Below are 57,671 nucleotides of genomic sequence, written 5' to 3'. Positions count from 1 at the left end.
AAGAGAATTATAGATTTAGCTTTTAAGTTTAAATTAGATGCTGATGCATCAATAATGACTGCGTATACTCGATTAGAAGATATTATTCGAGAAAAAATAAATTCGCAAAAATTCTCTAGCTCACTAATGGAAGATGCATTCTGTTCAGACGTAAAAAAAAATAAGTTATCTCCCTTCAAATGGGAGTCAGAAAATGAAGAGTCATCTACGGCTATTGGCAGATTATTTGTGAATACTTTTAAAGCCTATCGTAATCGAAGAGCACACAGTGAAGTAGAAAAATCACTAAATCAACTACAAAGAGAATTTTTACTCATCAATGAACTTTATTTACTAGAAAGTGAAGCGGTCCAAAGATAAAGATCAATCAATATGAAAAATTATATTGAAACCCTTGCCTGATCCTCCGCCAATGGCAAGATGCTGACACCGCCCCATTTATCCAAATTTATATAGCTGCTTGAGTTATAATTTATGATCAAATCCTATCTCTTTTCACGGCACATAAAAACATCCCTCATCTAATATGAGGGATTTTGGACTATTTAGATTCTGACTTTGGATGCAGCTTTACCATCATCTTAGAATACCCACGAACAAAATTAGACTGAACAATTTCGGGTTCTTCAAGCACTTCAATTCTGTCATAACGTTTGAGAATCTCCTCCCAAAGAATGGTCAATTGCATCTCAGCTAAACGACTACCCATACAGCGATGAATTCCATAACCAAATGATAGATGTTTTTTCACATTTTCACGGTCAATACGAAATTCATCCGCATTTTCAAACACAGTTTCATCACGGTTAGCAGACGCATACCACATAACAACTTTGTCACCTTTACGGATATACTGACCTTTATAAATTAGATCTTGAGTCGCTACACGGCGCATATACGCCAATGGTGTCTGCCAACGAATAATCTCACTAACCATATTAGGCAACAGATCAGGATTATTCTTCAGCTTGCCTAATTCCTGAGGGAACAAATGCATTGCGTAAACCCCGCCCGACATCGAGTTACGAGTCGTATCATTCCCGCCTACGATTAATAATGCCAAATTCCCCAGAAACTCTAATGGTCGCTGAATCAGATCCTTTGTCTCATCACTCCGAATAAGCATACTCATCAAGTCAAAACTTGAAGCCTCACCTGCTTTTATACGTGCAGCCTTATCATGCCAAAGTTGAGACAAATCTCTCACCATCTCTTTTAAACCATCAAAAGTATTTTCAATAGTCATCGTACCGCCTGTCGTACCTGGTGATGAGGATGCAATTTCAGACCAATAGACCAATTTACGGCGTTCTTCGTAAGGAAAATCTAACAATGTCGCCAACATTCTTGAGGTCAGTTCAATTGATACTCGATCTACAAAGTCGAAAGCTTCATTTAAAGGCAAGTGATCAAGTACGTCTTGGGTACGTGTCCGAATCAAGCTTTCCATGTCTTTCAAGTTTTTTGGTACGAAAACCCCCTGCACAGCTTTACGCTGAATATCATGCTTCGGTGGATCCATCGCAATAAACATTTCAAGCTCTAAACCTTGCGGTTGCTCACCCAACATAATGATCGGTTCTGAAGAGAAAAGCTGATGATTTTTATCAACGTACATGACATCTTCGTACTGTGTCATCGACCAAAAAGGACCAAATAAACTGTTTGATTGATAATGTATCGGTGCATCTTTCCGTAATCGTTTAAAAGCATCCTTCCATACACCTTGCTTGTATAAAAAAGGGCTACTGACATCAAGCTCTTGTAAGGGGCAAACATTTGGATCTGGAAGTCGAGTTTCTTCAATTTGATCAAAATCAGGATTCTTAAATAAGCTACTTTTTAATTTATGGTACACATGGGCAGCTTTGATGTGATTTTCTAAGGGAATATAGCGAGCGCTAAAATTCACCAAATCTACTCGAACAGCATTCATTTTTTTGACTAAATTATTCATGACAATGTGTCCTATGTGATCTCATCTTTAAATTTATATTCAGCCTTTATTCCATTAAGCTGATGATCTGTGTTTGAGCATAGAATTTAAAAAATACAGAATCAGGTCATTTTTTGACATTAATAAGTCATTTTTTGACATTCTTTTAATTCAAATTAGCAGCTCTAATGAGGCTAGATTTAAGAAAGATCAATATCACGCTATCTGGACTTAAGTATGATGTCTAAAGGAATAGAACATAGCAATCAGGACGATAATGCAATTCGGGCATTGATTCCCTGCGCATATGTCAGAATTATTGCGCAACAATTGGGAGGTGGGCTGCGCGTATTCCCAACTTTATTAAATGGCACATCTCTGACTGCTGAATTTATTCAACAGGAAGATTCCCGGATTTCAGCATCTGATTTTATTCGTATATTTGACAATGCATTGAACATGGCAGATGTTCCCGACTTCGGTTTAGAACTTGGGCATCGCCTTAAACCAACGACTCATGGCGCAATGGGCTTTTTGATGCACAGTTGCCCGAACCTTTATGCTGCACTTGATGCGATTCAACATTATCTACCTACTCGAATTGGATTTGCAGAGGTCATTCTCGAAAAACGTGATCAGCAGATGAATTGTAAAATTCACTTTAATATCGATTGCTCCACCATTGTATATCAAAGCATGATCGAGTCTTGCATGGTGGTATTTAAAGAGTGTGCTGAATTTATTTTAGGTAAGCCATTAACTGAGGCGAAGTTGCTTTTTAGCTATCCTAAACCTGCTTACCATGCTGCTTATACAGAAATTTTTCAATGTGATTTCGCATTTTCACAATCTTTTGATGGCATTCAGATACCTTTATCTGTGTGTAAAATCCCGAATGCTTCAGCAAGTCAGGAGAACTATCTGATTGCAAAAAAACAATGTGAAAATGTACTTAAGGATCTTCTTACACCCCAAAATACTTATCAATTTCGTGTCAAAAAAATACTGATTGAGCATTTATCAGATCCCAAAAATGAATCCGAGATTGCCGCTTCATTATTCATGAGCAAACGAACCTTAGCTCGTCATTTAGAAAAAGAAGGTTTAACCTTTAAAGAGGTCAAAGATCAGGTACTTGCACAACAAAGTGCTTATTTTCTTGAGCATACGCAACTCACGATTGAAACAATTGGTATGCTTCTTAATTATCACGATGCCTCAAATTTCAGACGAGCATTCAAGCGTTGGTTTGGTATGACCCCTAGCCAATATCGGCAGAAATACAATAATGATCTTACCAAGCAAATTTCTAAATTAAATTAAATCCATATTTTTCATATTGATATATTAAATCATTATAAGGTGTTCGGCTGATAACGGGTCTTTCTAATTTTAAACACTCAAATTATAAGTATGATATTTAAAGTTTATTTATACATTCTCATAAATTGTATATGACGCTTTATGCTAAGCTAGTTCATTAACATCACTATATTGAATAAAAAAAAATTGTTATCATCAACCAACTTTTTTGTTATCAATGCTTAAATAATTGATAGCTAAATACTGAATTATCTCTAACAGATGAATAGCTTGAAGTGCTCTTGAAACAAGGACAGTTCATTTCACTATTCACCTCACTGCATATGTAAGTTGAAGATCGTTTCAACATACTCAGGAAATATCATGAAGAAAATTCTTGGTTTAGTTTTGGGCCTATCAGTGGGTATCGCTGGATGCTCAAAACAAGATGCTCCAGAAACCGCTGCAAACAACACGAATAAAGATTCAGTTCAAACCATTACAATCGCTTCTACAGGTTCAGATGCAGATATCTGGAAGTTCATTGCAAAATTGCCAGAAACTGAAGCTGCAGGTTTAAAGTTAGATGTTAAAAACTTTACTGATTATGTTTCAATGAACACTGCGGTAGCCAATAAAGAGATTGATATCAATGCCTTCCAATCATATGCATATATGGTTGCATACAATGATGCCAATACTCAAAAAATTGCGCCATTATCTACGACTTATCTTGAGCCAATGGGGATTTACTCAAGCAAAGTTAAAAATTTAAATGATTTCAAAACAGGTTCGACCATTGCAATTCCAAACGATGGTGCTAATGAATCACGTGCCCTTTTATTATTGCAATCTGCTGGTTTAGTAAAGTTAAAACCTCAATTTGACAATGTCAAAGGCACTACTTCTGATGTAACTGAGAATCCTAAACAAATCACCATCAAACCGATTCAAATGGCAACTGCGGTACGTGTGAAAGATGAAGTGGATGCCATTGTATTAGGCAACACCTTAGCAATGGAAGGTGGTTTGAACGTATTAAAAGATGCGATCTACTACGAGCCAATCGATCAAAGTACGAAAATGAATGTGAATGTACTGGCTGTAGCTGAAGGCCGTCAGAATGATCCTGTATTGCAAAAGGTAGGTCAGCTATATCATACAGATGCGGTTAAGCAATATGTGAAAGAGAACTTTGGTGGCACTAAAGTTAATGTTGATAAACCAACGACATATCTCACAGAAGCTCAATAATTCTAGACTTCTGTATTTTTAACAGGCAAATTTAATTTGCCTGTTTTTCATTTTTAATAGTTCTTGACGTTATGATTGAATTTAAAAATATTAGTAAACATTATCAGCTTAAAGGCCAAACTATTCACGCCTTAGACAATATTAATCTGACGATTCCAGATGGAAGTATCTTCGGAATTATAGGCTATAGTGGTGCAGGTAAAAGTACACTGATCCGTTTGATCAATTTACTAGAAAGACCCAATCAAGGTCAAATGATCATCCACGGTCAAGATTTCACTGCTTTGAGCGCTTCAAAATTACGTCAAGAACGCGCCAATATTGGTATGATTTTCCAGCATTTCAATTTACTACAAACCAAAACCGTTGCAGCCAATATTGAAATGCCAATGAAACTCCTTGGCTGGAGTAAAGCTGAGCGTCTAAAACGCTTAGATGAGCTACTTGAGTTTATCGATTTAAAACATAAACGTGATGCTTTTCCAGATGAGCTTTCTGGTGGTCAAAAACAGCGTGTAGGTATCGCTCGGGCACTTGCCAATCATCCAAAAATTCTACTCTGTGACGAAGCAACATCAGCGCTTGATCCTCAAACGACAAAGTCTGTACTTGCCCTTTTAAAAAAAATTAATCAAGAGCAAGGCATCACAATTGTCATGGTTACGCACGAAATGGATGTTATTGAGTCGATTTGCGACTTTGTTGCAGTTATGGAACAAGGCAAAGTGATTGAACACGGCAGTACTCTCGATATCTTTAGTCAACCTCAACACCCGACGACCAAAACATTTATTCAAACTGTTTTACAGCAGCAGTTACCTATCAATATTTTAAATAACTTAGAAAATCAAAATCACCACAGTATTTATAGCTTGCAGTTCTTAGGTACTTCAGCACAAGAAACTGTTGTACAAGCTGCCATCAAACGATTTGATATTAGTCTCAATATTTTATTTGCCAACATGACCGAAATTAATGGCGCTGTGATTGGACAAATGTTTGTGCAATTACTGGGTGATCCAGACATTATTCAAGAAACCATCAGCTTTTTCCAACAACATGGCGTTAAAGTTGAGCAATCAGGAGTACGTGCATGAGAGATAGGATTGTTCAATGGCTAACAGAAATTACTGAACCTTTTTGGAAAAGCTCGCTTTCAATTGATCAATTTGTGACAGCCCTACAAGAAACCTTTCATATGGTTTTTTTTGCAATGCTATTCGGTACGATTTGGGGTTTAATTCAAGGAATAACCCTACTTGTTACACGACCAAACGGGATTTTAGCCAATCGTGTGATTTACTATGGATTAAACCCTATTGTGAATGCATTACGCTCCCTCCCTTTTATTATCCTCCTGATCGCGGTTATTCCACTAACAAAAATGATTGTGGGTACTTCGATTGGGACATGGGCAGCTATTGTTCCTTTAACCATTTATGTAGGACCTTATATTGGTCGTCTGGTTGAAACTTCACTCCTTGAAGTCAACGAAGGTATCGTGGAGTCAGCGCAAGCTATGGGCGCAACACCCCTGCAAATTATTTTCAAGTTTATTCTGCCTGAGGCGCGTAGCTCCCTCATTCTCAATTTAACTACAGCTGCAATCAGCTTAATTGGTGCAACAGCCATGGCTGGCGCGGTCGGTGCAGGCGGCATTGGTGATCTTGCGATCTCCTATGGTTATCAACGCTTTGATACCAGTGTCGTTATACTCACCGTCATTGTTCTTTTAGTATTAGTACAATTGGTGCAAATGACAGGCGAAAAGCTCGCCAAAATGCGATAGTAAATTAAAAAAAAGATCTCAACTGAGATCTTTTTTAATATCAATCCATCCAAAGTGAAGCGATTTTTTCCATTAATTGCGCACGTAACGGCGCAGTTGGATTGCATGGATTACGCTTTGCTTCATGCGTATAAAACGCTTGCCATTCGCGTATCATTTCCAAACTAACACCTTGAGCTTTAAACTGATGGATGTCTTGCTTAGATACACTTTCTAAGCGTGCTTGAGCACCTTCTGGACCTGTTGCCCAACCGATAACCCCTTGCCCAAAACTCGGAAGGCTCATTTGGTTAGGTGTTGGAGGAACCGCTTTACGTTCGATTGTCTCATTGACCTTACAGCTGCTTGGACGCTCGTATAACTGAGACTTTTGCAGTTGATCAACTTGAGAGTTCTGCATACAACCAACAAGAACAATCGAACTCATCACTGCGCTGATGCAAGCACTCAATCTCACTTTTATCTTCATTTACTTTTTACTCGAAATTTGTTCATCAGATCAGATAATCTTAAGCTAACAACAATGCACCTCATCAAATTCGAAATCAATATTTACAATACATCGCTGTTTAAAATTTGGGTGAATTTTACAATTTGATAAGCTTGATCTAGGATGAGATCAAATAAGTCACATGCTTTAGGATCGTTTAGGATGCGTTATCAAGTTCGCGTAATTGATGTTAACAATGCGCTACAAAACTATATATGGATTATTGAAGATACTGAAACCCAAGAAATTGCAGTGGTAGACCCTACAGAAGCCAATTTGGTGCTCAACTATTGTGACTCGAATGGTTTAACACTTAAGCAAATATGGCTTACCCACTGGCATAAAGACCATATTGGTGGTGTGCCAGAGTTAATCGCGGAAAAAAATATTGAAGTTTATGGTCCACGCGAAGAATTATCTAAAATTCCATTTATCAGTTGTCCACTCAATCATGATGATGAATTTTATTTTAATGACTTAAAACTTGACGTCATCGCTGTTCCTGGCCATACCTTAGGTCATATCGCAATATTTGCAGATGAAATCGACAGTTTATTCTGTGGAGATACCTTATTTGCAATGGGATGTGGACGCCTTTTTGAAGGAACGGCTGAACAAATGTATCAATCACTTAACCGACTGTCAGCGCTCCCTCCAAGAACTCAAGTCTACTGTACCCATGAATACACGCTCTCAAATGCACAATTCGCTTTACAAGTAGAACCTGAGAATAAGGCCCTACAAGAACGATTTGAACAAGTTCAGAAACTTCGAGATCAAAATCAAATAACCTTACCTTCCACCATTGAAATTGAACTTGAGACCAATCCTTTCTTGCGCGTCAACAGTGCTGAAGAATTTAAACGTATTCGGGAAATGAAAGATAATTTCTAAATTTAGCATTATCTGTTCAAATTACAGATGTTTATTACTGAGCGATATTCGCTCAGTTTTTAAACCCTTCAGACAATACATTCTCTTCTTTATCTTAAAGCTTTAACAACATGATCAAATTCTGTCTTTTAATTGCATGAAATATATACATTTCTATAGAATTAAAATATATTTACATTAATTTAGGTTCAAACCCTTTAAAAACAACATCATTAACCTTATTAATATTTCATTAGTCAAAGGAGTTGTCTCATGAAGAAAGTGGTCAAAGCAAAAAATTTAATTGCATTCAGAATTTGGTTAGAAAAATTAGGTTATTCCGTTCGAAATTTAAAGGATAACCAAGGCTTCACTTTCAGTTTTAAAAAAGAATATGGTTTAGTGACATGTGACTTATCTGGAAATACGTTGGCAATGCAATTAGGTGAAGAATTCGAGGATCACTTGAAGGCTTAATTTCAGCTTAATTCAAAGGAATGAATACTGAATAGATCATTTAAATATTAATATCGCCTCTTTGTAGGCGATTTTTTTATGTTTAGATATTTCAGCCTGTATTTATATAAAAATATAGGCAATAAAAAAGCAAGGTATCAAACCTTGCCTTAATATGGTGGGGACGGAGAGACTCGAACTCTCACACCTTGCGGCGCTGGAACCTAAATCCAGTGCGTCTACCAATTTCGCCACGTCCCCTTTAAATACTCAATTATATTACTGAGCTTCATAAAACTTGGCAGAGGATCAAGGATTCGAACCTTGACGAACGGTTTTGGAGACCGTCATGCTACCATTACACCAATCCTCTATTTCACTTACTTCGGTCATTCCACCTAGTAAATTACTTGGTGGGGACGGAGAGACTCGAACTCTCACACCTTGCGGCGCTGGAACCTAAATCCAGTGCGTCTACCAATTTCGCCACGTCCCCGATGGCTGTGTATATTATAGAGATCATTATCTCATGACAAGCCCTTTTTTTGAAAAACCTTATTGTTTGACTAAATATAAAACAATTATCCATTTTACTGGTTTTTCTTTAGACAAATTCGCTTAATATCTGTTTTAATTGATAAATATTGTCCAATCTTTGTGATTTATTTTTCATCAACATCTGCTGGAGTACTGGTGTTAAGTCAGAAAAAGGCCTAATAATTTCAACTTTTAATTGCTGACAATGCCATTTTGCCCAATCTATATAGCTTTTTTTACGGATTGAGTACTGATTTAACCATTCTAACCAAATAATACCGAGTGCATATATATCTGATGCTTGTGATTTTGACTCACCATGAAACAACTCAGGCGCCATATACCTTGGTGTTCCATGTGTAGAAACTTGAGGATGGCACTCAAAGTGAAACATCTGTTCAAAATCAATTAATTTGGGTTGACCATTCAATATTCTAAAATGTTCTCTTTTAAGATCTGCATGAACCCATCCTTGCTCATGAATCGATAGTAATGCATCTAGACTATGTAATAATAAATTGACCACATTTGAAAACTCATTGTGTGGGAAGGTCTGCATTTGAGTATAGACAGAATTTTCTACTTCAAATAGCGGCGCCGCATTTTCAATCAGAATCAATGATGAAGAATCATGTTTTGATGTAGGTGTATTGAATCTACTGTTTTCGTCATACACGATCTCAAACGGCACTAAGATCTTTGAAGAGCGAGTACTGAGTGATTGGTAGTGTTTTATCTCATTGTCGAACCACTGCTCATGCTGTGAACTGATACCCTGCTGTTGTCGCTTAACCCAATACGTTTGGTCGTCTATTTCGATACAATAAATTAGACGACCATACTGCTGACTTTGTTCAGAATTAACTGGTTGCCTGAGCAGAGGCTGAATGGTTTGCCACTGTAGATTGTTTTTTAAGAGATTCATTTTGCTGTTTCAGTTGCGTCAGCATATGCAAACAATGTTCAATGGTTTTTCCTATACGCGCATGTGTTTCAATACTGGACAGTTTTGACCAAGTTGCCCGTTCCCCTTCTCTTTGAAGGACTTTAAACAAATGAGGTCGCGGATTTTGTAACATATAATGATAATGTCGCAGACTATAATTACCTACAATATTTACATCCCCATAATAACGCTGATCAACAATACCATAACCGTGATCCAATAGTCGTCTAATCGTCGGCACACTGCCCATTCGGTCACGAGTGAAATTCATGACATCCATCGCAATCGTTTTACCATGTTTACGCACTAAACGTTGCGGCCAGCTGAGCAGATCTGTTCTAAAACGCTCCGCATCACTTTGCATGAATGGCACAATATGTGGATTCACCTGACTGGCAATGGTGTAATTAATATTGTAGAGACGAGCCATTTTCTCTTGTGGGAAATCACTTCTTACACTGCCATCCACCCAACGAATACTTGCCAAGTATGGTGTATGCACCCCATCATAACGCTTACTGGTCAGTCGAACTGGAGGAAATAAGATAGGAACGGCGCATGATGCCAATACTGCACTCCATACCAGTAAATCTGGCGCAGTATATTTATTCATGATACGAGCATCTTCCTGAGTGACATCATAAGGTGCGACACTGATATTAATATCAAGTCCAGACTTTTCATACGCTTCTTGAAATGTTAAGTCCCCTAAATTTTCCACTAAAAATTTCTTAAGATATCGCACATCAGCAATACCACCATTTCCTCTAAGCAACTCTTTGAAACTTCTAAAATGGAATGCCTCGCTATAAAAGCTCTCTCCTGTCAGCAGCTGATCAATATCTTTTTGATCAGAAACGCCTAACATCGCCGTCATTAACGCACCAGCACTCGAACCTGATAAAACTTTCGGCATCAAATCTTGTTCCATCAGCGCCTTACACACGCCTGTATGAAACAAACCTAATGAGGCCCCACCCGAAAACATCATTGCTGGTTGACCATAGGTCAGTTGACAATTTTTAAAAAAATCAAATTTTTCTTGATGTGTCAAACCTGAACATTCATCCGAAGCGATATAAATTAAACTCTGTGAAACCTCTTCGATATAGTCCTCAATAAGTTTTTTAGTGCCAATATATGTTTGTGTGAACAGCATAGGATGACCAATATTGGCGACATCATGACTCAAGCCTTCTCGCAAAATATAGATAAGATCAATTACACGATGATTCAGCTTGTAACGGCGTAAGAGATTTAAACGATGCGATATAATTTCAGCATCAAAATAGGGTGAAGTATTATCAAACTTCCATTCCTGAGCGCCCGTCTCCTCATCCAGCTTTAAGGCAATGTCTTTCCACTCTTCATAGCTCTCCGCACGTTCAAGCTCATGTTGCATTTTTTTAATTCGATACGCTTGATGCGGATTAATTTGACTACGAGTGCCTAAAATCATTGAGCTAGTCCTTTGATTTTTATTAGTTCAATTAGTTTTGTTCAGTTTTTAAACTATGCAAAAAAAGCAGAAAATAATCAACTTAATAAAATTTATTTCTTGTATCGACCAGTCATCATAGATTTATCCCTTAGATCAGTTCACATCGCTGTCGTCATCATGTAGATTAAACTTGATTTTATTGAATTGTATTTCACGAATACCTATGGCGACTCTAGAACTACCAGATCAACTGTTAACAAAAATTTCTCAACTTATTGACCAACTTAATCACACATTATCTGAACCGAGTCAGGAAATTGATTTCTCAGCACTAGGATACAAATGGCAAAATAAACGGCTGATCCCCATTCAAAAACCTAAAATAATTCATCTTGATGATTTAAAAGGTATCGAAAAACAAAAAGAAAAAATACTGCAAAACACTGAACAATTTTTACAAGGTTTACCTGCAAACGATATTTTATTGACTGGATCTCGTGGAACCGGAAAATCATCTATCGTAAGATCTTTACTGTCAAAATATGCTGCCCGTGGTTTACGCATCATTGAAATTGAGCGTGATAATCTGTCAGACCTACCAGAAATACAAAAAATTATTGAAGGTCGTCCCGAAAAATTTATCGTGTATTGTGATGACTTAGCCTTTAATGCTGAAGACGAAAATTATCGTAGTTTAAAAAGTGTGTTAGATGGTTCACTAGAGTCAGGTTCTGGCAACTTTATTATTTATGCGACCAGTAACCGCCGCCACCTACTCCCAGAATTTATGCATGAAAACACCCCGATCACTAAAGTGGACGTGCCTCAATATACTGAATTACATCCGCAAGAAGCGATCGAAGAAAAAATCTCATTGTCTGATCGTTTTGGTCTTTGGCTTTCATTCTACGCAATGGATCAAAATCTTTATTTAGAGATTGTAGAGCACTATTTAAAAAAATCTGGTATTGAAATGACACCTGAAGTACGTGCTGAAGCCCTACGTTGGTGCCAAGCCAGAGGTCAACGCTCAGGTCGTTCTGCATTCCAATTTTCAAAACATTGGATCGGTTCTACTCAATTAAAGAGTGATTAAGCATTTACATCAGCTTCTGCAATAAGAAACTAAGATGGAATAACGTCTTAGTTTCTCGACTTTCACTCTTTAAGCTAAGTTATTAGCTTTTATTACGATAAAAGTTAATAAATTATTCATTAATAATTATAAAGATAAAATTAATAATTTAACTCAGTGCTCTCTATCAACATAAAAAAATCTTAAATAAAAAAATCCCACCATTTATTTTAAGTTATTGATTTAAATAAAATTTATCAACCAAATAAGAATTAAAAAAATAATTTAATTATAAAACAATATAACATAATTACCATTTTTTTGTTTTTCGAACAAAATCAATGTAACCCAAACTTAACAATTCAAAAATAGTATGAAGGACGCAAATAATTATAGAAAAAGGCTGCATCCATGCTCCAAATTAAAAAATATAGTAACCAACATACACAATCCCCAGATGTTCAAAATATATTAAAAACGCTTCATCAAGCGATCTTCATGACACCAGAGGGTTGTGATTTGAATGACATTGCGCAAGCCTATGCCCCCGATGATGCTGCAAGCAAACGGGTTTTGATCTATTTTGATGAAGAAAAACCTGTTGGATTTTTATGTATGCAACGTTATGAAGTCAAAAAGTTTGACAAGACAATAAATGTTTTTCGTGGTCAAGCAGGTCTTCTTAGCGCCTATCGAAAATCAAATCTGTTAAAATTCCAATACATTTATTTCATTATTTCTCAAATGCTCCGCCACCCAGCACCATCGTATTTTTTTGCTGTGTGTTTACATCCCTCAAGTTATCGTGCAATTACACGATATGCTTTCAAAAAAAATACATGGCCTACTCGCTTAAACCTCGATAACAATACAGAAATGCAAGACCTTTGCACCCTATTCTCTCAGCAATTCAATTATCAACTTTCAAAATCTGGCCATGTTTTTATTTATAACGATGGCCTTGGAGGAACACGCGGTTGTAAGCATGAACACGATAACATGAATGAGGATGCTGCATTTTTTTTGAATCACAATGCCGGATATATTAATGGCGATGGTATGTTAGTGATTGCCAAAATCACTGTCTTTGAGGTGTTTTACCGTTTAACGTGTCACACTTTGGGTAAAATGAATCGCAATAAATATATTCAATGGACAAAACAGCGACAACAATAGTCCCGCTTTAAACGCATCTAGCACATATTGCTCACCACAATGTTGCTTAATCATCGGTAAGAATGCATCACAGGACAGTACACCTGTGGTGCTAATTGCTGCTTGTGGTTGATGTCTTCCAAAAAGCTGTAGAAAAATGATGGAAAACATCCCTCGAATCATATCCACAATTAAAGCTTGAACTGCCAATAAGGGATTTAGTTTTTGTGAAATCATAGCAGCAGACAGACTTGCCCAACCGAATCCAGAAAGCAATACAGCACTTTCCTTCCAAATTATCAGCATAAAGCAGGCAAATATTGTATTTGCCAATACCATTATGATTGGGAGTTTTAAATCATGCCATTGCAATGTTTTGATGTTAGAGGCTGATATAAAAACTCCGATCAAAAATAGAATAATGTAGATAAGCACGTTTTGAATACTTAAAGCTATTTGCTCATCTATTAAATCCATTCGAAAAGTGAAGATACCTCCCACAAATACCAAACTAAGCAAAAGATAAACTGTCAATATTTTAATGATGTCCTTAATTTGGATTGTGCCTCGTTTACTGTTTTCCTGCTGTTTCTTCTTATAAAATAGAGAACTAAACCAGTAAGTAAATACGCATACCCCGATTCCAAGAAAAACTAACTTGTTCAAAACAGCTTTAGGATTTTCTAATGCGAGTAGGTTTGGCGCTGCGTAAACAGTGCAAAAAAATATAAATAAAATCAGGGCTAAAAAAAATACTTGTTCAATGTACTTTTTGGGATGAAATTTGCGACCATATAGATAGCCAAAAATGATAATGATAAGATCCAATCAGACTTCCAAAATTATTTTTATACGTATCGCTTAGATTAATCCATAGATATAAAATTAATATGACAAAATGTTTCTTACAGAGCATCGTCATGTCTCATCACTTTTGGCTGCTAGGTTTTAATTTTAAAACTTAATTTCGCCCAGCTATCGACCATAGTTGACTTCGTGGCGTTGAATTCTAATAAAGTTCAATTTCAATCTTTCAGCGTGCTAGCGCATCTCTTTAAAACAACTAATCAGATTTTTAAAATTTCACTCACAATTCTATAATCGTTTTTCATTTCAAATCACCTAATATATTTTTAAAAGTACTAAAGAGAATGTGATGGCTTACAATCATAAAGACCTTGATACCATCCCACATAGAAGCACTCGTGTTTATTCTCAAAGTTTTGATTACTCATTGGACTTTGCAAAAATTAACTTCAGAGAAAGGCCAGAACTCTATCGAATTGGTCGTGGTGAACAGGGTGTATTACTCGTCGAACCTTACAAATCTGAAATTCTGCCCTTTTGGAAATTTGCAGATGAAGATAAAGCTAGAGAGAGTTCTAATAAGATTTATCAACTCTTTCTTGAATATTTAGCAGTCGATGATTTTGTCGGTGCAGATATGGCTCGTAAATTTTTACAAATGGGTTATACCCGAGCGAGACGTTATGCAAACCATAAAGGTGGAAAAAAATATAAAGGTCCTGTACCTAATGACAAAAAAGGTTTAAGTGGTGATCACGGGCGTGAAGAACTACCACGCCAACAAGAAGACCCTATTAAGGCTGCAGCAGCACGAATTTTTAAAGTGAAATGGGATGAAGCTAAACAGCATTCCCACTATATTGCATTAAAAGAACGATTTAAAAACTCAATTGCGAGTCAATAAATACATTCTCACACCATTTATAATACAAACAAAACTATTTCTTTAATTTTTATTTACAATAGAAAAATAGAAAGTACAATAGCATTTACCAAAAAATGATCACCATTTTTTGCATTTAAAGATAAACAAATCACAAATAATGAGCATGCGCCATGATAACTAAATTTTTAAAATTGGGTTTAATCCTCTCGATGACCACTTTAACAACGACAACTTTTGCCCAACAACACACCGTTTCATTGGGTTATGCTCAGTCTGAAATTGAAAATGCGTTTGATATTCGCGGTGTTCACGCTCAATATCGCTATGAACTCGAGACTCCTTTAAGCGTTATGGCAACAATGTCGTATCAAACTGGTGATGAAACTTGGATTGAACCAGGTGAACGCCAAGATACAGATGTAAAACATTTTTCTTTGCTAGCAGGCCCTGCATATCGTCTTAATGAGAATTTCAGTGTTTATGGTGTTGTCGGGATCGCGCATTCAAAAGTTGAAAGTTCATATCGCGCCTTGAACATATACGAAAACATGGATCTAAGTGAAACAGCGTTTGCATATGGTGTTGGTATTAATATTAATCCTGCTCCGCAATATGCGATCAATATCGGTTATGAAGGTACTAAAGTTGATGGGGCTAAATTTGATGGGTTCAACATCAGCGCAGGTTATCGTTTCTGATTCTGCTTGAATACATAGAGAATTAAAAAAGAGGCTTTTTGCCTCTTTTTTTGTCAAAATCATTGGATAATGTTTATACATTATTTGGATAGCGAGAAATAGACGAATCCTATATAGCTAGAATAAGTCGTATTATTCTACCTAGGATATTTCATGCAAAAAAGAAAACTTGGACAAACTGATTTATTCATCGCACCCATCGTATTCGGAGGCAATGTATTCGGTTGGACGGTTGATGAAAAACAAAGTTTCAAAATTTTAGATGCACTGTATGAGCGTGGATTTAACACCATTGATACAGCAGACTTCTATTCCATTTGGGCACCAGGCAATCATGGTGGCGAGTCAGAAACAATCATTGGTAATTGGTTAAAACAAAATCCAAGTAAACGTGAAGACATCGTGCTATTTACTAAAGTCGGTTTAGATATGGGGATTCCCGGCCATCAAGGTTTATCTGAACGATGGATTATGCAAGCAGTTGAAGACTCTCTAAGCCGTTTGAAAACAGATTATCTTGATCTTTATTTTGCACACTGGCCTGATGAAAACACACCTCATGAGGAAACATTATCAGCATTTTCAAAGCTCAAAGATCAAGGAAAAATTCGTGCCTATGGCACTTCTAATTTTTCAGCTGATCAATTAGACGCTTCTATTCAAGCTGCACAAAAGATTGGTGTGCAACATTATCAGGTTCTTCAACCTGAATATAATCTTTACGATCGCGATGTATTCGAACAAACACTGCAACCCATTTGTGAACGCCATCAAATTGGTGTCGTAAGTTTTTATAGTCTGGCTAGTGGATTTCTATCTGGGAAATATTCGTCATTAGACAATATTCAAGGGCGTCAACGTGCAGATACGCTTGTAAAATATTTTGATGAGCGAGGCTTAAACCTTTTAGATAAGCTCAGAGAAGTGGCATCGCGCCACAATGCGGCACCTGCTGAGGTAGCTTTGGCTTGGTTACTTGCGCAAAAGCATATTTCAGCACCAATCGCCAGTGCAACAAACCTTGAACAAATTACCCAATTTTCAAATGCAGTGAATCTTCAACTCTCACCAGAAGACATGCAAATTCTTTCAATAATGTAAATATAAAAAAGAGGCTATAAGCCTCTTTTTTCTCGGGACCAAACATTTATGCTTCAGTAGGTTTTTTGAGTTCCGTCATCGGCCAACGTGGCGTCGTTGTCACGGCTAAGCCATCATGCTGTCCTGCTTTTAAGCGTTGATATCCAGCAAAAGCAATCATGGCGCCATTATCCGTACATAAAGCTGGTTCAGCATAATATACTTGAGCTTTTATTTTAGCTAAATCTGCTTCAAGACGTTCACGAAGACGCTTATTGGCACTCACACCACCAGCAATGACCAAACGCTTAAGACCAGTTTGTTTTAATGCTTTAACTGATTTTTTGACCAATGTATCAACAATAGCCTCTTGAAAACTCGCAGCAATATCAGCGTCTCGGTTTTCTTCACCTAATTTTTTCATTTGGACAGAAACTGCTGTTTTTAAGCCGCTAAATGAAAATTCCAAACCTTGATGCAACATAGGGCGTGGAAATTCAAAAGCAGTGGCATCACCTTGCTCAGCAAGTTTAGAGATATTTGGACCGCCTGGATAAGGCAACCCCATCATCTTAGCAACCTTATCGAATGCTTCACCCGCTGCATCATCGATCGACTCACCTAAGATTTCATAATGACCAATATCATATGCCGCCATTAATTGTGTATGCCCACCCGAGACCAACAAAGCGACAAACGGAAATTCCGGTGGAGTAGCTGATAAAAGAGGCGCCAACATATGCCCTTCCATATGATGCACACCAATCGCTGGTTTATTTAACGCAAATGCAAGCGTACGACCAAATAATGCTCCAGTCATGAGTGCACCCATTAGGCCTGGACCACGTGTATAAGCCACCGCATCAATCTCAGATTTTTTGATTTGACTTTCTTCAAGCAATTGATTGATTAAAGGAATTAATTTACGAACATGATCGCGGGATGCCAATTCAGGTACCACTCCACCATATTCAGCATGCAATTTAATCTGACTATATAACACCTGTCCTCTTAAGCCGACTTCGCTGTCATAGAGTGCGAGACCAGTTTCATCACACGACGTTTCTAAGCCTAAAACGATCATTAAATTGCCTTTAACCCATTTCAAAATATTGCTAAAGCTATTATAGACTTGTGATATGAGATGTAAATGAGTAAAATACTGACCTTCACTTGTGACTCAGCGCAATTCGGCGCTTAGTCTTATCCATAAACTAGAGGATTCTTCATGCCACAAGTTAAATTGAAAGAAGGCGAACCAGTAGACGTAGCTATCCGTCGTTTCAAACGTTCATGCGAAAAAGCGGGTGTTTTAGCTGACGTTCGTAAACGTGAATTCTACGAGAAACCAACTCAAGAACGTAAGCGCAAAAAAGCTGCTGCTGTTAAACGCTACCAAAAAAAATTGGCGCGTGAATCAGTACGTACTACTCGCCTTTACTAAGATTAATTTGTGATTGACTGCTCGGATATATAAATGACTACTTTAAAAAACCAAATTACTGACGTTTTGAAAGCAACAATGCGTGCTAAAGAAATGGATAAGTTAACGGTGATTCGTAGTCTCCAAGCAGCAATTAAGCAAATCGAAGTCGATGAACGCGTAGAACTAGATGATAGTCGAGTTCTCGCGGTCATTGAAAAACAAATCAAGCAACGTAAAGAATCGATTAAAGCTTTTGAAAGCGCTAATCGACAAGACTTAGCTAGTAAGGAACAAGCCGAGGTTGAGGTTTTATCTCAATTTCTACCAGCAGCTATGACTGAGGAAGAACTTGATTCAATTATTGCGCAAACGATTGCTGCGCAACAAGCTACTAGCATGAAAGATATGGGTAAGGTGATGAATTCTCTACGTCCGATCATAGCCGGACGTGCCGATCCTGCACAAGTTTCGAGTAAAATTAAAGCTCAACTTTCTTAACTTTTCGTATTATGTTTGATTTGGTCTATTTAATAATGTCATTAAATAGTCCAATCTAAATCACGTATCCCCGATTTTATTACAACAATACTTTTAGTTTTTCACTTTCTGATTATTTAAACTCACATTGAATATTATATCTTTGTAAAATCTGCATTTCTTTAGATCGCTTCACTTTCTCAACAACATCCTGTTTACTCATTCTAGAGTAGGAAAATGGTAAATCCTTTCGATATTTATCCACCACCTGATAAAAACCATCGACATAAGTTCCAACAATGACACAATATCTTTGAGTCTGATCAAGGCTAAAATGTGTTGTATTTGGTGCTAGCATTTTTAGAAAATGCCTCATATCGGCATTATATTTTTGTGATACAACTTCAATTTCTTGTGTAAATTTAACAGGAAGTGTTTCCGCATGAGTGAACACCCCTGCCCCAAACAACATCATAAAAAATAGTGGCAATTTCATTATTAGATTCAATCACATAATTTAAAATATTTATTCATTCATCATTCTAAAAGAATCTAATCACTAAGAATGAATAGTTTCAATAAAGTTAGGTTTGTATTCCTGGAAAAACTCTTCATAAGGTGGCGGTATTTTCCCTTCAACCACAGAACCGAGCCTTAAACGTATAATTCCTGGTAAATCAAGTCGATGTGAATATAAAGGACTTCCACATTCACCACAAAATACTCTTGCCTTTAACTCGGTATGAAAATAAGACTTAAGCATATCTTCACCAGAAATTAACTCGAAGTTTTCAAGCGGGATCGGGCTATTCCATGCAGTAAAACCGCCTTGAGCCAACTGACAGTGCTTGCAATAGCACAAGATACTTTTCTCAAGATCACCATGATAAATATATTGCACCTTTCCACATAAGCATTGACCTTTTATCATTTAAACCTCTTATAATTTTTGTTGACGCTCATCCTGCATCATCCGCAGTCTTTGATTGATGACTGCACTCATAGAGTTATTTTCCTTGGCTAAACGCTGAGCATGAATGAGTGAGCGAATCGCATTCTCTTCCGCTCCCTTCCAATATTCAACTTCAGCCCGATATCGCAATACATTTACAGTACGTAAAGGATTTTTAATATCTAAATTTGCCGCTTGTTGTCGAATGAACCATGCTTGCGTATCACGATTATTGGTTTGGATAAATTTATTCGCCAACCTTTCAGCAGCAACAAAATTTCCCTGTCGAATATAAATTTCAGCTAATTTATAACTTAAAGCACGATTTTCAGGTGTTATTCGTTGACGCACCAATATCGTTTCCTGCGCAGAATCAAATTGATTGGTCGCCAAGTAGATATCTGCTTGAATAAGCGCGATAAGTTGATGATTTGGCTGGATTTTCTTAGCAAGTTCAATTTCTTTTTGTGCTAGATCAAAATCACCACGCTTTAAATAAAAAGCAGACAGTGCAATTCTTCCAGCCAATGCATTTGCTCTCACCACTCCCTTTAACTGTTCCTCATTGGTTTGATTGGTCACAACTGCGGTATACCACTTGATCTGATCAAACTCAGAGAGTGTGTTGCTATACGGAACTTTAGGAAGTTGATCTGCTCGTAAACGTGCCTCACTCATGCGCTGAGTAGTCAAAGGATGTGTTAACCAAAAATCAGGAAGATAACTAATTTTTGGAGTCGCACGATTCATGGTTTCAAAAAACTCAGACATACTGTACGGGTTATATCCGGCACGATACATCAATTGCATTCCAATACGGTCTGCTTCACGCTCTTGATTACGACTATAACTTAACTGTCGATCCACCAATGCAGCCTGCGTTCCCATCATCAGTGCAGCACCTGCATTACCATCAGCTTGTGATGCAATTGCAGCACCCACAATGATACCAGCGAGTGCAAGCAATCCCTGCCCTTTAAAAGCCTCTTGAGAACGGCTGTAGTGTCTTTGCGAGACGTGTGCCACCTCATGAGCAACCACACCCGCAACTTCATCCATATTCTTTGCCGACGTAATTAACCCACTATTCAATGCAAATAAACCACCAGGTACAGCAAAGGCATTAATTTGTGGATCATTTACAATCACCAAAGCAATTGGTTGACCCAACTGTGTTTGCGCAATAATTTTTCGGAATACAGCCATAAATTGATCTTCCAACCAAACATTGTTTAACACTGGAAGTTGTTGCTGTACTTGACGATAGACTTTTTCACCGATCATTTTTTCTTTTTGTTGATCGATAAATCCAACACCACTATTAATATCAGGCACTTCAAATTGAATTTTATTGGCACTGTAGAGTTCATCAGCCACCGCTGAAAAACTCGAACTCGCTATCAATAAAGCCAAAATGATCTTCTTCAAACCTGTATTCCTAAACGTGTACTCCATCGACTATAACACTGAATGATGTGAAGATTAATGATGAACTGTTACGTTTATTATTACGCTCAAAAGACTTTACTTATTCACAATATATAGAGGCTCATCCCCATCTAAGGCTTTTACCAGATTATCATAAGCAAGATTTGCCATTTTCATTCTGGTTTCTGCTGTCGCCGAACCTACGTGCGGCAATGTCACTACATTTTCCAATCGAAACAATGGTGATTCTTGGAGCGGCTCTTTCTGATAAACATCTAAACCAGCAGCAAAAATTTTGTGATTTTCAAGCGCCTCAATCAAGGCTGACTCATCCACAACTGATCCTCTGGCAATATTCACAAACACAGCATGTTTTTGCATTTTCTCAAATTGAGCTTGACCGATCAGCGCTTTCGATTGCTCATTTAAATCGACTGCAATGACGATAAAATCAGACGTTGAAAGTAAAGTATCAAGATCACAATATTTCGCCTTTAAAGGCTCAGCTCGCTCTATACATGGTTTTCGATTATGGTATTGAATATTCATATTAAATCCATAAAAACCACGTCGAGCTATCGCAGCACCGATATGACCCAAGCCAATGATACCTAGCGTTTTCCCATAAACATCTTGACCAAATTGTGCAACACCAGCGGTACGCGTCCAATGTCCATGCTTTGTCCAAGAATCTAAATGTGTCACTTTACGAGCCGCACTCATCAATAAGGTAAAAGCCAAATCAGCGGTCGTCTCTGTCAACACATGAGGCGTATTGGTCAACCAAATACCCTGTTGTTTTAGATATTCAACGTCGTAATTATCGTAACCCACACTGACCGACGAAATAATTTTAAGTTTTTTTGCAGTCTTCAAGTTGTCTTGATTTAAACGACGCCCAGCGCCTATCATCCCATCTGCATCCGCAACTTCTCTTAAAAGTTGCTCATTAATGTCACCCTGTTTCGGATTAAGTTGAACGACCTGATATTTCGATTCTAATTGATTTAATATTTTCGGATCTATCTGACTAAATACCACAACCTTTTTTTTCATAAAACTCCCTCTTTAGATCCAGTATCGATTTAATTTTTAATTAAGTTCCACAAGCGACGTTTTAACAATGGCTGCTCAATCATGTCTTGTAAACTTGCAATCTGCATATGCTGCGTCGTCGATATATGCGGCAAATACCCTAAGCTCAATATTTTTTTATCAACAGATAATGCATCGATAAAACCCTGTATAAATACTTCAGCACCTCTTCCATCTTGGAATTGTGCGAAATTAAATGGCCATTTTAAATCGTAAAACTGTGAACTCACACTACGCTGGATATTCACCCATAAGTTTTCTTGTTCTGTGGTGAGCGCTGTAGCATCTAGCAGAATAGTATGTGTTTTAGTGATCATCGCTTGAATTTCAAAAGCATCGATTACAAGCGGTTGACGCTCAACAACTTCATCTTGAGACTGTTTGTCATTTTCCACAAACTCTCGAGGAAGCTGCACACCGTCTGGATTACTTTTTAACTGAAGCGAAGAATCATCTTTATTTAGCTGTTCAGCTTGTGAAGCTGGTTTTGTGATGAACTGTTCTAATTGAGCTTGCGCAAATTCAGGAAAAGATACATCTGTTGGATGATTTTCTTCAACTTGATCGCGATATAAGGAAGGTTTGTAATGACGTGTTTGTGCCGTATTTTGTGGAATCCATATATCGATTCCCATCACAGCTAAGAGGCTTCTTTGATGCTCTAACATATTCACATTCATTACAGATGGACTGGCATGAGGGCTGGGTATTCTACCCACTTTTTTAATCTTTTACTGAACTTTTAATCCGCAAACAATCATAACTTAATTTCATTTCTGACGCATTAATATCCTTGCACCTTTTAAATTCAGAATGCATTGATAGCTAAACAATAATGACGCTATTTTTCTTATGCATTTGATCCACAATTTCATCACTTTCAAATCCAAGTCGCCAATATAATAATTCAAGTACATCTAACTCATCTTGTGTAATGATTCGATCATTCCATAAACATAATTCAGCAACACCCAAAATACTCAACCGATCTCTCAGCAACAATCCAGCAATATCATTAAGAATTTCACCTAAGTCGATAGGTTCATCTGAAATTTCTTCATAAAACTCAATTTCATCACGAGTTAAAATTCGTTCTAAGATTTGGGTTCTAACTTCAAGCTGATTAGCAGTATTTAACTGCTGAACATGTAATAACGCATCTATTAGCCTAACAATTTGCGGCTTAGCATCCTCGATTGATGTTGGACGATGTATTGGCAATAAATCCAGTTGAGACTTCACCTTTTCAATCAGCAAAGCATCCAAAAGTCCAATTTCACCATCTTCTTGAATAATTTTAGCCAATTTAGTAATAAACTGACGCGCACTTGTAGCAGGCATATTTCCCAACTGCTTACATGCCTCATGAAAAATTTGAATATGCACTCGACCATCTATATTTAACAGTGAGTCGACAATTGCACGACTCACAGGCGCATCAGAAGGAATAAATTCACGGTACTGCCGAATCATTAAGATCGCAACCATCACTTCACGCGCACCAGTCGAAGTTTGCAAAGCCCTTTGAATGAGTTCTGGACGTTTCATCTGCTGTCTAACTTCACTATTTAAGGGTTTGATGGCATCCTTAATTGCAAAGCTGATCGGTGATAATCTTAATAATGGAAGTGGCTGTGGTGACATCCATGGATTATATTCTTCAGCAATAGATTCCTCTAAAGAACGCATTAAACTAAATAGTGGTTGATTGCGTAATTTTTGTAAATTTTCTAATTGAATATCCTCAAGTAAATTCGGATTTAATTCATATATACGATCTTGAATACAAGGTTGGATATTCAACCAACTTTGAGGACTAAGTGAGTTAGCAAAGCACATATGAGAAATAGCTTCAGAATATTCACTATGAATCTGTGATCCTGCGTGATGAACATAGATTCTTAATAAGGTTTGAATATTTGCATTACTACTCAATAATTGTCTTGTCATTGCATCGTTATACAATGTTCGACTACCCAAAGTAATATATTTCATCAGACGCGTAATAAAGACGCCTAAACTACCAATTAACCATATGACTCCACCGATCGCCACAAAAGTTGTTTCCAAACTATCTCTCAATTGATCCCGATTACGTCGAAATCCCTGCTTCGCGATTTTACTGCCCCATTGGCTAAAGGTAATTAACCCACTGTATAAAATTTTAAGACGAGTATTTTCTCGAGTTTCACCCGATAAAATTTTATGGAATTCATGACCCAACAATCCATAAAGCTCTAACTCATCAAGATTTTGTAGCGCCCCCCAAGTCAGAATAATCACAGTATCTTTGGGATGAAAACCCGCAGTCAGTGCATTAACCCCTATTTCATCGGGTAAGACATAGAGTGTAGGTGTATCAATTGAGAAACGATGTGCTAATTTTTCAGCAAGTCTAAGCGCTGTACTTTCTTCTGGAGTACTTTCAATAAAAGTGAGTTGTCGTGCTTTCAATTGTTTTGCGAGCGTATGACCACCAGAGCGGAAGACATAAAACTCATAAACGACAGAACCACCAATAATGCTAATCAATAGCACCATCATATATGGACTGAGAAAATGCCACCAAATGGACTCAGAAGGATCAATATAATGAACCAACAATCCGAGCGTCGTGTTTAAAATGATAATTGCGAGCACAATAACAATTAAACATACGCTTAATGACCACAGCATATTTTTGTTTTTAATTAAGTAACCACTCACATCTTTCAATGTAAAATTTCCTCATTACATTGTCTTGTGATCATAAATTAAAAAAGCGGGAAATACCCGCTTTTTCAAATAGAAAACTATAAATTAATTTTCTTTAATGCCACTCAGATCAACTGAGGCTGCATCAATATTTAGATCGATATAACCATCTTTGATTTTCTTGGCAGAGTCATTACGCTTGCGCTCTAAACCATCGAGATACGACTCATCAATGTTACCCGCAACGTAAATACCGTCAAATACTGAGCAGTCAAAGTCAGTTAACTCAGGTACTTTTTTCGTACGAACAGCTTGCTTTAAATCTTCCAAATCTTGGAAAATCAAACGATCAGCACCAATCATTTCACGAATTTCTTCAACATCACGATTTGAAGCAATTAATTCGTTTTTAACTGGCATATCAATACCGTAGACATTCGGGTATTTCACCATTGGTGCAGCAGATGCAAAGAAAACTTTTTTAGCACCGGCGTCACGCGCCATTTGAATAATCTCATTACACGTTGTGCCACGCACAATTGAGTCATCTACAAGCAATACGTTCTTATCTTTAAACTCTAATTCAACTGGATTGAGCTTTTGACGTACAGACTTTTTACGCAACTGCTGACCCGGCATAATGAAGGTACGACCGATATAACGGTTTTTCATGAAACCTTCACGGAATTTCACACCGAGTGTATTGGCAAGTTCTAAAGCGGATGTACGCGAAGTATCTGGAATAGGAATGACAACATCAATGTCATGGTCCTCACTCCATTCACGCAGGATTTTCTGCGCCAACTTCTCACCCATTTTCAAACGTGCTTTGTATACCGAAATTCCATCAATGATGGCATCTGGACGAGCAAAATAAACATACTCAAAAATACATGGGCTATGGTGTGGGTTAGCCGCACATTGCTTCGTGAATAGATTACCCACATCATCAATAAAAATTGCTTCACCTGGCATCACATCACGTTCAACTTTAAAACCAAGCGCTGTTAAAGCAACTGATTCGGAAGCAAGAATATATTCAACACCATCATCGGTATCACGCGATCCCAAAATTAAAGGTCGAATACCATTTGGATCACGGAAGCCAACTAAACCATGACCTGTGATCATCGCAACAACAGCATAACCACCTTTACAACGCTCATGCACACGAGTGACTACATGGAAAATATCATCCGCAGTCGGTGTAAGTTTGCCGCGTTTTTGTAATTCATGTGCAAAAACGTTTAATAACACTTCTGAATCTGAATCAGTATTCATGTGACGTAAATCTGTTTTAAACAGATCATCATGAATCTCGTCAGCATTGGTTAAATTACCATTGTGCGCTAAAGTAATACCATAAGGAGAGTTTACGTAAAATGGTTGTGCTTCAGCGCTACTCGATGAGCCAGCTGTTGGATATCGCACATGACCAATTCCGTAATTACCTAACAATGCACGCATATGACGTGTATGAAATACATCACGCACCATGCCATTGTCTTTTCTCAAAAAGAGACGACCATTATGGCATGTCACAATCCCTGCAGCATCTTGTCCACGATGTTGTAACATCGTTAATGCATCAAACAACATTTGGTTAACAGGTGATTTACCAGCTATACCAACAACTCCACACATAGCAACCTCGCAGACAAGCTAGGATTAATAAAAAGGATTATTCGTTGAATGAGATGACGAATCATCTTGTTCAGAAGATGATTGACGAGAAGAATCTGATGATTGATTCGACTCTTCTGATTTCATATGACTTAAAGCTTTTGACGCTGTCTCTTTGGTGTACTCAGTCGCTAAAGGCGCGTAAGGCAATAAAGTTTGAATAAACTTAGATTGTTTCCAATGTGGAGAGCTCTCTACAAATGAACCAATCCCTTGCATAGTAATGAGGACGATTAAGAGACCTTTCAAGGTGCCAAATGCACCACCTGCCAATCGATTTAATGGACCAAGCTTTAAGCTTTTCAGCAACCGATTTAATATTGCAGTGACGATCCAAGTCAAAACAACAATAATCAGAACAATAAAAGCAAATGCCGCTATTTTTTGAACCACAGGATCTTGACTGAGTGCGGACATTGAAGGCGCAATTTGACCCGCAAATTTTGCACCCATAATGAGTGCAAAAATCCATCCTACCAAGTTCGCAAAGGCTTTAACGAATCCTTGACGCAAACCGTTAAGCCCTCCAATGAGCAGAATAATCAGTATAAAGATATCGATGGTATTCATAGATTAGGTCATAGCTTGTACGCAATCTTTAATCAGTTTTGGCCCTGTATAAATTAGACCACTGTAAATTTGAACCAATTGCGCACCCGTTTGCTGTTTAGTCGCGGCTTGATCACCACTAAGAATACCACCAACACCAATCAATGGGATTTGACCTTGAAGTAATTTTGAAAATGCAGATAGACATTGTGTACTTTTTTCAAATACAGGCGCACCAGATAAACCACCTGCTTCATCACCATGCGCTAAATTTTCTACACCCTCACGTGACAAAGTCGTATTGGTCACAATCAGACCATCAATTTTAAATTGAATTAATTGAGATGCAATAAATTCAATATCTGACTCAGTTAAATCTGGGGCAACCTTTAATACCAGTGGAACATAGTGTTGATATTGTTCAGCAAGTTCAAGTTGACGATTTTTTAAAGTTTCAAGAAGTTCTGTTAATGCATGTCCACTTTGTAAACTACGTAAGTTCTTGGTATTCGGAGATGAAATATTAACAGTAATATAAGATGCATAATTATAAACTTTTTCTAAACAAATGAGATAATCAGTTACAGCATCTTCAACTGCTGTATCGGCGTTCTTACCGATATTGATGCCTAATACACCTTTATAATTTGCTGCTTTAACATTCTCAATCAGCTGATCTACACCATCATTATTAAAACCCATACGATTAATAATCGCTTGAGCCTCTGGAAGGCGGAATAAACGCGGTTGAGGATTACCAGACTGAGGTCGAGGGGTAATGGTTCCAATTTCGATAAAACCAAAACCTAAACTCGCAAGTGCATCAATATATGCACCATTTTTATCTAAACCTGCAGCCAAACCAACTGGGTTTGGAAATTGAATACCCATACAAGTCACTGGCTTTGGGTCTATTTTTTGACGCATTATGCCAAACTTATATGTCGATTTAAGCATTGATAATGTCAAATCATGTGCACGCTCAGGCGCCAATGAAAATAGAAATGGACGAGCAAGCGAATATAACATATCTCAAAAACTGCGGTTTTTTAAGTTGCCACATTATAGGCTGAGTATGCCCAAAACGCTATGCCTGTCATAGGTTTATTTTCACCACTTACTGTACTGATGCTGTTAATTTAATCGCAGCTCCAGACTTAATAAGTTCCAATTTTTCAACACTTAAACCCATTTGAACCAATTGGGTAAGAAAATTTGCGAGGATCGCGTAGTTTTCATGCTCAGCACTGATCATTAATTTATTATCGCTTGGTTGTGTGACCACAGATAATCCTGCTTGTTGTGCCACACGCTGAATTTTATCCGAAGGTGTTAGGCTCAAATCTGTTGAAGATTTCATTGTCACCACATTGGATTGCATCCACACCAATGTGTCTTTCAGTTCATTCAATCTTTTTTGCTGATTATCTGCTGCTTCGTGCATTTTCCACAAAGCAGATCCAATTGATGCGACGACAAGGATAATCGTTGCAGCGATGACAAGTACACGTTCACGCACACTCAATGACGATAAATAGTCATCAAGCTTTTCGAATAATTGATCAAATTGATTTTGAAATTTTTCTAAAGTTTTCATTATTGTACTTTCACCAAACCAACGACCATTTTATCCTGAGTTTGCACATTCCCAAGTTCAGCTTTGAAGCCTTGCTGATTCATTTGTTGAATTAGATTTTGTAATTTTTCGGATGAGTCCGCCACCAAATCCATACTCAATCCAGATGCTTCATAGGAAACACGATTTGCGATGATTTGATGTTGCATTAAAATCGGACCTACACGACTGATTAACTGTAAGACCTCAGTATTTGCAGGCTTACTCATCCGCAAATTACTTTCAAATTGGCTTCGTAAATTTTGCTCATTGAGACGACTGTTGGGTCCAAACCAAGATTGATATTGCTCTACCGCAACCAAAGCCGTTTGATCAGATACTTTTTTTAACTTTACCCAACGCACTAAATCATAACTGAATTGCACTACAAGCAAGCCCACAAGCAGTGCTGCACATGCTTTCCAATAGCCTGAGATTCCACCCTCTGTGTTTTTTGCTTTAGGCAAAACATTGAATGGATGATTCTTTAATTTTTTTTCAGCTTTAAATACATAATTAAAGCTTTCCCGCTCATTTTGTTCCGTTGCATGAATCAAACTCATCATCTGATCATCATTTAACCGATCATGCAAAATATGTATAGGCTTTGGCAATAGATCCAAAAACAATGCTAAATCATCAATCGCAAAACCTTGATTTGATCCTGTTCTCGCCAATAAATGCCCATGAATATTAGCTAAAATAGTTTGCCCCTGTTCTGGCACTGGTAAGACCAAAAAATCGGGTAATAGCGCAACCACTTTCACCGGAATCAAGTTCAGAGCATGTTGCATTGTTTGGACTTGGTATTGACTGATCCCCATTACTGACAATTGGTCTGGTGCCTCAAATTGAGTAAGCACTTTCATCTGATCAATGGAGTGAATGGTATATTCTTCAAGTAAATATTTAGCGCCTTCGCTTCCAATTTGCTTGAATTGAGCTTTGGGCATATTTTGTTGAATAATTTGTACATCATGGCTTGAAAAGAATACAACAGCTTCTTGTCCATGATACGGTTGAGTATCTTGAATCAACTCTTCTAGCGTTGTTGATGAATTCCAATTTTCACCATTTGACCAGAGCCAAACCCCATTCGACACTGGCATCCATAAATACAACATTAATTTTATTCTGCCGTTTTATTCATTAAACACTTATGATTATTAAGCTGACGGTACAAAATGTTTTAATTTTGTGGAAAGTCCCGCAGCAATGACTGTCTGATCATAAATCCGCGCTTCAGCAAGCGAAAAAGGATTAAAAAATTCAGACGTAATAATTTCTTCAATATATGCCACAACATTCATATGACATACAACCACAATATTCTCAAAAGGTAGTTGAGATAACCACTCAACTGCAACTTTAGCATCATCGTCAGGTTTAATTTTATCACATACTAAAACTTCAACATTTGGAAAGAGTTGCTGTATATGTTTTAAAGTTTCCTGCGCCCTGAGCAAAGTACTCACTACAAATATATCAGGTGCTACTACGTCTTTTAAAAAGTGCGCAGTTTGTTCAGCTTGAATATGACCCCGCTCAGTCAGTGGTCGTTTCGAGTCATTACCATTAATTGGTGGAGCGGCTTCACCATGACGAACTAAAGTGAGTTGCATTTGTTTTCCCTAAACCATGTGTCATCCATCATATCTAAACATTATGACAATGATGATAAACCATTCATTAATCTTAAACTTTATGATGCGGCAATACGAATTCAACATCACTTCGATGACCATTCTTCATCAAAGATAATGCAATATGTAATGGTGGTGCACCTTCATAAATCACTTCATAAAGTGCTGTGGTGATTGGCATATAGACATCAAGCTCTTTGGCTCTTGCATTCACTTGCACAATGGTATTAATCCCTTCAGCCGTTTGCCCCAGTTCCGTCGTTGCCTGCTCTAAGGTTTTACCTGAACCTAAAGCAAATCCAACTTGATAATTTCGACTTAAAGGACTATTACACGTTGCGAATAAATCGCCAACACCAGACAAACCTAAGAATGTCAGTGGATTTGCGCCTAGCTGTACAGCAAAGCGACTCATTTCCGCCAACGCACGTGTCAAAATCATACTTTTGGTATTTTCGCCAACGTTGTAGGCTGCAGCCATCCCCATTGCGACAGCATAGATATTTTTAAGTGCGCCTCCAAGCTCCACGCCATGTACATCATCGCTTCCAAATACACGAAATAGTGCACTGTGTAATGCTTGCTGCACTGCATATCTCACCAATTCAGAATGGCTGGCAATCACTGTTCCTGCAGGCATTCCTGACATAATTTCTTTCGCTAAATTTGGGCCCGAAAGGACGCCATAAGGCACTTCTGGAAGCTCTTCACGAATAATATCACTCATGAAACTAAAGGTTTTAGCTTCGATCCCTTTTGTGAGTGATACAACCGCCTGAGCAGTGATAAAGGGCTTGATCTGTTTGAGTACATCTCGGAATGAATGGCTCGGAATAGCGACCAAAATAATGTCTCGATCTCGAACAGCCTTTTCAAGATTGGATTCTGCTTTTAATGCTGGCTCAAGGTTGTAATCCGGCAAATATCTTGAATTAACATGTGTTCGATTGATTTCATTCGCAATTTCCTCATCACGAATCCAAATCATGGTGTCACAACCATTTCGCACTGCCGTATTCGCCATGGCTGTACCAAAACTACCACCACCAAGAATCGTAACACGCAAGGCTGTTTTATGATCAATTGCAACTGGCTCGACCAAATCTGAAAACTTTAATTCCGACATTCTTTTAAATCCTAAACATTCTTTTTCTAATCGTTAAATTTGCAATGTTGCAATTACGGCTGCCAAAAACTGACGAATGCATCTGTTTCAATCTCAGCGCGTGGTGCAATCGCCTTAAAAGCAGTCCCTACATAAATGATACCTGAAATTAAATCATGCGTTTGTAGCCCTAACTTTCTTTTAAATAGATCCGACTCCACAACAGCACCACTGCGCCACATGGTATTGAAACCCTGAGCTTGTAAACTGAGCAAAAGATTTTGTATTGCAGCACCTGAACTTAAAGTTTGTTCAAAATATGGAACTTTCGCATGATCATGAAATCGTGTTACAGCGATAATCAGCATAGGTGCACGCATAGGATGCTGACGTGCGCGTTCAATTTGAATTGAATCAGTTTCACCAAGGTCTGCTACTGCTTCACTGAGTAAAACTCCAAATGCTTCTCGTTGCTCTCCTTTCACAATAATAAATTGTGTCGGTTTCAGACGATGATGATCAGGCGCGGTTAAAGCGGCTTTAAAAGCTAATTCTAATTGTTCTGCGTTAGGATGAGGTTCTACCAAATGACCAACGGATTGACGCTGATGAATATTGTCATGCACTACTTGAGAAAATTGATCTGACATTTGAAGACTAATCTTTAAACTAACACTATGTACTTAAGCTTAGCATAAACATTGAAAACTACTCTACAGTTATACTTATACACGAGACATCCAGCATGATTACAATCAAACAGAAATCAGGTATTTCACTTCAAAATCGATACAAAACATGCTTAATTCTTTGGAATTTAAGCCCTAGCATACATGACTGAGCTCCAAACTTAATATTGCAACGCTAGAGGAAAAATAAAATGAAAAAATTAATGACATTGGCTTCTGTAGCTACTGCAACAATTCTCCTGAGTGCTTGTGCATCAACACCTACTGAAACACTTGCTATTCAAAAACCAAACAATCAATATGAAGTGTCAGGATTAGGCAAAACCCAAGTTCTTGCAAAAAATAATGCAATTTCTGCCGCGAACAAAACTTGTGGTAAGAATTCTGCGCCTGTCTTAATTGACGAAAAAACTGAATATAACGGCGCACTAAAAGGTGTTGTGGATGAACAGACTGGTAAACTCATTACTGCAGCTTCATCAGTTCTTGGCTCTGTGATCGGCACTAAAAATACAATCGAAAAAGACACTGACTACCAAACAACAATCACCTTCAGCTGTAATTCATCCCGCTAAAATTTCCTATAAAAAAAGTCCCTTTGATGGGACTTTTTTTTATTGAGCAATTAGCAATAACCATCTAAACGTGTCAATGGAATCTTTTGACCAATCGCTTTTTCTATCTCAGGTAAATAAAAAGCATCATCTTCTGACAAGAAACTGATACTCACCCCTCTTGTTCCTGCTCGACCTGTACGACCTATACGGTGTACATAATCATCAGACTGCTCAGGCAGAGTAAAATTAATCACGTGTGACACACCATCCACATGAATACCTCGACCAGCCACATCAGTTGCGATCATAATGTTGTGTTTGCCATTTTTAAACTGATCCAACATCTTTAAACGTTTATCTTGCGCGATTTCACCAGATAACATCACTACTTTGTAACCATCATGCTTAAGATGATCATACAGCTTACGGACCTGATCACGGCGGTTTGCAAATATCATGACTTTTTCAATTGGCTCATCACGCAATATTTCTTGAAGCAATTTGTATTTATCTGATTTCCCAACCACATAAACACGTTGCTCTACGTCAGCATTGGTTTTTTTCTCAGGCTCAATTTCGACAGTAACAGGTTCAAATAACCATTGTTGAGCAAGATTGAGTACATCATAACTAAACGTAGCAGAGAACATTAAAGTTTGACGTTGTTCTTTGCGTGGAGAGAATCGCACAATGCGTTTAACAGAAGGAATAAATCCCATATCCAGTAAACGATCTGCCTCATCAATGACTAAAAATTCAATTTGATCCAACCAAATTTCTTTTTGTTCAGTAAAATCAATCAAACGACCTGGTGTCGCGACAAGAATATCTACGAAATTTTCATCCAGTTGTTTTTTTTGCTTATCGAAGTCTACACCACCCACCAAAGTCACAACATTTAAGTCGGTAAACTTAGTCAGATCACGTGCATCGTTTTCAATTTGAATCGCAAGCTCACGCGTTGGTGCCATAATTAGAGCACGGGGTTCACCACGATAACGCTGTGTTTGTATCGGATTGTTCAATAAATCATTAATAACACTAATTAAGAATGCTGCGGTTTTTCCTGTGCCTGTTTGTGCACGTCCAATTGCATCATGCCCTGCCAACGTATATTTCAATACTTTCTGTTGAATGGGGGTCATTTCATTAAACCCTAAAGCATCAATCGCTTGCTTAAGTTGCGGATGTAAATTAAGGGTTTCGAAACCTGATGACATATAAGGGGCTCTACAATCAATATTTGATAATGGTCTATAGTATAAACAAAAAACGCCCCAATTTATCAAAATTGGAGCGCAACCTAATTTTCAGTGAAAAGTAGGATTAGTCTAAAGGCTGAACTTCTTCAGCTTGAAAACCTTTTTGACCTTGTACAACGCTGAATTCTACGCGTTGACCGTCACGAAGTGAACGGTGGCCTTCACCTTGAATAGCACGGAAATGAACGAATACGTCATCACCGCCTGCGCGTTGAATAAAGCCAAAACCTTTAGTATCGTTAAACCACTTAACAACGCCTTGTTCGCGAGCTGTCATAAGTTAATCCTCAGTTGGTAAGAAAAGGGACCACCCGGTGTTGCAAACAGCAGAGCAAACAAATTTTAAAACATTTTTTATTTCAAAGCTTGTAATCATTCTGTAAAACTATTAACAAAATCCCGGTTATATCCATTATAAATAAGGCTTAGAGAACAAATTTCTCTACGCAATCCTTAAGTACGCATTGAGCTTAACATGGGTACAACACAATTAATAGAAAAATTTTAGCTAATTATCTAACTAAAACTTGTATATTAATCACACAAATTTAGTGCAAAAATTGCACTTTATTTGAACAGTTCATCTAAATCATTTAATTTTATTCTTAAGTCACACTTTTGCTAGAATAATGACCAACTTTATTATTCAATCTCGTGTTTTACTATGTCTCAAGTGTTAATCGATGCGATGGGTAAACCTTGCCCTTTACCTTTACTGCTACTTAAGAAATCGATGAAACAAAATAGTGCACCTCAGCAATTTTTATTAAAAGCTTCAGATCCGAACAGTCAAATCGATATTCAACGTTATTGTCAGCTACATAAATTGACATGCGCATTTAAACAAGTTTCGGATTCTGAATTTCATTACGTGATTGAATCTTAGGTGTTTTCATCTAAATTAATCATGGATAAATATTGTATTTAAATTTACATTTCACTACCCAAATTCGCTTAATTCTGTATGCTATAAGGATTAAGATGAATGTAATTGGTTTTTTAAACTATTTTCCTATAAGGAGTACTCATGACTGACAGCAGCAATCAATTGATGCCCCTGTCATTGTCTGCGCCCGGGGTCAATTTAGGTGCTTACATTAGTACTGTAAACCAGATCCCTATTTTGACAGCTGAACAAGAAAAAGAGTTAGCTGAACGTTATTTTTATGACCAAGATCTAGACGCAGCTAAAATGCTGGTGATGTCCCACCTTCGTTTTGTTGTGCATATTGCCCGCAGTTACGCAGGTTACGGCTTACCTCAAGGCGATTTAATCCAAGAAGGTAATTTAGGCTTGATGAAAGCCGTAAAACGCTTCGATCCCAATATGGGAGTACGCTTAGTTTCTTTTGCAGTACATTGGATTAAAGCTGAAATCCACGAATATGTGATTCGTAACTGGCGTATTGTTAAAATTGCGACAACTAAAGCTCAACGTAAACTGTTCTTCAACTTAAGAAGCTTAAAAAAATCGAGCAAGAAATTAACGCTCGAGGAAGCACAATCTATTGCGGCTGATTTAAATGTAACAGCTGAACAAGTTCTTGAAATGGAAGGTCGTTTAACAGCTTATGACGCAGCCTTCGAAGCTCAATCCGATGAAGATGATGAAAGCTCAGTTCATGTCGCTCCTGCGCTTTACTTAGAGGATAATCGTTATGACCCTGCTCGTTTAGCAGAGGAAGAAGATTATGAATCACAGAGCACCTCTGCTTTACATGAAGCAATGGATCAGCTTGATGATCGTTCACGCAATATTTTACAGCGCCGCTGGTTAGATGATGATAAGTCTACGTTGCATGAACTAGCAGCCGAATATAATGTTTCCGCTGAACGTATTCGCCAGCTTGAAAAAAATGCCATGGACAAGATCAAGATCGCCATGTCATCAAATTAATACGATTACAAAAAAAGAGCTATAAGCTCTTTTTTTGTATTTAGGCTATGCAAGTTTAAAAAAATCTTACGTCATGTATGCTATCGTATGACGCAATTTTCGATTGGGAATAACCTGATGTGGATCTCAATATCAGCCATTAATTTAGCGCTTGCCGTAATGCTAGGTGCTTTCGGCGCTCATGGCCTTAAAGCTCGTGCAACCGAAGCCCAACTGACATGGTGGCAGACTGCAACTGATTATTTCTTTTATCATGCAATTGGATTATTAATACTCGCACTCATACCAAAAATAATTCCAAACTTTTCAACTCAATTCAGCTTTATCTTCATCCAGTTCGGTATCATTTTATTTTGTGGATCTCTATATCTCATGGCTTTAGGGCTCCCGCGCGGGTTAGGGGCAATTACACCTCTTGGTGGAGCATTGATGATTATTGGCTGGCTACTTTTAGCATGGCAAGCATTCAAAATTCAACATTAATTTGAAGGTCATCTGATGAATATTTTTTTAAATGGCGAGTCGATTCAAACGCAATGCCAAAACTTATTAGAACTGGTTCAAGAATTATCGCTAGAAGGTAAACGATTTGCTGTTGAAAAAAATGAAATGATCATTTCAAAAAGTAAACTAGCAGATACCCCTATTTCAGATGCTGACCGTATAGAAATAATTCATGCTGTTGGCGGTGGTTAACTCGGAGTAAATATGGAAGATAGTCCGTTGATCATAGGATCACGTTCATTTAGTTCACGACTATTAGTGGGCACTGGAAAATATAAGGATATGCAGGAAACTGACTTAGCAATCCAAGCCAGTGGTGCTGAGATCGTTACTGTTGCAATCCGTCGCGTAAACATTGGTCAAAATCCAGATCAACCTAACCTACTCTCAGTGATTCCACCGGAAAAATACACCATTCTTCCCAATACAGCTGGTTGCTTTGATGCCAATAGTGCCATTCGCACTTGTATGCTCGCACGTGAACTTTTAGATGGTCACAATTTAGTCAAGCTTGAAGTATTAGGTGATGAAAAAACGCTTTATCCTAATATTACTGAAACCTTAAAAGCTGCAAGAACATTGATCGATGATGGTTTTGAAATCATGGTTTATACCTCTGATGATCCTATTGTCGCGCAAGAACTTGAGAGTATGGGCTGTGTCGCTATTATGCCTTTGGGGAGTTTAATTGGTTCTGGTTTAGGTATTCTTAATCCACATACCATTTCTATCATCAAAGAAAATGCCAAAGTCCCTGTATTGGTGGATGCTGGGGTTGGTACAGCTAGTGATGCTGCTATTGCGATGGAATTAGGTTGTGATGGCGTACTCATGAACACTGCTATTGCTGCTGCACAGAATCCGATTCTAATGGCTTCTGCTATGAAAAAAGCCGTTGAAGCTGGACGCGAGGCTTATCTTGCTGGTCGTATGCCACGCAAACGTATGGCAAATGCAAGCTCTCCAGAAACTGGATACTTTTTTAAATAAAAAAAACCCACTTTTTAAAGTGGGTTTTTTCTTAACTCACTCGACGATACAAAGGATCATCCAATCCATCAATTTTGATAAAGTTAGGTAAATTTTTTATTCTTTCAATCCAAGCGCGTACATTTGGATAAGGCTCTAGAGAAATATCACCCATAGGTGCTAACGCGACATAGACAAACACTGCGATATCCGCAATAGTTGGTCTATTATTCGCTAACCATTCACGGTCTTTGAGCACACCATCTAAAATAGCCAAAGATTTGTGACCACGTATTTTCGCCTCTTTAAGTGTTTGCTCAGTACTTTCTAATCCCAAACCATTGTATGGACCTTTGAAAGACAATATCGCGCGTGCCGTGAAAACCCCGTATTGAACCCAACTGGCAGCAAAAGCAAGCCAATCTACAATTTTAGCTTGTTCTACTAAATCCTCAGACCACCATGTGTTTTTATCTAAATATTTACCTGCTAAATACACCAAAATTGCGGCAGAATCAGTTAAAACAATATCGCCATCTACTAATGCTGGCACTTCGCCTTTTGGATTAATTTTTAAAAATTTCTCACTATGCTGTTCATCACTGAAATAATCTAGTTCTACAATTTCAAGATCCACTTTCAATAATGCTGCTAACAGACGTACTTTATAACTGTTACCTGATTCGTTGTAAGAATATAATTTCAAACTCATTTTTTAGTCCAACGATTTAAATACAAAATATAAATATCAGTTTTAAATCAGTAACTTAAATAATGTTTAGTTCAAAAAATATCATGAATAACGATATCTTATTTAATGAATTACCACTGAATCTGAAACGAATTATGATGAAAAATTTGTCTTTTTAATGCTCTCTATTTCTGAAAAATATTTGTGAAATTTCTTTGAAAATTTTAGAGTAAAAAAAGAGCCTTTCGGCTCTTTCTCGAAACAAACGGAACGAAACCTTGCCTGTTAAGGAATCAATCCTTCATCTCGCATCGCAATCTGTACAGACTGACGCTCTGCAACTTTATTGCGTATATGAATAATATTTTTATAATGACTCAAGTCATGTTCAATATGATTAGACCAATTGGTGAGTACAAATAAGTATGCATCTGCAGGTCCAAAATTATCATCTACCAAATAATCATTATTAGATTCACCAATTGTTTTATCAATGAATGTCAGTAAACGATCAACTTCGGCATACGCTTTTTGTTTAGCATCGTCCGTGAGCGGTGCACCGAAAAACACTGCATAAGCATCGTGTAATTCAGAATTTAGATAACCAAGCCACTCTAATACTTTTGCTCGACCTAATCCAGAAGGTGGGATTAAATCTTGAGCAGGATCATGCTGTGCCAAAAATGGTAAAATTGCGACATTTTCCGTTAAAATTAAGCCAGGATTAATTTCTAGCGCCGGCACATAGCCTTTAGGATTAATTGCGAAGTAATCTTCGCCTTTTTCAGTGGTATGAGTTTTAAGATCAACACGAACCAAATCAAAATCAACATTAATTTCATTTAAAATAATATGCGCTGCGAGTGAACATGCACCTGGCGAATAATACAACTTCATACTTTTTCCTTGTTATCTAACTACTATCATTTTTAAATTGCTTCACGCTTTTTTTCAATAAGAACTGTTTTTTAAATTGCAAGCAAGCGTAAACATCGATGATCTCTTTATGAATATTGTGCAGATTGAATTAATTTTCAAGCTTTTTTCAGCTTTTATTTGTGTGATGTTTTACCATAGCGCTGCTACATCTTTGTGAAAGGCAAATTGTGATTTATTTAAAGAAAGATCAGTGGTTTTCTAACATTCGAACTGACGTACTTGCAGGCTTAGTCGTAGGCTTAGCTTTGATTCCTGAGTCAATCGCATTTTCGGCGATAGCTGGCGTTGATCCTCAGGTAGGTCTGTATGCCTCATTCTGTATAGCTGTTACGATCGCCTTCTTTGGTGGTAGGACTGCTATGATTTCGGCTGCTACAGGTGCGATGGCGCTGCTGATGATCACTCTTGTTAAAGAACACGGATTACAATATTTATTGGCAGCTACGATTCTGACAGGTGTAATTCAAATTATCGCTGGATATCTCAAAGTCGCAAAACTCATGCGTTTTGTTTCCCAGTCAGTGGTCTATGGTTTCTTAAATGCTTTAGCGATTCTCATTTTTATCGCTCAATTTCCAGAAATTGCTCAAATGAATAGCTTAGGCTATATATTTTTAGCGATTGGTTTATTGGTCATTTACGCATTTCCCTATTTACCCAAAATCGGAAAAATCATACCATCGCCATTAGTGTGTATTATTGTACTCAGTGTATTGGCACTTCTACTTGGCGCTGACATGAGAACAGTTAGTGATTTAGGTGCATTCCCAGATACCTTGCCTGTATTTTTAGTTCCTGAAATTCCATTCAATCTCGACACTTTACTTATTATTTTACCGTACTCTCTCACGCTCGCCACAGTTGGTTTGCTTGAGACCATGATGACTACGACTGTGATTGATGAAATGACTGAGTCTGAAGGAGATCGTCATCAAGAATGTCGCGGTCAAGGGATCGCGAACATGGTAAGTGGCTTTATGGGGGGTATGGCTGGATGTGCAATGATCGGTCAATCCATCATCAATGTCAGCTCAGGTGCAAGAACAAGATTATCGACATTAGTGGCTGGTGTTTTTTTGCTATGTCTCGTGGTCTTCTTTAAAGATTGGTTGGCTTATATTCCTATGGCTGCTTTAGTCGCCATTATGATCATGGTCGCGTTCACGACATTTAATTGGGATTCAGTAAAAAATTTCCGCAAACATCCCGTGCAAAGTAATATTGTCATGCTTACTGTCGTGGTGATTGTTCTTGCAACACATAACCTTGCTCTAGGCGTATTGATTGGTGTAGTTCTGTCAGCCTTATTTCTCATTAATAAACTCGAGAGTGAAGTAAAAGTTCAATCTGAATTAGAAAATCACGTGCGCTACTATACGGTGAAAGGTCAAATATTTTTCAGTAGCGCAGAAATTTTTTATGCATTTTTTAATTTCAAAGAAGATATCAAGCAAGTAGAAATAGATCTCAGCTATGCTCATATTTGGGACATCACTTCTGTCAATATGTTAGCGAATGTCGTGGCTAAATTTGAAGCCCAAGGGACTCAGGTACGTGTGATTGGTCTAAACCAAGCGAGCGTAACATTGATAGAACGTATCTCAAATACTTAAAAAAAGAGCCAAATGGCTCTTTTTTACTGTTAAGTTTTAGGAATGGTTTCTGCGTCTCCAACCAACCAAGGCTAACAGGCTTAATCCTAAAATGGATAGCCAGTTCAACGAACCACCACCTGACTTAGTGTCACGCTGTGGCTGCTCAGCATTTGTTGAGCTATTGAGCTCTAAGTCGACAATCACTGGATCATGATCAGATGATCTAAATGCATGATCAGCATAAAAGAGCGACTTCTGCTCTGTAGTCTTAAATTCTTCGTTATAATCTAGATTCGTTGGCTCATCAGCGTTGATGTGCCATACAAATGCACGCTTAACCGCAGGAAATAGCGAAGCATCAGCTAAAGCATGATCCAAATTACCTGCTCCACCAAATCCAGCTTTGTTACTGTCGACACCAAATACATAGGTATATGCCTGTTCACCGAGCCCTACAACCTTGTCCGCCAGTACATTCGTATAATTAGCACGCTCTAAAGCCAAAATTGGATCTTCTTTCGCATAACTATTTAAATCACCAATCAAGAGCGTATTCGTATGACCTGTAATTTGCGTTGGATTCTTTGCAATCCACTGCATGAGTTGTTGTACCGCTTTAACCCGTGTCGCATTCCAACACCCCTGACCATCACCTTGATCCGCATCAGCAGATTGATCATTTGAAGGACAACTTCCTTTAGACTTCAAATGATTCGGAATAACCGTAAAGATTTTACCGCCACTCACTGGTTGAAAACTTTGAGCAAGGGTCACTCGATTTCTTTGTGACTGGTCATCAAACACTGCAGCAGCGTTAACAGGTTTTACACGCTTACTGTTGTAAATAATCGCAACAGCAATCGCATCATCACCTAATCGATTTGAATTTGGCGGAGTGATATATTTCCACTCCGATCCAAGTGCTCGTGTTAAATATGCAATGGCACTATTTTCACCATAACCATTATTCGCAATTTCCATTAAACCAAATACATCAGCATCGATTTCTTTCATTGCACTGACTATTTTGGTATGTTGCTTCTCAAACTCAGCTTTGCTGCTAGCACCTCGCTCAGTTGGAAAACCATTTAAACCATTATCATAGTTCAAAACATTGAAAGCCACGACACGGGTTTGGTTTGAATTTTTCTGAATCATTGGTGGCCGCGGGTTATTGGCTTTAATTTGGATTTGAGTACGACCTTGTACAGGTTGAATACGCCAAGAATTAAATCGATATTCTAGAATACCCTCAACAGCATTTAACTGATCACCTGCACGTAGGGTATTTAAAGCACTAAACTGACTTGGCAGTGTAGGCGTTAAATTTTGTGCATTATATCCATCATCAAGTTCAATTTTGGACAAAAGATTTTTTTGCGCCAATGCCGTTGCTTCTGCTGATTTAGCTGGATAAATATTGGTCGGCATAAACAAACGTCCTAGACTTAATGACAGTTGTCCGTAGCGACCATAATTGTAATTTTCACTTACCGTTAATGTTTGAGGGATTTTAACCAACATACCTTGATAACGCTTTGGCGCATGCCCTGACGCGTTAGTTAAACTCTCAAATGGTAACTCGATTGATAATGGCGTTATCCAAGCGCTTGCCGCTTGATTACAAGTTAAAATATTTTCGGATAAATTATCAATCTGTAACTGATTTTGATATTCAGTTAATCGACCTTTAAGAACGACTTCTTCTCCGACTTTTCCTCCTTTTATAGGACTTGAAGCAGGAGCATATACAAAAATCGCGTTAGTTAGATCGGGTTTTGCTTTGGCATCAGGGGTTTGGATATAGAAACCTGAGAATCCATTCGCATAACGATAATCCGCAGTAATCACCCCCTTCACAGTATAGTTTTGATTCTTAGCTGCTTGTGAGAGTTCAGCGATAGGTGTATTCGCAGAGTTACAACTTAGAGTCGTCGGAGATGGCTCTATTGGTTCATTTGTACTAATCGCTAAATACTGGTTAAAAGCATTGCGATCCGACCATTTAGCCCACTCTTTTTGAATTTCAAAGGGTGCAGATGGATCTATCGAAACGACATCATGTGTTTTCTTTGTACGTTCAAAGCTTAAACCGGTTGCCCAGTTTTGCTGTATTCCAATCGCACCAAAACGGTCGACAGCCACATTGTTTTTATAGAGAACAATTGCATCATCGCCATTAAATGATAGGTTAGCAGTTTGCTGAACTGCTTCACCCAATTCAGTTTTTAAATTTGAATGTCCAATTAAAAAGTGCTGCTGAGCTGTTAAAGTTCCTTGGAGCTTAACCGTCAAATTCGCGGTGGTTAGACCATTCGGAAATATTTTTAATTGATACGCGGATAAATCAACAACACCTCCATCTGGATTGTATAGTTCAATACCTTTCTTGTTGTTATTACCATCCACATACTGGCTGATCATGAGTTCAGCATACGGCGTTGAACTAAATCCGATCAAACATAAAGATAATGTGAGTTTATTGAACACCCATTTATTTAGCGTTATTTTATTCATTTTAAGTCTTATTCATTGTTTATATTATTTTCCAAGCCTAGTGTACAGGCATGACAAGTAGATGAACAATTCATGACATTTTGAAAAAGTCCATGAATAGATCGACAAATCATTGATAGCTACGTAGTGCTTTCAGGTAGAAAAAGGTTTGACTTAGGAGACTCAGGTCTTAAAATACCGCATTCGAATTTTTTCTCATTTGCCAAAGTTATGTCGAACGATCAATTAGACCCGCAAGTTGTAGAATTAGACAACTTGAACGAGCATCGCGAAATTGTCACATTTATGCGCCGTTCATCTCCGTTGAATACTTCTCAACGAACTGCGCTTGAACAATATGGTCACTTAATTTTGGAATATCCTGTTGGTGATTTACGTCAGCAATTTGAGCATCCTGAACGTCCATTGACGGTTGAAATCGGTTTCGGTATGGGGCGCTCTCTTGTACTTATGGCAAAAGCCAATCCTGAACGCAATTATGTCGGCATCGAAGTACATGTTCCCGGCATTGCACAATGTGTATATGAAGCGGGTATGGCTGGTTTGACAAACTTACGTTTACTTGATGCGGATGCAATTCAAGTTTTGCGTGAAATGCCAGATAACAGTATCAATGCAATTCAACTTTATTTCCCCGATCCTTGGCAGAAAAAACGTCACCATAAACGTCGCTTCGTCTCACACGATCGTATGCCTTTAGTTGAAGAAAAACTTGAAATGGGTGGAACATTCCATGCTGCGACCGATTGGGAACCCTATGCAGAATGGATGTTAGATGTATTAGATAACCGCCCTCGTTTAGAAAATATGGCGGGTAAAGGTAACAGTTATCCTCGTCCTGACTGGCGTCCTCAAACTAAGTTTGAACGTCGTGGAATTGAAGAAGGCCATAAAATTAACGACTTCTTATTTAAAAAGATTCAATAATAAAAAAACAGGACTTAAGTCCTGTTTTTTTATTCTGATTGTCTTTTATAAATTTGATCACTCACCACACTATACACTTGGCTTAAATCCGTACGTCCAGCCTGCGCCAGCATCTCTTGATGCATATGGATAATGTTTTGATCACCACGCATCGCTGGACCAGTTTGCACCTGTTTTGGGGCATTTAAAGTCGCTTTTTTCGCAGTTTCCAAAATCAATGGGTACAATAAATTAAAATCGACTTTTTGTGCATCTACGAGCTGCTTAGCGACGTCATAGCAGTAGTTGGTAAAGTTACACGCGAAGACAGCTGCTAAATGCAAACTCAAGCGCTGTGTTGAGTCATATTGATAAACCTTTTGACTCAACTCTTTTGCCATTTGAGTCAAGGATGCTAAATCCTGGTCGCTCATCGCTTCAACAAATATTGGCGTACTCAACCAATCAATTTGACTTTCAAAGCTAAAGGTTTGTAGTGGATAGAACACACCTGCACGCTCATGATATTGCGTGATTTTAGAGATATGGGTACTGCCAGACGTATGTACAATTAAAGCCTGAGGAAGCTGTTTTGCAACTTTTTCAGCAACTTCTTCAATTGCCTTATCACTCACCACCAATAATGCAATATCAACAGTGTCTTCGAGATCTTCAATTGCATTGCATGGTCTAGCTCTTACTAAAGCCGCCAACAAATTGGCTTTAGATTGCTCTCGACTAAACACTTGGACAATCTCATGATGCTGACTCAATACCTGAGCCAAATGATGAGCTACGCGCCCTGCTCCAATCACACTAATACGCATATCGCTTCCACATATATTCTGTATACCTAAGCATGCCGATAAAAAAAGAGCGAATCAATTCGCCCTTTTGCTATATTGTAATGAATTAATTAAACACATTGTTTAGGTACACAATTCTCTCATTTGTCTTTTGAATGAAACATTTAGAATATTGCATCTCAACATTTATTTGATTCATTTCATTGTCCCAATATTGATAATGTTGCTGATAAGTTTCGCGTTCTTTTTCTGGGATACTTTCAATTGACTTTTGAGAGACCACTTTACAATCCACGTCACGACGTTCGAACCATTCAGTTTGATCGCTCTTTAGCTGCTCTTTTTGTTCGCCGCTCAAATTATCCCAAGTTAAATTAAGTCGCTCGACAGCTCTTGCTTGCTCTTTATCTAAATCAGATTTTCTCAATTGCATAGCTTTGAGTGCCAAGGCCTTTTGTTTTTGTTGAACAGCCTCATACTCTTCGTAAGCTTTTGATTCATTCTGATTTGCTTTACGAAATGCTTCAAATTGAACAGCATATCTCGTCATACTTGCAGCAATATCTAACAATGCATTATCAGGTTGCACACTCAGCATTAAACCTTCTTTATCCGTCTTGGTAATCTCATAATTCAAAGTGCCTGTGAGCTTATCTTGCCCATAACTGATATTGCCATGAACATCATTAATCCAATGTTGGAGCGTATAACTACCTTCGTCATGTTCACATTCGTATTCGCAAGGTTTTTCAAGGTATGCATTTTCAGCACGACGTTGAAGCCCCTTCGGCAGGTGGATAACCAACTGGCTTGAACACGTCAATTTGTTTGTTGCATTTGAAGGATCACTCGTTGTTGTAATCGACTTGAGTTCAAATCTAAGCGATGAGTTGATTTGGGAAAGTAATTTTAAATCTGACTCATACTGATCTGTTGCTTTTAAACGACGATCTAAAATGTTGTTATATTCCTGTTGCGCAAAGCGTTCAATTTCTTTGACATTCGTAGGAAAAGTACAACTCCAATCAGCAATTTCTACATTCTGTGAGGTGTCTTTGCTTTTCTTATTCAGATCACAACCTGCAACGAAGATGGTAGAGATAATCAAAGCCAATTTAATCTTATACGTCATTTTTTATACCGCATATTTATAATTTTGACATATTTAATCAAATAAAAAACAACAACTCCATCACATTTTTATTTTTTTAAAATTTGATGCGTAAAAGCTAACGCTCAACAACCCTGTTTAATCAATGCCTAACTTAGAGTGAAAATTTTTTGCTGTAATTCAGATGTTCGACTAATCGCCATATTTGTTTCGCAATTCAATCGAAAAACTTCAGGATTATCGGCGCCTTCACTATTTAATTTACATTCTAAATTACGCTTTTTTGCCCACAGTTCTTGCTCGTATTGTATTTTTTGGCGTGCTTGAAGTGAAGCTCTACTCCATACAGAATTTAGATCTTCATTGGCTTGATCTAATTTAAGTTGTGCTTCAGCAATAAGAATGGATTGATAATCATCTGATGTTTTATTTTGCTGATTTAAAAGTGCTTGTTTCTTTTGACGATCTAACACTAAAGCCGTCAAACGTGATGGTTTTAAATGGGCATCTATTAGAACTTTTTGCATAAAACTGGTGAAATGTAGTGCATTCACCAATTGTACAGTTACTTCATGCTCTGAAATTCGTACACTATAATTTAACTCAGTAGAAATCTGATTGTTCTCAAAGTTTAATTGAGAAAGTGCAGCTGATTCTAAAACATTTGACTCTCGATTTAATGCGCGCGATACATCAGCATCCGTCAGATAATTTGATGGTAGTTCAGCAGTGACTCTTGCTGTACACATCGTCTGATCAGAGGATCTCATTTTCTTTATTTTATCAATGTTTTCAATTTTAAATTGAACTGGTTTCAAACTACGCTGTAAGAGTTGACCATCTATAATAACTTGATCATTTTCTATAATACTTTTGAGTTGAGTCGCTGAGATATTCGCGATGTCTTTATGGATGACTTGTTCGAGTTCTAATTGCACTTCAGGTTGATCACAACGATTAAAAGCATACATGATTGAATACACTTGTTGGCATCCTGACAATGCACCAACCATGCACAATGTGGTCAATGTTTTCATCCGAAGTTTCATGCTACTCCCCCAATCAAACTCAAGCTCTTGATACCAAACCTCATTGGTTTTGTTTTGATTCTTATTAAAGCTCTCAGTTAAATTTTATTAAAAAATACAGATCTTCATAAAATATACTGAATCATGAATTATTCAATCATCCAAAATAAAAAAGGCCGATATTAATCGACCTTTAAATGATTGAATTCACATTATTTTATGAAAGTACGAATTACCTTACCTTTGACTTTTTGATTAATCAACGGTGTATTTTTACCTTGAGAAATAATAGAAGATTTATCAAGTGTCCATTCCAAATCTGGATCAACCAGCACCCATCCAGCCTGTGCTTTCCATGTCTCAGTCATTTGTGCAACAGCAGCTGGCGCACTCGTTACTTTTTCAACCCACTCTAATGGACTAAATAAACCTTCTTCAATCAATTTGATTCCAAAAGGAACATATGAATCAAAAGCAGTAAAACCTGGCAAAGTCTCTGCAAAAGGTGCCATTTTTGCAGAACTACTGAGTGGTTCATGATGCGTACAAATCGCGTCAATTACTCCAGATTTCACTCCCTGACGAAGTAACTCTTTATCAGACTCTGAACGCAAAGGTGGACGTACATGTGCCAAGGAATTGAATCCATCAATTAAAGATTCCGTAAGATGTAACTGATGCATTGCAACATCACACGTGACTGGCAATCCTTTTTCCTTCGCGATACGTATTAACTCAACCGAAGCACCACAAGACAGTAATCCGAAGTGTGCGCGGACTTTTGTCGCCTCTATCATTAATAGATATTTTGCGATCGCGACCGTTTCTGCCAAAGCAGGAATCATTGGTAAACCTTGGCGTGAAGCAATAAAGCCTTCATGCACACAGCCATCTTTCGCAATTTGAGGCTCTTCAGCATAGAATACGACAGTTAAATTCAAACCTGCAGCATATTCAAGCGTACGAAGCACCACATCGTCATTCGCAAAAGGTGCATTTGCATTTGATACAGCAGTACAACCACCCTTTTTTAAACCTGCCATGTTGGCTGGTTGATTTCCTTGAAGCCCTTGTGTTTGTGCACCTATCACTTCAAGGTAAATCCCGCCATCTAACATTGCCTTTTCAACAAGACCATGAATTAAAGCACCATTGTCCTGAACGATAGGTTTTGAATCTGGTGGGGTAAATACATGTAAAATGCCATTTTCACGTGCTGCTTTACCTTCAGATTTCAACGTTCCATGTTGTTGTTGACCTGGCTCTCGTAAACGTGCACACAAATCAACCATCGTTGGCATCAACCATTTGCCTTGCCCATCGATGCTTTCATGCACATCTGAAGTCGCTTCGATGCGTTTTCCATCTTGAATAAAAATAGTTTGTATTTGATCAGTTTGAGCAATTGGATCTAGGACGCGTACATTTTCGACTTTAACAATAGACATGACTGATTCCTTATACCGCAACTGCTTCAATTAAACCTTGTTCTTGTAACTGACCCTGCATCGCCAGCGCGAGAACTGCCATACGCACCGCAATACCATTGGTCACCTGATTCAAAATCACTGATTGAGGACCATCTGCAATACTTGAATCAATCTCAACACCACGATTCATCGGCCCTGGATGCATCACGATACAATCAGGTTTGGCCAAAGCCAAACGCTCTTTGTTCAAACCATACATTTTGTAAAATTCAGCTTGTGAAGATAATGCAGGTGAATCGATACGTTCATTTTGAATACGTAAAGTAATGATGACATCACAATCCTTAATCCCAGCTTCCATATTGTTAAATAGGCGAACACCTTCACCATATTCATCGAAGCCATAAGGAAGTAACGTATTCGGCGCAATCACACGAATATCTTTACAACCTAATGTTTGCAATGCAGCCACATCAGAACGTGCAACTCGTGAATGTTTAATATCCCCAATGATTGCAATGGAAATATCTTCAAATTTTTTATTGGTTTCACGGCGAATCGTAAGCATATCCAACATTGCTTGTGTTGGATGCGCATGACGTCCATCACCCGCGTTGATAATCGCAACAGTTGGACAAACATCCTTCGCAATAAAATGTGCAGCACCCGATGAAGAATGTCGAACCACAAAGATATCAGCCGCCATTGCTTCTAAATTCCACAGTGTATCTCTCAGTGTTTCGCCTTTAGAAGTACTTGAGCGAGCAATATCAATATTGAGCACGTTGGCAGAAAGACGTTTTGCCGCTGCTTCAAATGTCGTTCGTGTACGTGTCGAATTTTCGAAAAACAGGTTCATTACCGTTTTGCCTTCAAGCATATTATTGGTAATGAGCTGATTTTGGTCATTAAAAAAGGACTGTGCAGTGTCCAATATTTTTGTAAGAGTTTCTTTTGAAAGGCCTTCGATGGTGAGGAAGTGTTTGAGATTCCCATCTTGGTTGAGTTGAATCTGGCTCGGTGTATGCAATGCAGCGAAGTGCATGAGAGATTCCTTATACGTTAAGTCAACGTATTATACAGATTCTAAAATGATTTGGCAGTGACCCACACTGCAGCTGATCAATATCTAACTTAATCACGACTTATGATGTTTCATAAAATTTTTCAAAAACTTAATTTAACCAAAATCATCCCATTGAAATCTTCTAATTCCCTCAAAATTAGGCTCCAAACTCCTACATAAAATCTTGTTTATCTTTATTTTGATACATCTGTTCAATCAAATTTCCCTGAAATAGTGAGTTAGATTATAAAAATAGAAATTTTTAATAAATGATCCACTCATAGTTTTATGGATATGTTAAAAAATGAGTGAGACACATCTGTATAGCAATCACGATTAAAAGACTTCCCATCACCCTATTCAAAACTCTTGCTCGATTTCCCACATTAAGAAACTGAGCCAATTTTTCCCCTGCATATCCCCAAAGCCATAAAGAGACATAGCAGACCATAAAATAAATCAAAACAAAAAGCGCTAAATAAACACTATTCTCTGAAGCTGAAAATAGAGCTGTACCTGAAACAGCGGCAATCCAAGCTTTTGGATTCAGCCACTGCATTAAAGCACCTTGCGTAAAATTTGGAATTTTCTCTAGATCTTGTTGATCCGTTTTAATTTTCTCGTCTTTAGCACTTAAAATATTCCAGCCAATCCAAACCAATAGAGCCGTTCCTAACAGCGCAATAGCATCCAAAAGAACCGGATACAATAAAATAATCTGATATAGACCAAAGCAAACTGCTGCAAGTAAAGCAGTAAATCCAATGGTAGCACCTGAAATAAAAGCAAAAGTTTTTCGAACACCAAAGTTCATACTGCTACTGAGAATAGTTAAATTAACAGGTCCAGGAGAGATAGACATCGATAATGAAAAGGTAAACATAGAGAAAATTAAAGCCAGCATATTTTTTTATCTTTTAGTGTTTTTTAGTTTTATGGGGCTATATCAACCAGTTTCAATCAATCTTTTAAATTTAAATTATTTTTAAAATGGTTGGATCAACGCATTAAAGCAGTTTTAAAATCAAAAATAAGTTAAAATATGCGATTGCTTTATTTGTCTTTGGGAATGTTCATGAATTCTAAACCTCGTCTTTCTACATATTGGGTTACCTGTGCAGATGGGCTTGAAACCTTACTTCAAGAAGAAATTGAAGGTTTAGGAGTACAAAACGTTGAACGTTTCCCTGGGCGATTGGTTTTCAAAGGTCAATTGGCTGATGCCTACCGCATTTGTATGTGGTCTCGTCTTGCATCACGTGTTTTGACGCCTATTCATACGTTTGAAGTTGAATTTACTCACGATGCACGCGATGTAGCTGAAGAACTCTACGAAGGTGCAAATAGTTTTGACTGGTCGCTTATTTTTGCACCTCAAAGTACATTTGCTGTGCGTTTACATGTCGAACGTGAGATCAAAGTCAACAGCCAATTCGCTACCTTACGTGTGAAAGACGGTATCGTAGATTCCTTCATGGAGGCTGTCGGTAAGCGTCCAAGCATCGATATCAAACAACCAGAAATAACCATTTACGCTTTGGCTGGTAAAAAAGAACATACTTTCTGTTTAGATTTGTCTGGCGATTCATTGCATAAACGTGGCTATCGCCACTATATGACTGATGCACCGATCAAAGAAAATTTGGCAGCAGCCATTCTTCAACATGCAAAATTAATTGAAAAGAATCCAGATATTGTTCTTGATCCAATGTGTGGTTCAGGAACATTTATTATTGAAGCTTTGATGATGTTAACTGACCGCGCGCCTGGTTTGGTTCGTCGTTTCGGCTTTAATGGCTGGAATGGTCATGATCATGATCTTTGGATGCAAATTAAAGGTGAAGCTGCGGAACGTCACAAAGTTGCCTTAGAAAAACCGCTTCCAAAATTCTATGCCTTTGACGCAGATTGGGAAGCAGTAAAAGCAACCAAAAATAATATCCGCGCTGCAGGATTTGAGGCATTGCTAGATCAAATTCAAATAGAAGAGCGCACCCTTTCTGATTGGCCAGATTTTAAAGCAGAAGGTAAATCTGTGGTCGTTGTCACCAACCCACCTTATGGTGAGCGTCTTGGGGATAAAGGCTCTAGCCGTTCATTCTATCTTGGTCTATCTGGCTTACTTCAAAAGAACTTTGCCAACCAAACTGCCGCAGTTATTGCAGCTCAAATTGAACAAGCAGACGTGTTAGCATTCAGCGAAACTCAAACGCTTCGCTTAATGAATGGTAAGCTGCCTATTTATATTCGCTCGGGCAAGATTAAGCCACCTGTTGTGACACAACCTTTCTTAGCCAATTGGCAACCACTTCAATTCGATAAAATTGAAGGCGCCGAAGATTTTACAAATCGTCTGCAAAAGAATATGCAGAATTTGAAAAAATGGGCAGTGAAAGAAAATATCTATTGTTTACGAATTTATGATGCTGATTTACCAGACTTTAATGTCGCTGTAGATCTATATGGTGACCGACTGCATGTTCAAGAATATGCCCCACCAAAATCAATCGATCCTGAAAAAGCGAAAAAACGTTTTAATCTTGCTTTACAAGCAATCCGTGCTGTCACAGGTTTAGGTCGCGATGCCATTTTTATCAAGACTCGTGCTCGTCAGGAAGGTAAAAACCAATACACCAAACAAAGTACTGCCTCTAAACGCTTTATCGTTCAAGAAGGCAAAGCGAAAATTTTGGTTAACCTGACAGATTATTTGGATACTGGCCTTTTCCTCGACCATCGCCAAATTCGCTTACGCATCGCTGCTGAAGCAAAAGGTAAACATTTCCTTAATCTATATAGTTATACCTCAACTGCAAGTTTACATGCTGCGTTAGGTGGTGCTGCGAGCACGACCAGTGTCGACCTTTCAAATACTTATTTGAACTGGTCTAAAGAAAACTTTGTCTTAAATGGTTTAACGGTTGATCATGCTGACCAACAACACCAGTTCTTTGCCAGTGATTGTTTTGAATGGTTAAAAGAAGGTCATGAACAATATGACTTAATCTTTATCGATCCGCCAACGTTCTCGAACTCTAAAAAATTCCATGGTACGTTTGACGTTCAACGTGATCACTTATCCCTGATTAAGCGTGCAATGAATCGTTTAACCACTGGTGGTACACTGTATTTCTCAAATAACTATCGTGGTTTTGAATTAGACGACGAAATCAAAGCATTTTATGACATTGAAGAACTCACCCATGAAACAATTGGTCTAGACTTTAAACGTAATACTAAAATTCACCGTTCATGGAAAATTACACATCTTCAAACCTAATGATTTGAGAGCTTGACTAATAAAAAACAGGGCAATTCGTTTGCCCTTTTTATTTTCTTAAATTTTTTGAAGATGAATATTCCTTTGTCACAATAATGGTTGGATCTGTTGAAACATAGACAGTACGTGGTAGCGTATCATAAGGATAATACGTCAGTGGTTTAATGGTTTTGCTAATTTGATCAGGATCTGCTTTTTTGCTCAATTCAAAATCAGAAACCGCATTTGAAACCAATTGCTTCTGATTAAATTCTTCTGCTTGAGTCTGAGCCAAATATTGTTGATTTTGTATTTGTACCTCAACGCTCTGTGATACTTCTTTTTTTAATTCTTGCACTAAATTTTCATTCAAATTCTGATCAATCACTTGCTGTTCGATGAGTTCAGATTCATCTAATTGCTGTGCAGTTGCCCATTGAAAACCACACAACAGCATGCAAGAAATTAAAATTGACCGTCGAAAAGTAACACTTATGAATTCCATTTTTTATCTCGAGAATTATTATTGTAATTTTATTTATATATTTATTAATTACAGCTAATCAAGTGCGTTCACTCGCATTCCGATGAACGCACCATATTCTTAAATACGACTCACTTCAAAGTAAGAGTATTTAGAACGATCAATCACGTCATAGGGTTTACTTTCATAACTATGAAGCGTGTGAACTGCTTTCATTTTATGTGATGAACACTGCTCTAGAACTTGCTTACGTGGGTCATTCTCAACCACAGTCACACAAAATGATGTTTTACCCTGAGCTTTCACCAATGTATTTACTTTGGTCAGCATAAACTTTAGTACGTCTAACGCACTTGGATCACAGAGGAAACTATGCGTCATGAGATAATCAAAGGATTGCCCTTCTTCGGGAAGCGTTAACTGTCCAGTAATTCGAGCATAAGTGTTATAGACAGGTTTTAACAGTTTTAACGTTGTAGAATAACTCGCCACTTTAGTTTGTTTGAAATCTTTTTGATCCCACAAACCAAATAAACCTACGATTTTATGATCTGAATTGAGCACTAAATGAAAGTCTTCTAATCTCAGCCCATACCAAAAAGGATGATTAGCTTCCAATAACTGTCTAAAGTCATAATCAGGTAAAAAATTATAATGGGAAGCCATTTCTTGTATAAAACCATTGACCGCATCAATCTTATCTATGGTCATTGTTTCAAGGCGAAGTTCAGCAGACTGCTTAAACTTAGGCACCTTAGAAATGGTAAAAGTGCTCATCGAATCAAAGATATAAGGTAAAGCATATCCTTCTCTTTCACGATGCATCATATTACGAGCTACTTTATTATCTTCTAAAATCACACTTTGAAAGATAATTTCACGAGGGAAACATTCAAAAATGTATTCCATAAATACATTAAACGCTTTTTTACCCCGAGCTGTAAGTTTGATTCGTAAATCTGATACATAGCGTAATTGTTCAGTGACGCCATTGATCCAATACGATTTCCAACCGATGTTCATCATGGCAATAATTTGATCAGGCTGATCTTGATGTACGACAACCAAAATTTCAGGCTTATTATATTGTGCATGTGTAGCACGAAAATAACTCGGTTTCCGCTCAAATGAAATCACCATACCGTTACTCGGCATACTTTCAGAAATCAGCTCAATCAATTGAGGATCATCTTGCTCCGCAGCATAACGTAGATAAAATTCAGGCGAGGTTTTTGATCGATATAGTAAATTTTGCTCTGTCATTTTTAAATTCTTAAATAAATTTCATTTTCTTCAACGGTTCTGGCTTGATATTCCCCTCAATCATGCCATTGCGCATTGCGATTGTCTTATATTCATGCCATGCATCTTCCACATGCATCACGCGTGCTTCATCTAATTGCCCTAAATTACGTGCCAACTCATAGTGAAAATTTTGTTTTAGCAATTGATCTAACTGTTGATCGGACGGCTGCCCACTCACACTACCCTCAGAAAGCAAAACATAATAAGGTTTCGATTCAGTCTGTTCTATTCCGAGTAAACTAATGGGTAAAAAACCGTTTTGTTTAAATGTATCGATCACACTCAAAGCAACAGATTGATCAATCTTTTCTCCGACCAAATCAACTGTCATCTTTCGACCAAGAAATTTAAAGCACGGAATGCCCTGATAAAAAGAATCAACCAATAATTCATCATCAATAATGTAGCGTTTTAGGCCAGACCCTGTCGTAATAATCGGACTCACGATTTGACCTGGTTTAAGCTGCCAAGCAGGGTAAATTTGCTGAGTATCTAAATCTTGAAACTCATAAAAATGAGCTTGATACATCAAGGGATAATGATCATCTAAAGGTATAGTCACTACGCCTTCAGTGGCCCAAAGCCCTTTACCTTCAAAACTTACACCCTTAATTTTGGTTTTTAAAATTTGTGCCCAGTGCTGTGCGCTTGCGGTATCCCAAGATGAAATTAAAAATAGCTTTGGCCACAATTTTTTCCAACAAGTCGGATCTTCCAAATCTAATCGTTCTAGAATCTGGCTACGTTTTACTGATTTTTTGATTTTTAAAAAATCTAAACTTTGACGACTCCACTGACCAGTCGATAAAACCTCAACTATTTCACTCTTATTTTCTTGGATAATTTCGATCAGTTGCAGTGCAAAAGTTGGGCTCCACACTGAAATCATGCCGAGATTTTCATCTCTGACTAAATATACAGCCGTAGCGAACATCGCATCTTCAGCAGTTTCTGCCAAAGCAATGTCAGCAGGCACGGCCTGCGTAATTTGAGTTAAAATTCGTTTTGAAAAAGAAAGTAAGGCACTATCATCATTTAAATTATGAGTGGTCGTCAGTTGACGCTGGCTTTCAGGCAACCAAGATACAGACCAATAGTGTGTTGTACGTTTTAGTTCAGGATAACGACGATATAAACTCGTGAGCCATAAACCAATCGCCTGATCTATTTCACCTAAAAATTGTTGGGTATATGGAATAAATTTGAGTGCTTCACTTGAACCACTTGTAGGCTGGAATCGGATAATTTTACTTTTATTAAGTAAATTGACGCCTTGATTACGTGATGCTTCAACTTTCTGCTTCCAATCAGCATAACGTGTTACTGGAAAATGTTGAGCAAACGACTCATATTCCATCTTTGGATCATCACATATAACTTTTAATTTATCACGCTGAACTTTTTCCAATTGATCAGCGTATTGATAAAAGTCTTTAAATGATTTTTTACAGGCCAAATTTAAAACTTGATGAGCTGCAAATATCACAGACATTAGGCCACCTTAGAATCTTGATCTTGATCTTTGGTTTGAGCCGATTTAGATAATTTATCTTTATTCAGATTCGACTTATTTTTTTTGAGCGATGATTTTTTCACAAACCTTACCGCTGTTTGCAAAATATCAACCCAACGCAGCTCACCAATACACGGTAATTCAGTACCTTGAACCCAAGATGGATTGCATTCCTCAAAAAACTGAATTTTACGATTTTTCTGGCGCATTTCTTCTGTTATTGGGGCCACATCAGGTTTCAGACACTGATAGTTTTCTCCAAAATCAATCAGCTTTGATTCATCATCATAGTATTCTGCAAAATACTCACGACAATACGCTTCAACATAATCTTTTAAATATTCATCTTTATTTTCTGGATTTGGATAATAGTGATAATAATTATTTGCAAGAAGTAAGTAGGTCTTAAAGCCCTTTGAGATCAGCATCCAATAGATCGGTACACCCGTATGACGTAATTTGAAGGTCATTACATAACGAAACATCGCACGTTGTAATGCTCGACTACCCCAATACGCTTCCTCAATAATGGTATCACCACTAAAAAAAGCATGGGCAGTTTTACCATTCACGGTAAAATTTCGCTCCATTACAGTTGAGAAACCCACTAAAAAATCTTTTTTGGGTTCTCGAATGATAAACACACCAGTCTTTTCCAGAAGGTCTCTTTCAAAAATTTCAAAGACTGTATTTGAATAATAGTTACTGTAAATATTGAACATCTTTTCAATATCACGGGGTTTTAAATCTTTTACCTTAACAAACTCACTATAAGGTTCTTTTTTTAATTTTCGGAGTCGTTTTAATTCTAGCATATTGATCCCATTAAGCTAAACAATGAATTCCTTTTGTGAATCAATAAACAAATTAAACATTTATTCACAAAAATATTGAGTGCAATCTTATACTTAATAGATTTGAGTAGCAATTTTATTAAAAAATAAATTTATTATTTTTAAATCACTTAAATAAAAAAAAACCTGAACGAATTCAGGTTTTCCAAGTTTGTTTATTAAATTCTAATTTAATTTAAGTTTACTAAAACTCAAATTTCCATCAGTGCTTTGTATAACAATTGTATCTCCTGGCAAAAATTCTCCCGCCAAAATTTTTTGAGCCAATGTATTTTCAACCTTTTGTTGAATAGCACGTTTGAGTGGTCGAGCCCCATAGATTGGGTCATATCCTGCCTCAATTAATTCATCGAAAGCAGTGTCATCTACAGTCAAACTTAAATCACGATCAGCCAAACGAGCACGTAAGCGATCTAACTGAATATCCGCGATACCTCGAATCTGCGATTTTTTCAGTGCATGGAAGATTACAAGTTCATCAATTCGGTTAATAAACTCTGGTCTAAAATGCTCAGAAACAGCAGCCATCACAACACTGCGTACATCTTGTTCCGTCGCCATGTCACCTAATTCGCGCACTTCATTTGAACCTAAGTTTGAAGTCATGACGATCACTGTATTTTTAAAATCCACCACACGCCCTTGCGAATCAGTCAAGCGACCATCGTCAAGTACCTGAAGCAGAATGTTAAATACATCTGGATGAGCCTTCTCTACTTCATCAAATAACACCACGCTATAAGGCTTACGGCGTACTGCTTCAGTTAGCACACCACCCTCTTCATAACCAACATAACCAGGAGGTGCTCCCACCAAACGACTAACAGAATGTTTCTCCATAAATTCAGACATATCGATACGGATCATGGCATCGTCACTGTCAAATAAGAAGTTTGC

General features: G+C 37.7%; 59 protein-coding genes and 3 tRNA genes (2 of these 62 running past the window's edge). 23 read left to right on the top strand and 39 right to left on the bottom strand.

Going from position 1 to position 57,671, the window contains the following annotated elements:
- A protein-coding gene (locus tag AC1M9A_RS01640; RefSeq protein ID WP_481609486.1) for a TIGR02391 family protein crosses the window boundary here: on the top strand, positions 1–360 show its 3' end. The gene continues 483 nt to the left of window position 1, outside the view; 360 of the gene's 843 nt are visible here — the last part of the coding sequence; its start codon lies off the left edge, out of view; its stop codon occupies positions 358–360.
- A 181-nt stretch (positions 361–541) separates the two neighbouring features.
- Here the strand turns inward: AC1M9A_RS01640 and AC1M9A_RS01635 are convergent, their stop codons facing one another.
- On the bottom strand, positions 542–1,957 hold the full coding sequence (locus AC1M9A_RS01635; RefSeq protein WP_481609485.1) for a cytochrome P450: 1,416 nt from the start codon (positions 1,955–1,957) through the stop codon (positions 542–544).
- 216 nt (positions 1,958–2,173) lie between these two features.
- Here AC1M9A_RS01635 and AC1M9A_RS01630 point away from each other — a divergent pair, with 216 nt between their 5' ends.
- The 4 genes from AC1M9A_RS01630 to AC1M9A_RS01615 all read left to right on the top strand — a co-directional run bounded on the left by AC1M9A_RS01630 (position 2,174) and on the right by AC1M9A_RS01615 (position 6,281).
- Positions 2,174–3,259 carry an AraC family transcriptional regulator gene (locus tag AC1M9A_RS01630; protein WP_481609484.1) on the top strand — a complete coding sequence of 362 codons (1,086 nt, stop codon included), beginning with the start codon at positions 2,174–2,176 and terminating at the stop codon, positions 3,257–3,259.
- Positions 3,260–3,622: 363 nt separating this feature from the next.
- Positions 3,623–4,492, top strand: coding sequence for a MetQ/NlpA family ABC transporter substrate-binding protein (locus AC1M9A_RS01625; protein WP_035267639.1), 870 nt, complete (start codon positions 3,623–3,625; stop codon positions 4,490–4,492).
- Between the two features lie 71 nt (positions 4,493–4,563).
- Positions 4,564–5,589 (top strand): methionine ABC transporter ATP-binding protein, encoded by a 1,026-nt coding sequence (locus AC1M9A_RS01620; RefSeq protein WP_179998301.1) that lies wholly within the window; start codon positions 4,564–4,566, stop codon positions 5,587–5,589.
- Entirely contained in the window at positions 5,586–6,281 is a 696-nt protein-coding gene (locus tag AC1M9A_RS01615; protein WP_481609483.1) for a methionine ABC transporter permease, read from the top strand. The genes AC1M9A_RS01620 and AC1M9A_RS01615 overlap by 4 nt, the downstream gene beginning before the upstream one ends.
- A 40-nt stretch (positions 6,282–6,321) precedes the next feature.
- Here the strand turns inward: AC1M9A_RS01615 and AC1M9A_RS01610 are convergent, their stop codons facing one another.
- Positions 6,322–6,708, bottom strand: coding sequence for a DUF4951 domain-containing protein (locus AC1M9A_RS01610; RefSeq protein ID WP_481609482.1), 387 nt, complete (start codon positions 6,706–6,708; stop codon positions 6,322–6,324).
- A 225-nt stretch (positions 6,709–6,933) separates the two neighbouring features.
- On the opposite strand from AC1M9A_RS01610, the gene gloB reads away from it, so the two are divergent.
- Both gloB and AC1M9A_RS01600 read left to right on the top strand, forming a co-directional pair.
- Positions 6,934–7,665, top strand: coding sequence for a hydroxyacylglutathione hydrolase (gloB, locus tag AC1M9A_RS01605; RefSeq protein WP_481609481.1), 732 nt, complete (start codon positions 6,934–6,936; stop codon positions 7,663–7,665).
- A 252-nt stretch (positions 7,666–7,917) separates the two neighbouring features.
- Positions 7,918–8,121 (top strand): hypothetical protein, encoded by a 204-nt coding sequence (locus AC1M9A_RS01600; protein WP_035267651.1) that lies wholly within the window; start codon positions 7,918–7,920, stop codon positions 8,119–8,121.
- Positions 8,122–8,276: 155 nt separating this feature from the next.
- On the opposite strand, the gene AC1M9A_RS01595 is transcribed toward AC1M9A_RS01600, so the two are convergent.
- From AC1M9A_RS01595 to AC1M9A_RS01575, 5 genes are all read right to left on the bottom strand, one after another.
- Positions 8,277–8,361, bottom strand: a tRNA-Leu gene (locus tag AC1M9A_RS01595).
- A 38-nt stretch (positions 8,362–8,399) separates the two neighbouring features.
- Positions 8,400–8,473: transfer RNA gene (locus AC1M9A_RS01590), tRNA-Trp, on the bottom strand.
- Positions 8,474–8,511: 38 nt separating this feature from the next.
- Positions 8,512–8,596: transfer RNA gene (locus tag AC1M9A_RS01585), tRNA-Leu, on the bottom strand.
- Between the two features lie 108 nt (positions 8,597–8,704).
- On the bottom strand, positions 8,705–9,562 hold the full coding sequence (locus AC1M9A_RS01580; protein ID WP_481609480.1) for a protein kinase domain-containing protein: 858 nt from the start codon (positions 9,560–9,562) through the stop codon (positions 8,705–8,707).
- Entirely contained in the window at positions 9,498–11,042 is a 1,545-nt protein-coding gene (locus tag AC1M9A_RS01575) for a DUF3336 domain-containing protein (protein WP_481609479.1), read from the bottom strand. Before AC1M9A_RS01575 ends, AC1M9A_RS01580 begins: the two co-directional genes overlap by 65 nt.
- Positions 11,043–11,247: 205 nt before the next feature.
- On the opposite strand from AC1M9A_RS01575, the gene AC1M9A_RS01570 reads away from it, so the two are divergent.
- Both AC1M9A_RS01570 and AC1M9A_RS01565 read left to right on the top strand, forming a co-directional pair.
- Positions 11,248–12,120, top strand: a complete 873-nt coding sequence (locus AC1M9A_RS01570) for an ATP-binding protein (RefSeq protein ID WP_481609478.1) — start codon at positions 11,248–11,250, stop codon at positions 12,118–12,120.
- 390 nt (positions 12,121–12,510) lie between these two features.
- Positions 12,511–13,275, top strand: coding sequence for a hypothetical protein (locus AC1M9A_RS01565; RefSeq protein ID WP_481609477.1), 765 nt, complete (start codon positions 12,511–12,513; stop codon positions 13,273–13,275).
- Here AC1M9A_RS01565 and AC1M9A_RS01560 read toward each other — a convergent pair.
- Positions 13,204–13,731, bottom strand: a complete 528-nt coding sequence (locus tag AC1M9A_RS01560) for a LysO family transporter (protein ID WP_481609673.1) — start codon at positions 13,729–13,731, stop codon at positions 13,204–13,206. The genes AC1M9A_RS01565 and AC1M9A_RS01560 overlap by 72 nt on opposite strands.
- A gap of 679 nt (positions 13,732–14,410) precedes the next feature.
- On the opposite strand from AC1M9A_RS01560, the gene AC1M9A_RS01555 reads away from it, so the two are divergent.
- The 3 genes from AC1M9A_RS01555 to AC1M9A_RS01545 all read left to right on the top strand — a co-directional run bounded on the left by AC1M9A_RS01555 (position 14,411) and on the right by AC1M9A_RS01545 (position 16,746).
- Complete coding sequence (locus tag AC1M9A_RS01555; RefSeq protein ID WP_481609476.1) at positions 14,411–14,965, top strand: DUF4385 domain-containing protein; 555 nt, start codon at positions 14,411–14,413, stop codon at positions 14,963–14,965.
- A 152-nt stretch (positions 14,966–15,117) separates the two neighbouring features.
- The gene (locus AC1M9A_RS01550) at positions 15,118–15,645 is read left to right on the top strand and encodes an Ail/Lom family outer membrane beta-barrel protein (RefSeq protein ID WP_092766154.1); all 528 of its coding nucleotides are present in this window, start codon (positions 15,118–15,120) and stop codon (positions 15,643–15,645) included.
- A 153-nt stretch (positions 15,646–15,798) separates the two neighbouring features.
- Positions 15,799–16,746 carry an aldo/keto reductase gene (locus tag AC1M9A_RS01545; RefSeq protein WP_481596882.1) on the top strand — a complete coding sequence of 316 codons (948 nt, stop codon included), beginning with the start codon at positions 15,799–15,801 and terminating at the stop codon, positions 16,744–16,746.
- Between the two features lie 46 nt (positions 16,747–16,792).
- Here AC1M9A_RS01545 and tsaD read toward each other — a convergent pair whose 3' ends face one another.
- Entirely contained in the window at positions 16,793–17,809 is a 1,017-nt protein-coding gene (gene tsaD, locus AC1M9A_RS01540) for a tRNA (adenosine(37)-N6)-threonylcarbamoyltransferase complex transferase subunit TsaD (RefSeq protein ID WP_481607016.1), read from the bottom strand.
- 144 nt (positions 17,810–17,953) lie between these two features.
- Between tsaD and rpsU the strand changes: the two genes are divergently transcribed.
- Positions 17,954–18,169, top strand: a complete 216-nt coding sequence (rpsU, locus tag AC1M9A_RS01535) for a 30S ribosomal protein S21 (RefSeq protein WP_001136722.1) — start codon at positions 17,954–17,956, stop codon at positions 18,167–18,169.
- A gap of 33 nt (positions 18,170–18,202) precedes the next feature.
- Positions 18,203–18,649 carry a GatB/YqeY domain-containing protein gene (locus AC1M9A_RS01530; protein WP_035268744.1) on the top strand — a complete coding sequence of 149 codons (447 nt, stop codon included), beginning with the start codon at positions 18,203–18,205 and terminating at the stop codon, positions 18,647–18,649.
- Between the two features lie 112 nt (positions 18,650–18,761).
- On the opposite strand, the gene AC1M9A_RS01525 is transcribed toward AC1M9A_RS01530, so the two are convergent.
- From AC1M9A_RS01525 to AC1M9A_RS01460, 14 genes are all read right to left on the bottom strand, one after another.
- Positions 18,762–19,124 (bottom strand): hypothetical protein, encoded by a 363-nt coding sequence (locus tag AC1M9A_RS01525; RefSeq protein WP_481591206.1) that lies wholly within the window; start codon positions 19,122–19,124, stop codon positions 18,762–18,764.
- 63 nt (positions 19,125–19,187) lie between these two features.
- Positions 19,188–19,559 (bottom strand): GFA family protein, encoded by a 372-nt coding sequence (locus AC1M9A_RS01520; protein ID WP_481607017.1) that lies wholly within the window; start codon positions 19,557–19,559, stop codon positions 19,188–19,190.
- 9 nt (positions 19,560–19,568) lie between these two features.
- Positions 19,569–21,008 carry a M48 family metalloprotease gene (locus AC1M9A_RS01515; protein WP_481607018.1) on the bottom strand — a complete coding sequence of 480 codons (1,440 nt, stop codon included), beginning with the start codon at positions 21,006–21,008 and terminating at the stop codon, positions 19,569–19,571.
- Positions 21,009–21,104: 96 nt separating this feature from the next.
- On the bottom strand, positions 21,105–22,064 hold the full coding sequence (locus tag AC1M9A_RS01510) for a 2-hydroxyacid dehydrogenase (protein WP_481595496.1): 960 nt from the start codon (positions 22,062–22,064) through the stop codon (positions 21,105–21,107).
- A gap of 29 nt (positions 22,065–22,093) precedes the next feature.
- Positions 22,094–22,822: a hypothetical protein gene (locus AC1M9A_RS01505; RefSeq protein ID WP_155756986.1), complete on the bottom strand. Its 729-nt coding sequence runs from the start codon at positions 22,820–22,822 to the stop codon at positions 22,094–22,096.
- A gap of 106 nt (positions 22,823–22,928) precedes the next feature.
- On the bottom strand, positions 22,929–24,818 hold the full coding sequence (locus AC1M9A_RS01500) for a M48 family metalloprotease (RefSeq protein ID WP_481607019.1): 1,890 nt from the start codon (positions 24,816–24,818) through the stop codon (positions 22,929–22,931).
- 84 nt (positions 24,819–24,902) lie between these two features.
- Positions 24,903–26,441, bottom strand: a complete 1,539-nt coding sequence (purF, locus tag AC1M9A_RS01495) for an amidophosphoribosyltransferase (RefSeq protein ID WP_481609475.1) — start codon at positions 26,439–26,441, stop codon at positions 24,903–24,905.
- A gap of 24 nt (positions 26,442–26,465) precedes the next feature.
- Positions 26,466–27,050 (bottom strand): CvpA family protein, encoded by a 585-nt coding sequence (locus AC1M9A_RS01490; protein ID WP_179998321.1) that lies wholly within the window; start codon positions 27,048–27,050, stop codon positions 26,466–26,468.
- A gap of 3 nt (positions 27,051–27,053) precedes the next feature.
- A complete protein-coding gene (locus AC1M9A_RS01485; RefSeq protein ID WP_035268767.1) occupies positions 27,054–28,058 on the bottom strand; it encodes a quinone-dependent dihydroorotate dehydrogenase in 1,005 nt (334 codons plus the stop codon).
- 88 nt (positions 28,059–28,146) lie between these two features.
- Positions 28,147–28,626 carry a type II secretion system protein GspM gene (gene gspM, locus AC1M9A_RS01480; RefSeq protein WP_481609474.1) on the bottom strand — a complete coding sequence of 160 codons (480 nt, stop codon included), beginning with the start codon at positions 28,624–28,626 and terminating at the stop codon, positions 28,147–28,149.
- Complete coding sequence (gene gspL, locus AC1M9A_RS01475) at positions 28,626–29,768, bottom strand: type II secretion system protein GspL (protein WP_481591215.1); 1,143 nt, start codon at positions 29,766–29,768, stop codon at positions 28,626–28,628. The genes gspM and gspL overlap by 1 nt, the downstream gene beginning before the upstream one ends.
- A 42-nt stretch (positions 29,769–29,810) precedes the next feature.
- Complete coding sequence (locus tag AC1M9A_RS01470; RefSeq protein WP_035268776.1) at positions 29,811–30,266, bottom strand: phosphoglycerate mutase family protein; 456 nt, start codon at positions 30,264–30,266, stop codon at positions 29,811–29,813.
- 73 nt (positions 30,267–30,339) lie between these two features.
- Entirely contained in the window at positions 30,340–31,413 is a 1,074-nt protein-coding gene (locus AC1M9A_RS01465; protein WP_092766141.1) for an NAD(P)H-dependent glycerol-3-phosphate dehydrogenase, read from the bottom strand.
- A gap of 53 nt (positions 31,414–31,466) precedes the next feature.
- Positions 31,467–32,042 carry a nitroreductase family protein gene (locus AC1M9A_RS01460; protein ID WP_481591216.1) on the bottom strand — a complete coding sequence of 192 codons (576 nt, stop codon included), beginning with the start codon at positions 32,040–32,042 and terminating at the stop codon, positions 31,467–31,469.
- A 230-nt stretch (positions 32,043–32,272) separates the two neighbouring features.
- Here AC1M9A_RS01460 and AC1M9A_RS01455 point away from each other — a divergent pair, with 230 nt between their 5' ends.
- Positions 32,273–32,656 (top strand): hypothetical protein, encoded by a 384-nt coding sequence (locus tag AC1M9A_RS01455; protein ID WP_481591217.1) that lies wholly within the window; start codon positions 32,273–32,275, stop codon positions 32,654–32,656.
- Between the two features lie 50 nt (positions 32,657–32,706).
- Here the strand turns inward: AC1M9A_RS01455 and rhlB are convergent, their stop codons facing one another.
- Both rhlB and AC1M9A_RS01445 read right to left on the bottom strand, forming a co-directional pair.
- On the bottom strand, positions 32,707–33,858 hold the full coding sequence (gene rhlB, locus AC1M9A_RS01450) for an ATP-dependent RNA helicase RhlB (protein ID WP_035265921.1): 1,152 nt from the start codon (positions 33,856–33,858) through the stop codon (positions 32,707–32,709).
- A 106-nt stretch (positions 33,859–33,964) separates the two neighbouring features.
- Positions 33,965–34,177, bottom strand: a complete 213-nt coding sequence (locus tag AC1M9A_RS01445) for a cold-shock protein (RefSeq protein WP_004824348.1) — start codon at positions 34,175–34,177, stop codon at positions 33,965–33,967.
- Positions 34,178–34,564: 387 nt separating this feature from the next.
- On the opposite strand from AC1M9A_RS01445, the gene AC1M9A_RS01440 reads away from it, so the two are divergent.
- The 5 genes from AC1M9A_RS01440 to AC1M9A_RS01420 all read left to right on the top strand — a co-directional run bounded on the left by AC1M9A_RS01440 (position 34,565) and on the right by AC1M9A_RS01420 (position 37,291).
- Complete coding sequence (locus AC1M9A_RS01440; protein WP_035265917.1) at positions 34,565–34,786, top strand: sulfurtransferase TusA family protein; 222 nt, start codon at positions 34,565–34,567, stop codon at positions 34,784–34,786.
- A 141-nt stretch (positions 34,787–34,927) separates the two neighbouring features.
- Entirely contained in the window at positions 34,928–35,797 is an 870-nt protein-coding gene (rpoH, locus tag AC1M9A_RS01435; RefSeq protein ID WP_035265916.1) for an RNA polymerase sigma factor RpoH, read from the top strand.
- A gap of 117 nt (positions 35,798–35,914) precedes the next feature.
- Entirely contained in the window at positions 35,915–36,280 is a 366-nt protein-coding gene (locus AC1M9A_RS01430) for a DUF423 domain-containing protein (protein WP_035265913.1), read from the top strand.
- A gap of 15 nt (positions 36,281–36,295) precedes the next feature.
- Complete coding sequence (thiS, locus tag AC1M9A_RS01425) at positions 36,296–36,493, top strand: sulfur carrier protein ThiS (protein WP_035265912.1); 198 nt, start codon at positions 36,296–36,298, stop codon at positions 36,491–36,493.
- 12 nt (positions 36,494–36,505) lie between these two features.
- Complete coding sequence (locus AC1M9A_RS01420) at positions 36,506–37,291, top strand: thiazole synthase (protein WP_092766137.1); 786 nt, start codon at positions 36,506–36,508, stop codon at positions 37,289–37,291.
- 31 nt (positions 37,292–37,322) lie between these two features.
- Here AC1M9A_RS01420 and AC1M9A_RS01415 read toward each other — a convergent pair whose 3' ends face one another.
- Positions 37,323–37,982, bottom strand: coding sequence for a glutathione S-transferase family protein (locus AC1M9A_RS01415; RefSeq protein ID WP_481609473.1), 660 nt, complete (start codon positions 37,980–37,982; stop codon positions 37,323–37,325).
- Positions 37,983–38,246: 264 nt separating this feature from the next.
- Complete coding sequence (locus tag AC1M9A_RS01410) at positions 38,247–38,858, bottom strand: glutathione binding-like protein (RefSeq protein WP_481609472.1); 612 nt, start codon at positions 38,856–38,858, stop codon at positions 38,247–38,249.
- Between the two features lie 209 nt (positions 38,859–39,067).
- Here AC1M9A_RS01410 and AC1M9A_RS01405 point away from each other — a divergent pair, with 209 nt between their 5' ends.
- The gene (locus tag AC1M9A_RS01405; RefSeq protein ID WP_481609471.1) at positions 39,068–40,513 is read left to right on the top strand and encodes a SulP family inorganic anion transporter; all 1,446 of its coding nucleotides are present in this window, start codon (positions 39,068–39,070) and stop codon (positions 40,511–40,513) included.
- A gap of 36 nt (positions 40,514–40,549) precedes the next feature.
- On the opposite strand, the gene AC1M9A_RS01400 is transcribed toward AC1M9A_RS01405, so the two are convergent.
- Positions 40,550–43,012 carry an ExeM/NucH family extracellular endonuclease gene (locus AC1M9A_RS01400; RefSeq protein ID WP_481591221.1) on the bottom strand — a complete coding sequence of 821 codons (2,463 nt, stop codon included), beginning with the start codon at positions 43,010–43,012 and terminating at the stop codon, positions 40,550–40,552.
- 210 nt (positions 43,013–43,222) lie between these two features.
- Here AC1M9A_RS01400 and trmB point away from each other — a divergent pair, with 210 nt between their 5' ends.
- Complete coding sequence (gene trmB / locus AC1M9A_RS01395; RefSeq protein ID WP_035265903.1) at positions 43,223–43,939, top strand: tRNA (guanosine(46)-N7)-methyltransferase TrmB; 717 nt, start codon at positions 43,223–43,225, stop codon at positions 43,937–43,939.
- A 29-nt stretch (positions 43,940–43,968) separates the two neighbouring features.
- On the opposite strand, the gene AC1M9A_RS01390 is transcribed toward trmB, so the two are convergent.
- The 6 genes from AC1M9A_RS01390 to AC1M9A_RS01365 form a co-directional block, all read right to left on the bottom strand.
- On the bottom strand, positions 43,969–44,745 hold the full coding sequence (locus tag AC1M9A_RS01390; RefSeq protein ID WP_481609470.1) for a Rossmann-like and DUF2520 domain-containing protein: 777 nt from the start codon (positions 44,743–44,745) through the stop codon (positions 43,969–43,971).
- 85 nt (positions 44,746–44,830) lie between these two features.
- Positions 44,831–45,856, bottom strand: a complete 1,026-nt coding sequence (locus AC1M9A_RS01385) for a lysozyme inhibitor LprI family protein (protein ID WP_481609469.1) — start codon at positions 45,854–45,856, stop codon at positions 44,831–44,833.
- 128 nt (positions 45,857–45,984) lie between these two features.
- A complete protein-coding gene (locus AC1M9A_RS01380) occupies positions 45,985–46,884 on the bottom strand; it encodes a lysozyme inhibitor LprI family protein (protein ID WP_481609468.1) in 900 nt (299 codons plus the stop codon).
- A 191-nt stretch (positions 46,885–47,075) separates the two neighbouring features.
- The gene (locus AC1M9A_RS01375) at positions 47,076–48,311 is read right to left on the bottom strand and encodes a dihydroorotase (protein WP_481586674.1); all 1,236 of its coding nucleotides are present in this window, start codon (positions 48,309–48,311) and stop codon (positions 47,076–47,078) included.
- 10 nt (positions 48,312–48,321) lie between these two features.
- A complete protein-coding gene (locus tag AC1M9A_RS01370; protein ID WP_092766128.1) occupies positions 48,322–49,338 on the bottom strand; it encodes an aspartate carbamoyltransferase catalytic subunit in 1,017 nt (338 codons plus the stop codon).
- Between the two features lie 307 nt (positions 49,339–49,645).
- Positions 49,646–50,263 carry a LysE family translocator gene (locus tag AC1M9A_RS01365; RefSeq protein ID WP_481609467.1) on the bottom strand — a complete coding sequence of 206 codons (618 nt, stop codon included), beginning with the start codon at positions 50,261–50,263 and terminating at the stop codon, positions 49,646–49,648.
- A gap of 171 nt (positions 50,264–50,434) precedes the next feature.
- Between AC1M9A_RS01365 and rlmKL the strand changes: the two genes are divergently transcribed.
- Positions 50,435–52,639, top strand: a complete 2,205-nt coding sequence (gene rlmKL / locus AC1M9A_RS01360) for a bifunctional 23S rRNA (guanine(2069)-N(7))-methyltransferase RlmK/23S rRNA (guanine(2445)-N(2))-methyltransferase RlmL (RefSeq protein WP_092766126.1) — start codon at positions 50,435–50,437, stop codon at positions 52,637–52,639.
- 49 nt (positions 52,640–52,688) lie between these two features.
- Here the strand turns inward: rlmKL and AC1M9A_RS01355 are convergent, their stop codons facing one another.
- The 5 genes from AC1M9A_RS01355 to clpB all read right to left on the bottom strand — a co-directional run.
- On the bottom strand, positions 52,689–53,075 hold the full coding sequence (locus AC1M9A_RS01355) for a hypothetical protein (RefSeq protein ID WP_481607029.1): 387 nt from the start codon (positions 53,073–53,075) through the stop codon (positions 52,689–52,691).
- A gap of 147 nt (positions 53,076–53,222) precedes the next feature.
- Positions 53,223–54,365 (bottom strand): GNAT family N-acetyltransferase, encoded by a 1,143-nt coding sequence (locus AC1M9A_RS01350; RefSeq protein WP_481607030.1) that lies wholly within the window; start codon positions 54,363–54,365, stop codon positions 53,223–53,225.
- A 10-nt stretch (positions 54,366–54,375) separates the two neighbouring features.
- Positions 54,376–55,899 (bottom strand): GH3 family acyl-acid amido synthetase, encoded by a 1,524-nt coding sequence (locus AC1M9A_RS01345; RefSeq protein ID WP_481609466.1) that lies wholly within the window; start codon positions 55,897–55,899, stop codon positions 54,376–54,378.
- Complete coding sequence (locus AC1M9A_RS01340) at positions 55,899–56,735, bottom strand: hypothetical protein (protein ID WP_481609465.1); 837 nt, start codon at positions 56,733–56,735, stop codon at positions 55,899–55,901. Before AC1M9A_RS01340 ends, AC1M9A_RS01345 begins: the two co-directional genes overlap by 1 nt.
- A 204-nt stretch (positions 56,736–56,939) precedes the next feature.
- Positions 56,940–57,671: the 3' portion of an ATP-dependent chaperone ClpB gene (clpB, locus tag AC1M9A_RS01335; RefSeq protein ID WP_481609464.1), read on the bottom strand. Its footprint extends 1,845 nt past the window's final position; the window shows 732 of its 2,577 coding nt (coding positions 1,846–2,577); its start codon lies off the right edge, out of view; it ends in the stop codon at positions 56,940–56,942.

It is taken from the genome of Acinetobacter sp. ANC_7634 (assembly GCF_056779875.1).
The sequence above is the reverse complement of the archived record's forward strand: the minus strand, read 5'-3'. Positions and strand labels throughout refer to the sequence as shown.

Coding starts and splice junctions, on each gene's coding strand:
- AC1M9A_RS01635 (WP_481609485.1), bottom strand. CDS start 1,957: ATGAATAATTTAGTCAAAAAAATGAATGCTGTTCGAGTAGATTTGGTG.
- AC1M9A_RS01630 (WP_481609484.1), top strand. CDS start 2,174: ATGATGTCTAAAGGAATAGAACATAGCAATCAGGACGATAATGCAATT.
- AC1M9A_RS01625 (WP_035267639.1), top strand. CDS start 3,623: ATGAAGAAAATTCTTGGTTTAGTTTTGGGCCTATCAGTGGGTATCGCT.
- AC1M9A_RS01620 (WP_179998301.1), top strand. CDS start 4,564: ATGATTGAATTTAAAAATATTAGTAAACATTATCAGCTTAAAGGCCAA.
- AC1M9A_RS01615 (WP_481609483.1), top strand. CDS start 5,586: ATGAGAGATAGGATTGTTCAATGGCTAACAGAAATTACTGAACCTTTT.
- AC1M9A_RS01610 (WP_481609482.1), bottom strand. CDS start 6,708: ATGAGTTCGATTGTTCTTGTTGGTTGTATGCAGAACTCTCAAGTTGAT.
- gloB (WP_481609481.1), top strand. CDS start 6,934: ATGCGTTATCAAGTTCGCGTAATTGATGTTAACAATGCGCTACAAAAC.
- AC1M9A_RS01600 (WP_035267651.1), top strand. CDS start 7,918: ATGAAGAAAGTGGTCAAAGCAAAAAATTTAATTGCATTCAGAATTTGG.
- AC1M9A_RS01580 (WP_481609480.1), bottom strand. CDS start 9,562: ATGAATCTCTTAAAAAACAATCTACAGTGGCAAACCATTCAGCCTCTG.
- AC1M9A_RS01575 (WP_481609479.1), bottom strand. CDS start 11,042: ATGATTTTAGGCACTCGTAGTCAAATTAATCCGCATCAAGCGTATCGA.
- AC1M9A_RS01570 (WP_481609478.1), top strand. CDS start 11,248: ATGGCGACTCTAGAACTACCAGATCAACTGTTAACAAAAATTTCTCAA.
- AC1M9A_RS01565 (WP_481609477.1), top strand. CDS start 12,511: ATGCTCCAAATTAAAAAATATAGTAACCAACATACACAATCCCCAGAT.
- AC1M9A_RS01560 (WP_481609673.1), bottom strand. CDS start 13,731: ATGGATTTAATAGATGAGCAAATAGCTTTAAGTATTCAAAACGTGCTT.
- AC1M9A_RS01555 (WP_481609476.1), top strand. CDS start 14,411: ATGGCTTACAATCATAAAGACCTTGATACCATCCCACATAGAAGCACT.
- AC1M9A_RS01550 (WP_092766154.1), top strand. CDS start 15,118: ATGATAACTAAATTTTTAAAATTGGGTTTAATCCTCTCGATGACCACT.
- AC1M9A_RS01545 (WP_481596882.1), top strand. CDS start 15,799: ATGCAAAAAAGAAAACTTGGACAAACTGATTTATTCATCGCACCCATC.
- tsaD (WP_481607016.1), bottom strand. CDS start 17,809: ATGATCGTTTTAGGCTTAGAAACGTCGTGTGATGAAACTGGTCTCGCA.
- rpsU (WP_001136722.1), top strand. CDS start 17,954: ATGCCACAAGTTAAATTGAAAGAAGGCGAACCAGTAGACGTAGCTATC.
- AC1M9A_RS01530 (WP_035268744.1), top strand. CDS start 18,203: ATGACTACTTTAAAAAACCAAATTACTGACGTTTTGAAAGCAACAATG.
- AC1M9A_RS01525 (WP_481591206.1), bottom strand. CDS start 19,124: ATGAAATTGCCACTATTTTTTATGATGTTGTTTGGGGCAGGGGTGTTC.
- AC1M9A_RS01520 (WP_481607017.1), bottom strand. CDS start 19,559: ATGATAAAAGGTCAATGCTTATGTGGAAAGGTGCAATATATTTATCAT.
- AC1M9A_RS01510 (WP_481595496.1), bottom strand. CDS start 22,064: ATGAAAAAAAAGGTTGTGGTATTTAGTCAGATAGATCCGAAAATATTA.
- purF (WP_481609475.1), bottom strand. CDS start 26,441: ATGTGTGGAGTTGTTGGTATAGCTGGTAAATCACCTGTTAACCAAATG.
- AC1M9A_RS01490 (WP_179998321.1), bottom strand. CDS start 27,050: ATGAATACCATCGATATCTTTATACTGATTATTCTGCTCATTGGAGGG.
- AC1M9A_RS01485 (WP_035268767.1), bottom strand. CDS start 28,058: ATGTTATATTCGCTTGCTCGTCCATTTCTATTTTCATTGGCGCCTGAG.
- gspM (WP_481609474.1), bottom strand. CDS start 28,626: ATGAAAACTTTAGAAAAATTTCAAAATCAATTTGATCAATTATTCGAA.
- gspL (WP_481591215.1), bottom strand. CDS start 29,768: ATGTTGTATTTATGGATGCCAGTGTCGAATGGGGTTTGGCTCTGGTCA.
- AC1M9A_RS01470 (WP_035268776.1), bottom strand. CDS start 30,266: ATGCAACTCACTTTAGTTCGTCATGGTGAAGCCGCTCCACCAATTAAT.
- AC1M9A_RS01465 (WP_092766141.1), bottom strand. CDS start 31,413: ATGTCGGAATTAAAGTTTTCAGATTTGGTCGAGCCAGTTGCAATTGAT.
- AC1M9A_RS01460 (WP_481591216.1), bottom strand. CDS start 32,042: ATGTCAGATCAATTTTCTCAAGTAGTGCATGACAATATTCATCAGCGT.
- AC1M9A_RS01455 (WP_481591217.1), top strand. CDS start 32,273: ATGAAAAAATTAATGACATTGGCTTCTGTAGCTACTGCAACAATTCTC.
- rhlB (WP_035265921.1), bottom strand. CDS start 33,858: ATGTCATCAGGTTTCGAAACCCTTAATTTACATCCGCAACTTAAGCAA.
- AC1M9A_RS01445 (WP_004824348.1), bottom strand. CDS start 34,177: ATGACAGCTCGCGAACAAGGCGTTGTTAAGTGGTTTAACGATACTAAA.
- AC1M9A_RS01440 (WP_035265917.1), top strand. CDS start 34,565: ATGTCTCAAGTGTTAATCGATGCGATGGGTAAACCTTGCCCTTTACCT.
- rpoH (WP_035265916.1), top strand. CDS start 34,928: ATGACTGACAGCAGCAATCAATTGATGCCCCTGTCATTGTCTGCGCCC.
- AC1M9A_RS01430 (WP_035265913.1), top strand. CDS start 35,915: ATGTGGATCTCAATATCAGCCATTAATTTAGCGCTTGCCGTAATGCTA.
- thiS (WP_035265912.1), top strand. CDS start 36,296: ATGAATATTTTTTTAAATGGCGAGTCGATTCAAACGCAATGCCAAAAC.
- AC1M9A_RS01420 (WP_092766137.1), top strand. CDS start 36,506: ATGGAAGATAGTCCGTTGATCATAGGATCACGTTCATTTAGTTCACGA.
- AC1M9A_RS01415 (WP_481609473.1), bottom strand. CDS start 37,982: ATGAGTTTGAAATTATATTCTTACAACGAATCAGGTAACAGTTATAAA.
- AC1M9A_RS01410 (WP_481609472.1), bottom strand. CDS start 38,858: ATGAAGTTGTATTATTCGCCAGGTGCATGTTCACTCGCAGCGCATATT.
- AC1M9A_RS01400 (WP_481591221.1), bottom strand. CDS start 43,012: ATGAATAAAATAACGCTAAATAAATGGGTGTTCAATAAACTCACATTA.
- trmB (WP_035265903.1), top strand. CDS start 43,223: ATGTCGAACGATCAATTAGACCCGCAAGTTGTAGAATTAGACAACTTG.
- AC1M9A_RS01390 (WP_481609470.1), bottom strand. CDS start 44,745: ATGCGTATTAGTGTGATTGGAGCAGGGCGCGTAGCTCATCATTTGGCT.
- AC1M9A_RS01385 (WP_481609469.1), bottom strand. CDS start 45,856: ATGACGTATAAGATTAAATTGGCTTTGATTATCTCTACCATCTTCGTT.
- AC1M9A_RS01380 (WP_481609468.1), bottom strand. CDS start 46,884: ATGAAACTTCGGATGAAAACATTGACCACATTGTGCATGGTTGGTGCA.
- AC1M9A_RS01375 (WP_481586674.1), bottom strand. CDS start 48,311: ATGTCTATTGTTAAAGTCGAAAATGTACGCGTCCTAGATCCAATTGCT.
- AC1M9A_RS01370 (WP_092766128.1), bottom strand. CDS start 49,338: ATGCACTTCGCTGCATTGCATACACCGAGCCAGATTCAACTCAACCAA.
- AC1M9A_RS01365 (WP_481609467.1), bottom strand. CDS start 50,263: ATGCTGGCTTTAATTTTCTCTATGTTTACCTTTTCATTATCGATGTCT.
- rlmKL (WP_092766126.1), top strand. CDS start 50,435: ATGAATTCTAAACCTCGTCTTTCTACATATTGGGTTACCTGTGCAGAT.
- AC1M9A_RS01355 (WP_481607029.1), bottom strand. CDS start 53,075: ATGCTGTTGTGTGGTTTTCAATGGGCAACTGCACAGCAATTAGATGAA.
- AC1M9A_RS01350 (WP_481607030.1), bottom strand. CDS start 54,365: ATGACAGAGCAAAATTTACTATATCGATCAAAAACCTCGCCTGAATTT.
- AC1M9A_RS01345 (WP_481609466.1), bottom strand. CDS start 55,899: ATGTCTGTGATATTTGCAGCTCATCAAGTTTTAAATTTGGCCTGTAAA.
- AC1M9A_RS01340 (WP_481609465.1), bottom strand. CDS start 56,735: ATGCTAGAATTAAAACGACTCCGAAAATTAAAAAAAGAACCTTATAGT.